Genomic DNA, 57,671 nt, shown 5'->3' on the forward strand with positions numbered 1-57,671 from the left:
GGCCGGTGTCAGCCCGTGGTGGCGGCGGTGATGGCCTTGACCCCGGCGGCACCGCCCGGGACCTCGCCCCACGCGGTCCACCTGCCCGCGTTGTAGTCGGCGTCGCGGTTGTAGACCTTGTCGTCCTCGTTGATGGCCACGACGTGCACGACATTGCCCTCGGCACTGCTGCTGATGGCCTTCAGCCGGTCAGTGCTGACCTTCGTCCAGGTCGGGTCCCACCGGCCCGCGGCATAGTCGGCGCGGGTGCTGTACAGAGAACCGTCCGAGCCGATGATCTGCACGTCCAGGCCGTTGCCGCGGGCGGCCGCGGTGATGCCCTTGACCCCGGCGGCACCCCCCGGAATCTCGCCCCACGCCGTCCACCTGCCCGCGTTGTAGTCGGCGTCGCGGTTGTAGACCTTGTCGTCCTCGTTGATGGCCACGACGTGCACGACATTGCCCTCGGCACTGCTGCTGATGGCCTTCAGCCGGTCATTGCCGATCTTCGTCCAGGTCGGATCCCACCGGCCCGCGGCATAGTCCGCCTTGGTGCTGTACAGAGAGCCGTCCGAGCCGATGATCTGCACGTCGACGACGTTGCCGCGGGCAGCGGCGGTGATGCCCTTGACCCCGGCGGCACCCCCCGGAACCTCGCCCCACGGCGTCCAGCTGCCGCCGACCTTGCCATCACACGTGTACACACGACCGTCGGAACCGATGACGTAGACGTGCACCGTGTCACCGATGGCCACCGAGTCCACGGCGGTGAGGTCGCCACTCGGCAGGGGCCGCCAGCCACCGAGCCAGCTGCCGGCGCGGTAGTCGGCCACGGTCTCCCACAGCTTGCTGTCCGCGCCGACGACCTGCACGTGCAGGCCTGACCGGACCTCCGCCGTGAGGGAGCGCTGGTACCGCACCCAGTCACCGAGGTCGTCGACACGGGAGCTGGAGGCACCGGTACGGGTCTCGGTGGCAGGGGTGCCCAGGCAGCCACCCTGCCACGAGCGGGACGCGACGGCGACCAGCTCGGCCTTGCCGTTCACCTCACGAATCGCCGGAGCACCGGTGTCGCCCTTGCAGACCGCCGCACCACCGGTGCCGGTGATGCCGACAGCCGTCGCACTCGCGGTGTCGAGCGAGAACACGCCGGTGTGGAGCTTGCTCGGCACCCACTCGTCCTTGGTCCGGCCGAAACCGGGCACCCGCAGCGTCTGCCCGGCCGTCGGAGCCGTGGTCGCCAGCGACAGCGGCACGACACCCTCGACGGGAGTGGCCAGGCGGGCCATCACCAGGTCACGGTCCTGACGCGGCGCCAACTCGGCCACCTGGACCGACGTGGCACCCACCGTGACGGTCGTCTTCCACTTCGGCGCACCCGCCGCGAGCGCCTGCGGCTGCGCCGGGTCGTCGGAGAAGCACGACGCCGCGGTCAGCACCCAACTGCGGTCCACCAGCGCACCCGTGCAGGCCCGCGCGTTGTCACCGATCACCAGGCGCGCGGTGAAGGCGTAGGCACCGTCGCCGGCCGCGTCGCCCACCACGGCGTGGGCCGAGGGGGCCGAGAGCGAGGTGAGGGCGCCGGCTGCCAGCGCGGCGGTGAGCAGTGCTGCATTCCAGGTGGTGCGAGGGGAGGTGCCAGACATGGGTTCAGTCCTGGGGAAGGTACGAGTGGCGGTCTGCGACATTCCGGAACGGACCGTCAGCCGGTCACGCGGAGCTCAACGAGGACGGAGCGCTTCCCACCGGGCAGGCTCTCGCCGACGGGCGCCACCGAGTTCGGGGCCACGTCGACCTGCTTCTCCTGGCCGGCGGCGGTGAGCTTGGCGCTGACCGCGCGTTCCTCGGTCCAGATCATGTAGACGTCCGGAACTTCCAGCGCGAGGTAACCGCTCTTGCCGCTGACGGTGAAGCAGTACCCGCGCTTGTCGAGGCGGGACTCGACGAAGATCTCGTTCGACGCCGAGCAGTCGGTCGGCACCGTGTTCCCCGGCCCTTCCTTGAGCTGGATGTGTCCGTCGCCCTGCATCAGCTTGATCTGACGCTCAATCAGGATGCGGTCGGCCCCGGGGTGCTGGAAGTCCTCCACGGCGACGGGCATGGCGGGGTCCACCGGAGCGGGATCGGCGGACTGAGCCGTCGCGATGGAAGCGAATCCGATGCCCGCCGCGGTCAGGACGCCGACGGTGCCGAGCAGGACGGCGTTGCGCGAACGGGGTATCAGCATGGCGTGGTTCCTTCTGTTCTGATGAGGAGCCAGGCGATCGGTCTGCACGCCGGCTCGCATGAGGGCCTAGTAAAGCATGCGTAAGATAACAGCAATGGCATGCCTCCGTCGCCCAATTGCTTGTTCGCACAGGGCCCTCCGACGTGAGGCCGGGGACGGAGACATTCCCGCGGCCGGACAAGACGACCGGGAGATCCCCTCGCGCTCCGCGTGCGACAGCGGGATCCCCGGCGATCCGGAACGCGCGACGACGCACACCACCCGAGAGGAATGGATCGTGAAACACCCTTTGCGCTCCTCGGGAGCGCCGGGCAGTAGCGGGAGAGCACGGCGGCCCTGGCGCCGAATATCGGCATTGCGCGGCGCGTGTGCGATTCTCCTGCCCGCTGCCCTCGCCGCCGGACTGCTCGGTCCGGCGCCCGCGTTCGCCGCCGGGCCGGAGGCCGGCGCCTCCAGCCAGGCGCCGGTGGACCGCGGCCAGGTCTTCACGCTGTGGACGATCGGCGGGCCGGGGGTCAAGGCAGCGGCCGAGGCCGCGTTGACCGGCTCGGATGAGGACGTCGAACGTTTCCTCAGCGTCGAGAAGAGCCTGGCGGAGTACCACGACGACCGCGTGTCGGCGGCCCAGATCCTCAGCCTCGGCGGCAACGGCGTGCGCGAGGCCGCCACCAAGGCGCTGAGGGGCTCCGAGGACGACCTGCGCGCCTTCATCAAGGACGGCTGGAAGTCCCCGCTGGAGCAGGACCGGCGGGTCCAGGCAGCGCAGCTCATCGCCACCGGCGGAGTGAACGTCAGGGAGCAGGCCACCGCCGCTCTCAAGGGCACCCCCGAGGACGTGAAGAAGTTCCTCGACCAGGGCCAGTACGACGCCCGAGCGGTCGACAACCGCGTACTCACCGCGCAGCTCATGGCCGCCGGAGGCCCTGCCACCAAGGAGGCCGCCAAGGTCGCCCTGCGCGGCACGCCGGCCGACGTGGCCGAGTTCCTGGAAGTGGGCCAGTTCGTCGCCCAGGCCCGGGACCAGGAACGCGCCACCATCTCGCAGCTGGCCGACCAGGCCGAGCAGGCGGGCACCCGGGCGCAGGCCGCCACCGAGGCCGCCAAGGCCGCGTCCAAGCGTGCGGTCGACCTGTCCCAGCAGGCGAAGCAGGACGCCCAGGACGCCGCCAGGGAGACCGAGGAGGCGGGCAAGGACCTGGCCCGCGCCTCGGAAGCCGCAGGGCGAGCGGCCGCCGCGGCCGAGGGGGCGGCCGTCGCCGCCCAGCAGGCGGTCTCGGCCGCCGGCGCCGCCAACCAGGCCTCCCGCGTCGCGTCCAGGGCTGCCGCCCAGGCCGCCAGTGCGGCCGGCGCCGCCGCCTCCGCCGCGACCAACGCCCGCAGGGCGGCGGGCGCCGCTGCCTCCGACGCAGGGAAGGCTGCCGAAGCCCGCCAGCGGGCCGAGGAGGCCCGCAACGCGGCCAGGGACGCCGAACGCGCCGCGGAGGCCGCGGACCACGCCGGTGTCTCCTCGCAGGCGGCCGCCGAAGCGTCCACCGCGGCCAAGAGCGCCAGCGGCAACGCCATGGCCGCCGCCGACTCCGCGGAGAAGGCCAACAGTCAGGCGAACGCGGCCGGGGCCAGTTCCAACCGCGCGCAGGCCGCGGCCCAGCAGGCCCGCAGGCATGCCAACGAGGCCGACCGGGCGGCGAACGCCGCCGCGACGCTGGCCGGCCAGTCGGCCCAGGCCGCCTTCCAGTCCCGCGACGCCGCCCGCAGCGCCGCCACGCACGCCAACAACGCCGCCGCCGCCGCGGACAACGCCGCCGAACACGCCGGACAGTCCTCCGACGCGGCCGCCGAATCCTCCCGGCAGGCCGAGGAGGCGAGGAACGCCGCGAACGTGGCGACCGGAGCGGTGAAGACCGCGAACGACGTCTACGAGCTCGCCCGCAGGACCGAGGCCGAGGACCTCGCCACCCGCACCGCCGCCGCCGTCGAGGTCGCCCGCGACGTGAAGTTGGCCGAGGACGAGGCCACCGCCGACGTCGGCACCATCCTGGCCGAGTGGCAGGCGCTGGAGACGGACGCCACCGGCCTCGCCGCCGAGGCGGCCCGCCCCGGTGCAGACCTGAAGGCGGTCGCCGTCAAGGCCCGCAAGGTCGCGCTCCAGACCATGAGGGGCGGCGGCCCGTGGGCTCAGGAAGCCGCCGCCGACGCCCTGTCCGGCACCGACGGGACCGTCCTGGCCTGGGTGCGCACCGGCCGGAGCAAGGCCGAGCAGGACGATCTGCGCCAGAGCGTCCAGGAGCTCGCCCAGGACAGCCCCGACGAGGCCGTCCGTACGGCCGCCGCCCAGGCCCTCAAGGGTGACGCGGAGCAGATCAGGGCGTTCCTCACCACCGGTCGGCACGAGGCCGCGGCGACCGACGACCGCGTCCGCGCCGCACAGGTGATGAGCACCGGCGGCCCGAGCGTGCAGGAAGCCGCCACGAAGGCACTGCGGGCGGGTTCGACCACGGCCGTCGCCGCGTTCCTGCAGACCGGCCAGCACACCGCGCGTCAGATCGACGAACGCGTCCAGGCCGGGCAGCTGCTCGCGTCCGGGGGCCCGGAGGTCCAGGCCCAGGCCAAGACCGCGCTGGCCGGCACGCCCGCGCTCGTCCACGAGTTCCTGCTGTCCGGTCAGTACATGGCCGACCGCAAGGACCAGCTCGCCGCCACCCACGCCGCGCAGATGCGCAACCTGATCGCCGGGGCTTCCCAGACCGCGGCCAAGGCCCAGCAGAACGCCTGGGAGGCCACCGAGGCCGCGGCCGTGGCCAACGACGCGTCCGCCGCCGCCGACGAAGCCCGCCGGCAGGCCCGCACCTCGGCCGACCAGGCGGCCGGCTTCGCCACCGCCGCCGGCCAGTCCGCGCAGGAAGCCGAAGCCTCCGCCACGCGCGCGGCCGCCGCCTCCGCGACCGCCCGCAAGGCGTCCCAGGCCGCGGCGAAGGACGCGGGCAAGGCGATGTACTCCGCGGCCCGCGCCCGCGCGTCCGCCGAGAACGCACGCGGCTCCGCCGCGCAGGCTCGAAGCGCCGCGGCCCAGGCCCATGCCTCCGCGGTCGCGGCGGGCAAGGACGCCGGAGCCGCCCAGCAGGCCGCCGACGAAGCCTGGGAAATCGTCGCGGAGAAGGAGTTCCAGGAACGCGTGGCCGCGCTGGCCGCCGAGAACCCGGACCTCCAGACCGAAGCCCAGGGACTTGAGGAGGAGTTCAAGAAGGAGATCGAGAAGCAGATCCAGGACGCCCTCCAGGAGGAGCGGGACCGGCGGGAGTACGGCAGCTGCAACCCGTTCAAGCTGCTCAACGCGCCCATGTACATCCGCCAGGAGTGCGCCATGCGCCCGCCGGGGTTCCCGGTCGAGTCGCTGGAGACGCTCCGGAAGATGGGCGTCTACATCGAAGACGATGTACGGGCCGTCACGCAGCTCTTCAAGGTCGTCCTGGGCGTGGACACCGCCGAGCAGTGCATCAAGGAGAAGAGCGTCGGCGCCTGCGCCGAACTCGCGATCACCTTCTTCCCCGCGGGTAAGGTGCTCAGGCTCAAGAAGATCGCGGCGACGGCCTGGTCCGTCGAGGAGACGGCCGCGGCGTCGCGGCTCAACCGGCTGGTCGCGTCGTGCCTGAGGCCGAACAGCTTCGTGGCGGGCACCCCCGTCCTGATGGCCGACGGAAGGACCCTGCCGATCGAGCGGGTCCGCATCGGCGACCAGGTGCGGGCGACCGACCCGGAGACCGGCGAGACGACCTCCCGTCGCGTCGAGAACGTCATCCACACGCCCGACGACCGCGACTTCACAGACGTCACCATCGCCTCGGACGACGGTCGCGGCGGCACGATCACCTCCACCGACGAGCACCCGTTCTGGGCGGAGAACCGGCACAGCTGGCGCAACGCGGCCGACCTCAGGCCCGACGACGCCCTGCGTACGCCCGACGGCGGGACCGCCCGGATCACCGGCACCAAGCGCTGGAAGACCCTCCAGCCCGCGTACAATCTCACGGTCGATTCCGTCCACACGTACTACGTGGTGGCGGGAAGCACACCGGTGCTGGTGCACAACACCAGCTGCCCGATCGGGTTCGTGGACCTGGGCGGCGGCAAGTTCAAGTCGCCGGCCGGCGTCGTCTACGGGCCCGGGTCCAAGCACGGGCACCGGGTCGACCACGTCCTGGAGCACGGGGTGCCGGACCCGAGCAAGACGACGCACTCGGTCTTCGCGTCCGGGAAGGACGGGGTCCTCGGGGTCATCGACAAGGCGTGGCTCAAGCGCGGCGCTCCCGAACCGGGCGACCCCGGCGCCTTTGTGGTCGACATGGGAGAGGTCGTCGGGACCGCCGGTGAGAAGAAGGTCAGGCTCATCGTGAAACCTGGGACATCAGAAATCATCACCGCATATCCATGGCCGTAAGGAGTTCAGGAATGGCTGACTGGTGCCCCAGGTGCGACCAGGGCTGGGTACGGGAATACGTGGCCCGTGGGCAGAGCGAAGTCATCCGGCTCTGCGAGGAGTGCGAAGCCCTCTGGCGAGCCGGAGAACAGGTCACCAAGGAGCACTTCGGGAGCTTCGACGACTACATGGCGGCCCTCGGCCTGGCGCCGCTGTGGTCGGAGATCTCGCCGGTGAACTGATGCAATTCGTGAACGGCTGACCGAGGAGCCCCGCCAGGAGATCTGGCGGGGCTCCTTCGTGCCGTACGCGGATGATCGCCCGGGTGCGCGGGTTCCGGTCCCGAGTTCGCGGGGTGCGGCGGCCGGTGGCGATGAAGAAGCGCTCGCAGCCCGGGGCGGCGCAGCGGCCCCGGGCGCGGCCGCCGCGTTCGCTGAGCCACAGGCCGAGGGCGGGGGCGGCGCTGGAGAGCCGAACCAGCCTCACCCGGGCCCAACGCTCAGCGCCCGGTGGTGAGGACCATGCGGAAGCGGGCCCGTCCGCTGGTCATCTTGTCCACCGCGGCGGCGGCCTCCTCCAGCGGCACTTCCTCGATCCACGCCCGCACGCCGCTGAGGGCCGCGAAGCGCAGCGTGTCCTCGGTGTCGACGGCGGTGCCCGAGGAGTGGCCGTAGACCTTGCGGTCGCCGGTGATCAGTTGCAGCGGGCTGACCGAGATGCCGTCGGTCGAGACGCCCACGACGATGAGCTCGCCGCGCCGGCCGAGCCCGTCGACGGCGGCGGACACGGCGTCGGCGTTGGTGACGGTGGACAGGACCACCTTCGCACCGCCGAGTGCCCGCAGCGCCAGGGCGACGTCACCGACGGTGCTGTCGATGTAGTGCTCGGCGCCGAGCTGGTGGGCCAGCGGCTCCTTCTCCGCGCCGCGGGCGATGGCCACGGTGCGGAAGCCCATCGCTCGGGCGAACTGGACACCCAGATGGCCCAGTCCGCCCAGGCCCAGCACGGCGACGGTGTCGCCGGCCCGGGCGCCGGAGCGGCGCAGGGCGTTGAAGACGGTGACCCCCGCGCAGGCCAGCGGGGCGGCCTCGGCCGCGCTCAGCTCGTCGGGGATCGCGGCCAGCGCCATGGCCGGGGCGATGACGCTGTCGGCGTAGCCGCCGGGGTAGGCCGCGCCGGGGACCTGCAGCTCGGGGCAGTGGATGCCGTCGCCCGAGCGACAGGCCTCGCAGTGTCCACAGCTGCCGCCGTACCAGCCGACGGCCACCCGGTCGCCGACCTTCCAGCCCTCCACCCCTTCCCCGAGCGCCTCGATGCGGCCGGCGATCTCGTGGCCGGGGGTGACCGGGAAGGTCGTGCCGGGCAGGGCGCCACCGGCGATCAGGAGGTCGGAGTGGCAGACGCCGCAGGCCTCGACGGCGATCCGCACCGCCCCTGGCCCCGGCTCGCGGACCGGCACCTCGGACAGCTCGGGCACCGCGCCCGGGGCGGCGACCCGCACGGCGCGCCGCGGGCCGTCGGAACCGGAGGAGGAGGGCGAGGAGGAGGACGGCGAGGAAGGGGACGAGGAGTGCGAGGAGGCAGCCATGCTGGAGACCCTTCTGTACGGGGGCGAGGCGGGGCGCCACGCGCACCCGCCGGTCCCACCAGCTTCGTACGTCCACCACCGTTTGTCCGCGCACCGCTGGTCGGGACCGTGGACGCGTCGAGCGGCCTCCAGCTCGCCGTCGGGGAGGGCGAGGTGCCAGTGCTCGGCCGCTGGGCGGATGGTCATGGTGCGGTAGTGGGTGTTGTCGGTGGGTGAGGGCTCGACGTCGGCGGTCACCGCCTCGTAGACGGCGCGGACGGCTGCATTGCCCTCGTAGGCGGCCGCTGTGATGGAGCCGAGTTCGACGGCGGCTTGGTGGTCGAGGTGGTCAGGGCCGTCGGAGACGACGGGCAGGTTGCGTTCGGCGGCCACCGCCTCGCAGAGGGCCTCGGTCAGGAGCACCTGGGCGACCCAGCGGGTGAGTTGGCGATCCTCCGAACTGCCGGGCTGCGGCAGGGCGGTGGCTCGTGGGCCGCTTCGGAGGGCGGCGAGGCGGTGATCGAGGGCCGCCCGGGAAAGGGGACGTCCGTCGAGGAGGCCGAGCGTGGTCATGCCTCCACCACCAGGGCGACCGTCGGGGAGTACTGGCAGCGGCCGAACCACATGACCTTGGCGAGCGCCCAGTACGAGCCGTGGTCGGTGGATTCGGGGACGGTGACATCGAACTCGACGGTCGTGGTCGAGCCGGCTGCGACGGTGAAGCCGCGGACGGGCTCGGCGATGGTGTGCCACGTACCCCACGGGGAGACGAGTTGCAGCTCGCCCCGGATCTCGCCGCGGGTGCGGTTGGTGAGGGTCAGAGCGAGGACGGCCCGGCCTCCGGGGACGACCCGCAGGGTTTCGTGCGACACCGCGACGTCCAGGCCGGTGGCGCGGCCGGTGGTGGCCTTGGTGCCCTGGGCGATCGTCCAGTCCTCGGGGGTTTCGCCGGGGGCAGGGAGAAGATCGGGAAGGTCGCCGACCGCGATCGTCACCAGGTCCTCGATCTGCTGGCCGTCGTGCTCGATCCGGACGGCCGCGAAGTACGGCCCCGGTTCGGCCCCGGCGGGCGGGGTGAGGGTGACCGGGAAGCGCAGGTGCCCTCCGGGTTCGAGCCGGTACGGGCGGCTGCCGAGGCTGGTCGTCCAGCCTTCGGGGGGCAGCACCGCGGCCGTACCCTCGACCGCCGCGTCCCGCAGCTGGGAGGAGAGGACGACCGACAGCGTCACCGGCTCCCCCGCCGTCCGCAGCAGTCCGGGCGAGGCGCCGACGGACACCGGTAGGTAGCCGAGCGGCGCCGGGCCCCGGTTGTGGAGCCAGTAGCGGGCGTGTACGGGTTGGGCGGCCTCCGCCACCGGGCCGAGGTCCGCTTCACCCGCCGGAGCGGCGACGGCCGGGGTCGCGAGCAGGGTGGCGATCTGCGATCCGGCGAGGTCGAGGGCGGGGCCACCGCTGGGCAGCGGCCGTTCCAGCAGGTCGGCGGCCCGGACGTCGCCCAGCCCGAGCGCGCCGCCGAGTCGCGCCGACCGTCCGAGGCCGGTCGACTCGACCAGGCGGACGGTGAGGTCTGGACCGACCTCGGCCGCCGAACCCTGCGCGATCGGGTTGCCCGAAGGCTTGAGCGCCCCCAGCAGCACCTCCCGCTGCGGCTCGACCCGCAGCCAGGACAGGGTGGCCGGCAGCGGCCCCTCCTGCGCCGGGACGATCCGGGCGTACAGCGGGTGGTTGAACTCCTGGCCCTGGGCGGGCAGCACCTGGTCCCGCCAGTCGCCGCCTCCCCCCACCAGTGCGTAGCTGAACTCATGTGTCCAGTGCTGGAGTTGGAAGGAGGCACCGTCGGGCAGGGTGCGCCGGGGCGGGTCGATCCAGACGCCGGAGGGCCAGCCGGTGCAGGAGCGCATCAGCGACAGGTGCAGCGCTCCGGTGGTGTCGACCGCGAAGCCGGGCAGGCCGAAGCTCAGCAACGCCACGGTGTGGTCCGCGAGTTGCTCCGAGACGGGAACCCTCGACGGGCAGACGGCGGTGATCCGGGCGTCGGCCAGGTCCTCCGCCAGCGCCGCGGCGTCGGAGACGACGAGTGCCGGCAGCGCCCGCAGGTCGCGCAGGTCGGCGTCCGGGCCCCAGACCTCGGCGAGCGGCCTGAGGGCCGGCACCCACACCGCGCCGTGCGCCTTCAGGGCGGCGGCGCACTCCTCTCCCGCCAGCGAAAGCAACTCCCGCGCCAACGGGTTGACTTCAGGCGGGCCGACCACGATCCGGAAGTCCGGCAGGTTGGAGTCCACGTCCAGCCAACCGTAGCGCGCCCAGTCCGCCGCCGAGGTGGTGGCGGTGACCCCGACCCGGGCGAGCGCGACCACCAGCGGACGGGCGTCGGCCGCGTCGTCCAGGGTGGGGACGACGACCTCCGCCACCCCGAGGGCGCGCGAGCCGGCCGCCGCGCCCGTCGCGTCGATCAGGTCCACGCGCGCGGTGGCGCCGAGCCCGAACCAGGTGTTGGCCGGGTTGTCCAGCGTCCAGGGCGCCTCCGCCGAGTCCACGTCCGGCATCGCGAAGCCGCGCCCGACGACGGCGCCGGCGACCTCGCTGACGGGCAGCCCGCCGGGGACGTCCACCGGGAAGCGCAGTCGCAGCAGCCGGTCGGCGCCGGAGTGGTCGACCACCCGGGTGCGGCAGTCGACCCGGTCGAGGCCGCGCCAGAGCGTGACGGTCTGCTCGTACCGCACGGAGTCGACCGTGCCCTCGATCACCAGGCGCTCGCCGAGCGGCCCGGTCTCCCGGCGCACCGACGCCCGTGCTTCCCCGGAGCCGACCACCGGTCCGCTGGGCACCAGGTGCCAGGGGCCCTCGCCGAAGTCGGGGTGCTGCGGGTACTCCTCGTACACCCGCAGCTCGTTGCCGATCCGGCCGTCCTGGATCAACTCCCGCTGGTGCAGGAGGTCATGGACCGACGTGAGGCCGCCGCCGCGCGCCGGGTCGGCGGTGGCGCGGTACCGGTCGTTCCCGATGGTCACGCCTGCGGCCGCCGTCCACGGCTGCTCCGCGACGCCCTCCACCAGCCGCCAGGTGCGCCAGCCGAGTGCGGGCACGTCGGTGGCCAGGAAGCGCAGCGTCCCCCGGTCGACGGCGCTGGGCACCGGCTCACCCCTGTCGTCCAGCACCCGCACCGACCGTACGTCGTCGGGCAGTTCGACCGTCACGAGGTCGGTCCGGTCGAAGGAGAGCGTGTTGGTCACCACCACGGCGGAGCCGACGCCCCCGGCGGAACCGACGCCCCCGGCGGAGCCGACGCCCACCGTGGAGATCCGCGCCGTGAGCGCGTCCAGTGCCGCGTCCCGTACGCCGGACGCCAGGTCGTACGCCTCCCGCCAGCCGCCGAGCAGGTCCAGGTACACCTGGTCGGACTCGGAGCCGGTGATCGCGTCGTGGTGCGCCCCGTAGGCGAGTTGGCGCCAGACCTTGTCCAGCGCGGCGTCCGGGTAGCGGCCGAGGCCGTGGACGGACGCGAGCGCGGCGAGCTTCTCCGCGTCCACGGCCGCGACCTCGCCGGCGCGTTGGGCCTGCTTGGTGTCGATGTACGAGACGTCCTTGCCGGTGTACACCGGGTTCATGTCGCGGGTCTGCGGGCTGGGTCGCCGTCCGGTGGCGGCGAGTTCGGCGCGGACGGCATCGAGGAAGTCTCGCGGGATGGCGCAGACGAAGCGCGGCCAGAGGTACTTGGCGGCCCAGGAGCGGTGGATCTCGGTGACCCACTTGTTCGGCGGAGTGTAGTCCGTCCCGACCGGCAGCAGCAGGTTCTTCGTCGCCCCGACCGGCTTGAGCTTGCGGTACAGCTCGTAGACGGCCTGTTCGGCGGTGGCCAGGTCGGGCGAGGAGTCCATCCACCAGCCGGCCGAGTAGTGGTGCGGCATGTAGTGGGTGAGCACGCCCTCGCCGCCGGGGGCGATCCACTCGAACTCGCTGGGGAACTGCATCACCCGGGCGTCGTCCTTGGCCGCGCGGAAGTTCTTCTGGATCGGGCCCCACTGGTGGAACGGGCCGCGCGCCCAGGCGCTGCCGGTGAGGCCGGCCGCGGCGAGGTGGCCGGGGAACTGCGGGTCGTGGCCGAACACGTCGAGCTGCCAGGCGGTTCGCGGGTCGCCGCCGAGGATGTCGCGCTGGTAGCCGATGCCGAGGACGAGGTTGCGGATGGTGGTCTCGGCGCCGGTGAGGTTGGTGTTCGGCTCGTTGTAGGTGCCGCCGACGAGTTCGACCTGACCGCGTTCCAGCAGCTGCCGCAGGGTGTCGCGGCGTTCTGGGTGCTGGTCGAAGTACGGCTTCAGGTAGTCGACTTCGGCGAGGACGAACTTGTACACCGGGTCCCGCAGGGCGAGGTCCAGGTGGGCGTCGACGAGGGCGAAGCCGTTGCGTTCCCACAGCGGCCGGGTGGTGGCGTCGGCGGAGAGCAGTTCCCAGGGGGAGGTGTAGGCGGCCTGGGTGTTCCACCAGACCGGGTCGTAGTGGAAGTGCGAGACCAGGAACATGGTCCAGCCGGGCTCGGCGACGTCCACCACGGCCTCGACGGACGAACCCTCGACGCTGACGGTGACGGCGAGCCGGTCGCCGGGCGAGGCCCCGCCGATCTCCAGCGGGACGTCGACCAGCCCCGTGCCGGTCGCCTCGCCGCGGACGCCCTGGCCGCTGACGTCGATCCGGGCGGCCGGGCCCTCCAGCCTCACCCGCAGCACTTGGCGCGGGGCGTCCTCGGGGCCGACGAACAGGTCGGTGCTCTCGACGGCGGTGATGGTGACCGGCACGGGGTGCCTCCTCCTCGGAACGGGGCTACGCGCCCCAGGCCTCGAACTCGTAGATGCGGGCGGCCGGGTCGGTGGTCTGGGTGGGCGTGGTGACCACCAGCCGGACGTAGCGGGCGGTGGTGTTCACCGGGTGGCTCGTCGTGCCGGCCGTGTTGCCGGTGACGTCGGCGACGGTCGTCCAGGGGTCGCTCGTGCCCGACCGGACCTGGATGGTGAAGTCACGGGTGTTGTACGAGGCGCTCTCGCCGCCCGCCGCCGCGTGCCTGACCACGAACGTCGACAGCTTCCTCGCCGAACCGAGGTCCACCTCCAGCCACTTGGCGGAGGTCAGGGTGCACCACTTGTCGCCGGTTCCGCCGCCGACGCTGCCGTTGACGGCCTTGGCCGGGCCCTCGTTGGCGTTGCACTGGCCGGAGGCGGTGGCCGGGCGGTTCAGCGCCAGGTTGGTGGCGGCCGGCGGGGTGCCGTTCCAGCTCACCGTGGTGGAGGTGGCGGCCGAGCGTCCGTAGGTGGTGGAGACCGCCTCGACGTCCAGCGTGGTGGCGTTCTCGCCCCCGGCTCGGTCCAGCCGGCCGACGAAGTACGCGTCGTTGGGTGTGGCGCCGAGGAAGGTGCGGCTGCCGTCCGCGTTCCGCCGGTAGACCTCGTAGTGGTGCACGTTGCCGCCGGGCGCCGCCGTCCAGGACAGCCGCAGGGACTGGACGGCGCCGGGCGTCACGTCGCTCGCGCCGAGGACGGTGAGGCCGGACGGTGCCGCCGGTTTCTCCACCGAGCCGTCGTAGAGGGCGATTTGGCCGACCCTGAGGTCGTACGCCGGGTCGCTGCCCTCGACCCGCAGGGCGATCTGGGCGACGGTGCGGCCCGCGTACGGGGAGAGGTCGAGGGTGTGCCGCTCCCAGCCGGTACCGGAGTCGGCGCCGACGTCGATCATGGTGAAGGTGCCGGGCGCGTCGGTGAAGGAGAGGGCCGCCTTGAGCTTGGTGGGCCCGGCGACCGGCGTCTTGACCACCAGGTCGAGCCTGGTGTCCGCGGCTACCGGCAGCCTGGTCTGGTACAGCCGCACGGTGTTGGCGGCGTCAAGCTTTCCGCTCAACCGCAGTGCGGATCCGCCCTGGTAGGCGTCGGTGAAGTCGACGGACGGGGTGAGTCCGGCACCGCTCGACTCGACCACCCAGCGGTAGGTGGGCGGGACGTCCTGGAGCGAGAGGTTGTTCCAGCCGCCGGTGGCGACCCGGGTGCCGGCCGCGTTGTAGAAGTCGCCCTGCCCGGTGTCGAAGGTGGTGACGAAGGGCTTGGTGGTGATCGGCGAGGACTCGGCGACGTAGCCGGCCAGGCCGGGCCAGCTCGACGAGAGGTCGATCCTGGACGGGTCGTTGGCGGCGCCGACCCAGTACCGGGCGTCCTTGGCGTAGAAGTCGGCGCGGTCGGTGGCGGACTTCCAGGTCCACTCCGGGCGGTAGAGTCCGAGCGAGGTGGTGTGCGGCTGCCCGGACGGGAAGAGGGAGGCCCAGTTCACCCCGGTGTTGTAGCCGTTGGCCTCGGTGTCGATGCCGGAGTAGAGCTCGTACTCGCTGCGGCCGAGCTGGCGGGCCAGCGCCCGGGAGGAGTTCAGGCCGCTCGACGACCAGCCGAAGTTCAGGAACATCGAGTCCGAGGTGCGCTTCGAACCCTCCTGGAGGAAGGGCGAGTTGGCCGACGTGAGGGCGTTCTGCCAGTTGACCGACCCGGAGGTGGTCATCGCGTCGTACCACATGAACTCGGTGCCGCTCTGGGCCTTGGTGTACTGCATCAGGTTGCGCACCTCGCCCGCCAGGGCCGAATCCCCGCCGCCCGTCTCCTGGTTGATGAACCAGCCGTCGAAGCCGTAGTACTGCGCGGCCTGGACGAGCTTGTCGGCGACGGGGTACCGGCTGCCGAACTTCTGGACGAAGTCGCGCACCCACTGGAGTTGGCCGCCGTACGCGCCGGGCGGGAAGAAGACGGTGCCGTACACCTTGACGCCGTTGCGGTGGGCGGCGTCGATCACGGTCGGGTTGGGGGCGAGGATCAGGCCCTCGCCGGCCGAGCCTCCCCAGAACACCAGCTTGTCGACGTACTGCCAGTAGCCGAAGGCGTAGTAGTTCGGGTCGGCGGAGCCCTGGGAGGGGTTGCCGGAGGTGGGGCCGAAGGAGACCAGCGAGGCGATCCGGCCCTCGCCGGTGCGGGCGTTGGGGTTGGCGCGCAGCGCCGGGTCGCTGGTGCGCGGCTGGAGCGGGACGCGGGAGCGGTTGAAGCGGGCGTCCGGGTCGGTGGCCGGGTCCCAGTTCAGGATGCTGTTGGGGTACCAGTACGAGGCGAACGGCTGGGTGCCCGACGTGGCGGTGGCGGCGGGCGCGGCGGCCGGTGTCGGGCCGGCCCAGGCCGCGGGGGTCGCGGTGAGCGTGGCCGCCGCGAGGGCGGCGCCGAGCAGCAGGGGGAGGCGTCGTGACATGCGGGGGCTCCGATCGAGCGGAGGGGGGATGGGCGGGCCCGCCGTCGCGAACGGGGGCCCGACTGCATGCGGGCGTGCCGGTGCTGGATCGAGTGGGGTCGGAGTGGGGGCCGAGCGGGGACCGGTTGGGAACGGGGTCGGGACCGAGTCGGAGTCGCACCGCTGGCTGGCTCCCCGGGCGCGCGGAAACGGAAGGGAGCGGAAGGGAGCGGACGCGGAGCGAGACAGGCAGCGGGAGCCGGACGGAGCGCGGTGGGCGCGCGGGTGGAGCGCGCCCGGGTGGAGCGCGCCGAGCGGCGCCCGCTCGGCGCTGCGAGGCTAAACCGGTTCAGAACCGCTGTCAACGATGTGCGCAGCGACCACGCCCACGGGGGAAGCCGCAGGGGAAGCCACCGGGAATCCGGCCGGCGCGCCCCCCGGCGGCGAGGTGGACTCCCGTACGGTCAGCCGGGGCGTGGGCATCTGCAGGTCCCGCCCAGGACCGGCCTCGTCCAGCTCCGCCAGCAGGCTGCGTGCGACCTGCTCACCGAGCGCGAAGGTGTCCCGGCTGAGCGCGGTCAGCGGAGGGTGGACGATCCGGGCGAGCACCGAGTCGTCGAAGGAGACGATGGACAGCTCGCCGGGCACCGCGACGCCCATCTCCCCCGCCACGCCGAGTCCGGCGACGGCCATCACGTCGCTGTCGTAGACGATCGCGGTGGGCCGCCTGGCCCGGGACAGCAGGGTCCGGGTGGCGGCCGCGCCCTCGGCGTCGCTGAAGTCGGTGGGCACCGACACCGCCTCCTCCAGTCCGAGCCGGCGCGAGGCGTCGCGCAGCGCGCGGATCCGCCGCTGGGTGTGCTGGAAGTGCGGCAGCCCGGCGAGGTGGGCGATCCGGCGGTGCCCGATGGCGGCCAGGTAGTCGACGATCGAGAGCATCGCCTCCCGGTCGTCGGCCCAGATCCGCAGCTGGTTCCCGCCCTTGCCGGGCCCGCCCAGCACCACGGCGGGCAGCCCGAGTTCGTCCAGCACCGGCAGCCGCGGGTCCTTGACCTGGAGGTCGACCACGATGAAACCGTCCACCCGGTGCTCGGACGCCCAGCGCCGGTAGACCTCCGTCTCGGCGGCGGTGTCCTCGACCACCATCAGGTGCAGTGCGACCGAGCCGGCCGAGAGCACCGCCTGGAGCCCGGACAGCAGTTGGCTGAAGAACGGCTCGACGCCGATGGTGCGGGCGGGCCGGGCGATCACCAGGCCGACGGCGTCGGCCCTGGCTCCGCCGAGGGCCCGCGCGGCGCTGTGCGGCCGCCAGTTCATCTCCTCGGCGACCCGCAGGATCCGGGCCCTGGTCGCCTCGCTGACGCCCGGGCGGCCGTTGAGCGCGAAGGACACCGCGCCCTTGGAGACACCGGCCTGGCGGGCGATGTCGGCGATCGTCGGTCTGCCCACAGAACCCGACTCCTCTCTTGACAGCCAAGTTTAGGCGGGAGCATAGTCCCAGGCATCGCTAGACCGGTTTAGTTAGTCAGATTGCGGAATCCCCTCCCCGAGCCGGCACCCCGTGTTCCGGCACCGCCGAGATCCGGCACGTCCCGCAAGAACCGGCACCACCCCCCGAGCTCAGCACGATCCCCCACCCACCCCAGGACCGGGAGACCCTCATGCGAAGAATCTGGGCGGCACTGACCACGACCGCGCTCGCCACCGCCGCCCTCACCGGCTGCGGACTCGGCTCCGGCGACACCAAGGACGGCGACACGGTGGCGAGCGCGGCCGCCACCGGCGAGGTCAAGGGCAAGGTCTCGCTCCAGACCTGGGCGCTCAAGCCGAAGTTCACCGACTACATGCAGGGCGTGATCGACGGCTTCAAGAAGAAGTACCCCGGCGTCGAGGTCGAGTGGCTCGACCAGCCCGGCGAGGGCTACTCCGACAAGGTGCTCAGCCAGGCCGCCGCCGGCACCCTGCCCGACGTGGTCAACCTCCCGCCGGACTTCGCCTTCCCACTGGCGAAGAAGGACGTCCTGCTGGACGTCGCCAAGGCCGATCCGAAGCTCGCCGAGGAGTACGTCCCCGGCGGCGTGGACGCCTACCGGTTCAACGGCCACCAGGGCACCTTCGGCTACCCCTGGTACCTCAACACCGATGTGAACTACTGGAATTCGGAACTCCTGACGAAGTACGGCCTGGACCCGCAGAAGCCCCCGGCCAACCTGGACGAGCTGATCGCCCAGGCCCGGACGATGAAGGAGAAGTCCGGCGGCCAGACCTATCTGATGAGCCGCAAGCCGGGCATCGGCGACCTGTACAACATCGGCGTGAAGATCATGTCCGACGACGGCAGGAGCTTCACCTTCAACACCCCCGAGGCCGCCGCGCTGCTCGACAAGTACCGCGACGCCTTCAAGGAGGGCCTGATGCCGAACGGGGTGCTCACCGACACCTACGCCGGCAACTCCAAGCTCTTCAGTTCCGGCACCGCGGCCTGGACCACCGGCGGCGGCAACTTCATCACCAGCCTCGCCACCGACAACCCGACCCTCGCCCCGAAGGTCGTCCCCTCCCCCGCGATGGCCACCCCGCCGCTGTACGTCCAGGGTCTGTCCATCCCGAAGAACACCAGGAACCCGGCCGCCGCGGTGGCCCTCGCCCGCTGGGTCACCAGCCCCGAGAACCAGGCCGCCTTCGCCCACCTGACCAGCGTCTTCCCGTCCACCAAGGCCTCCGCGAACGACCCGTTCTTCAGTAGGAGCGACGGCACCAACGCGGGCGACGCCAAGGTGATCGCCTTCACCTCGCTCGCCAAGGCCCAGCTGATCCAGCCGGTCGAGGTGGACGACGCGATGGGCACCGTCATCAAGCAGCAGTTCGCCCTGGCCATCAGCGGCGACACCAGCTCCAAGCAGGCGCTGGACACCGCCGTCGAGCAGTGCAACAAGCTGCTCAAGGGCTGATCCCACCGGACGGCCACCCCGGGCACCACCGAGCACCACCCAAACCTCACCGCGCCCCAACCCCTACCGGGCCGCGCCCCACCCCGAACCGGGCGCGCCCCAACCCCCGAACCGGCGACAAGCGGCGGGCCTCCCCCACACCCGCCGCTCCCCACCCCAGAACTCCCCGGCGGGCACCCGCAGCACCCCCAGGCCCCAGGAAGGCGACGGCATGACCCACCGGCGTTGGTTCACCCCCTGGCTGCTCGCCGGGCCCGCGATGGTCTGGCTGGCCGTCTTCAACCTCTGGCCGGCCGTCAACACGGTGATCCTCTCCTTCACCGACGCCAAGCCCATCGGCGGCGGGCAGTTCACCGGCCTGGAGAACTACGGCCGGCTGCTGGACGACGAGCAGCTCGCCGACGCCCTGCTGAACAGCATCGTGTTCATGCTGGTCTGCCTGCCCCTGCTGACCGTCCTGCCGCTGCTGCTCGCCCTGCTCGTGCAGCGCAGGATCCCCGGGATCACCTTCTTCCGCACCGCCTTCTACACCCCGGTGATCGCCTCCGCCGTCGTGGTCGCCCTGATCTGGGGCTGGGTGCTGGACGACCGCGGCCTGGTCAACGGCCTGCTGCGGCAGACCGGGCTCGCCGACTCCCCGGTCCCGTTCCTGACCGACCGCTGGCTGCTGCTGTTCAGCGCGATCGCCCTCACCGTCTGGAAGGGTCTCGGCTACTACATGGTCATCTACCTCTCCGCCCTCGCCAACGTCCCGCGTGAGCTGCACGAGGCGGCGGCCGTGGACGGCGCGGGCCCGCTGCACCGGTTCTGGCACGTCACCCTGCCCGGGGTGCGCCCGACCATGGTCCTGGTCTCCGCGCTGATCTCGGTGAGCTCGCTGCGCGTGTTCTCCGAGCTGTACGTGCTCTCCAACGGCCAGGGCGGGCCCGGCGGGCGGGACATGTCGGTGGTGATGCTGATCCAGATGTACAGCCGAGGCTTCAACGGCCATCTGGGCTACGCCTCGGCGCTCAGCCTGCTGCTGTTCGTCGTCACCCTCGGCCCGATGCTGTTCCTGATGCGGCTGAACCGGAAGGCGGCCTGACCCGTGACCACCGTCCGCACGTCGAACGAGACCCCCGCGAAGCCCTCGGGGACCGCCGGGAACGCCGGCAACGCCGGGAACGTCAAGCCCGCCCGGGGCTTCAACACCCCCTCCAGCGCCGTGACCGCCGCCCGCTACCTGTTCCTGGCCCTGGTCCTGCTGCTGGTCATCGGCCCCTTCCTGTGGCAGCTGTCCACGTCCCTCAAGGGCCCCGCCGAGGACGTCTACACCCGCACCCCGAGCTTCCTGCCCGACCAGCCCACCCTGGGCAACTACGGCAAGGTCGCCGAGGTCATCCCGGTGTGGACCTACGCGCTCAACTCGGTGATCGTCGCCGCGGTCTGCATCGCCGGCAACGTGGTCGGCTGCACGCTGGCCGGCTACGCGCTCGCCCGGCTGCGCTTCCGCGGCGCCAAGCTCGTCCTCGGCCTCTTCCTCGCAACCCTGATCCTGCCCGGCGAGGTCACCATCGTCTCCCAGTACGTGCTGGTGCGCAGCCTCGGCCTGGCCGACAGCCTGCTCGGCGTCGCCCTGCCAGGCTCGATCGCGATGCTCAACGTGCTGCTGATGCGCACCGCGTTCGCCGCCGTCCCGGCCGAGCTGGACCAGGCCGCGCTGGTGGACGGCGCCGACGTCTGGCAGCGGCTGTGGCACATCGGTCTGCCGAACGTGCGCGGCATGCTCAGCGTGATCGTGATCTTCACCTTCATCGGCGCCTGGGACGACTTCCTGTGGCCGCTGATCGTGCTCAACGACCCGCAGAAGTACACCCTCACCGTCGGGCTGCAGTACCTCAACGGCACCTTCTCCGCCAATCCGCGGCTGATCGCGGCCGGCACCATGATCGCCTTCCTGCCGATCGTCGTGGTGTTCGGCGTCTGCCAGCGCTTCTTCTTCAAGGGCGTCGAGGAGGGGGCCGTCAAGGGATAGAGCCCGTCCGGGGACAGTCCACCGTCCGTACGCCCCAAACTCGTTGAGGAAGCCATCCGATGACCACCGCTCCCCGCTTCGGTGTCAACTACACCCCCAGCGCCGGCTGGTTCCACCACTGGCTCGACTTCGACCTCGACGCCGTGCGCGCCGACCTCGACTCCATCGCCGCCCTCGGCCTGGACCACGTCCGGGTGTTCCCGCTCTGGCCGGTCTTCCAGCCCAACCGCACGCTGATCCGCCCGCGCGCCGTCGAGCAGCTGACGGCCCTGGTGGACGCGGCCGGCGAGCGCGGGCTGGACGTCGCGGTGGACGGCCTGCAGGGCCACCTGTCCAGCTTCGACTTCCTCCCCTCCTGGACCCGCACCTGGCACCGGCGCAACCTCTTCACCGACCCGCAGGTGCTCGACGGCCAGGCCGCCTACCTGCGCGCCCTGTCCGGGGCGCTGCGCGAGCGGCCCAACTTCCTCGGGATGACGCTCGGCAACGAGATCAACCAGTTCTCCGGCGCCCCGCACCCCGACCCGGACCGGGCCACCCCCGCCGAGGCGGAGGCCTGGCTGCGCCGGATGCTCGACGCCTGCGAGCGGGGCGCCCCCGGCCGGCTGCACCTGCACGCCTCCTACGACGCGGCCTGGTACCTGGACGAGCACCCCTTCACCCCCTGGCACTCGGCCCGGATCGGCGCCGCCACCGCCGTGCACTCCTGGGTGTTCAACGGCACCGCCCAGCGCTACGGCGCCCACTCGACCGCCACCACCCAGCACGCCGCGTACCTGGTCGAGCTGTCCAAGGCCTGGGCGGACGACCCGGCCCGCCCGGTCTGGCTGCAGGAGGTCGGCGCGCCCGCCCCGCACATCACGGCCGAGGACGCGGCGCGCTTCACCGGTGCCACCGTGGCGGCCGCGCTGGACTGCCCGGACCTGTGGGGCGTCACCTGGTGGTGCTCGCACGACGTGGACCGATCGCTCGCCGACTTCCCCGAACTGGAGTACAGTCTCGGCCTGTTGACCACCGACCGGACGGTCAAGCCGGCCGGCGCCCGGCTCGCCGAGGCCGCCGCCGAGGCCCGCCGGTCCTGGCAGGCACCGAAGCCGCGCAGCACCGCCGTGGTGGTCGCCACCGGCGACGAGGTCACCTCGCCCTACCGCTCGGTCTGCGGCCCCGGCGGCCCGGTGTACGAGGCGTTCATGCGCCTCGCCGAGGACGGCGCCCGCCCGACCGCGGTGCTCGCCGAACGCGCCGAGGACCACGCCCACCTCGCGGCGCGTGGCATCACCGAGGTGGTGGACCCCGCCGACGTACGTTCGCTCTAGCCCGTTCCCCCTCCGCCACGCGACCCCAGCCACCCCGTCCCCTGCCACGCACCCTCAGCCACGCAACGGAGCCCGCTGACATGCACGATGACCGCACCCTGGTCGAGTCCCGCCTCAAGCGCGTCCTGGACGAGCGCATCCGTCCGGCCGTGTACCCCGAGTCCGTCCCGCTGGGGGTCGGCATCTGGACGGCACCCGGCGAGCCCGTCCCGGTCGCCGAGGGCCTGGCCGCCCCGCGCACCCCGATCGCGGTGGGCGACGCCTGGGGCGCGCCCTGGGGCACCAGCTGGATCACCGTGACCGGAACCGTCCCCGAGGCCTGGGCCGGACACACCGTCGAGGCGCTGATCGACCTCGGCTTCGACGCCAACATGCCCGGCTTCCAGTGCGAGGGCCTGGTCTACCGCCCCGACGGCTCCCCGGTGAAGGGCCTCAACCCGCAGAACCAGTGGGTGCGGATCGCCGCGCCGGCAGCCGGCGGCGAGCAGGTGCTGCTGCACGTCGAGGCCGCCTCCAACCCGGTCGTCCTGGACTACCACCCCTTCCTTCCCACCGAGTTGGGCGACCGGGAGACGGCCGGCGACCGGCCGCAGTACAAGCTGGCCCGGATGGACCTCGCCGTCTTCGACGAGACGGTCTGGCAGCTGGTGATGGACCTGGAGGTGCTCGGCGAGCTGATGGCCGAACTGCCGGTGGAGGGCCCCCGCCGCTGGGAGATCCTGCGTGCGGTCGAGCGCTGTCTCGACGCGATCGACCTCCAGGACGTCAACTCCACCGCTGCCGCCGCCCGTTCGCAGCTCGAAGGGGTACTGGCCGCGCCCGCCGTGCCGTCCGCGCACCGGATCAGCGCGATCGGTCACGCCCACATCGACTCGGCCTGGCTCTGGCCGCTGCGCGAGACCGTCCGCAAGGTGGCCCGCACCACCGCCAACATGACCGCGCTGCTGGAGGACGAGCCGGAGTTCCGCTACACCATGTCCCAGGCGCAGCAGTTCGCCTGGATCAAGGAGCACCGCCCCGAGGTGTACGCCCGGGTCCGGAAGGCGGTGGCCGAGGGCCGGTTCGTCCCGGCCGGCGGCATGTGGGTCGAGTCCGACACCAACATGCCGAGCTCGGAGGCGATGGCCCGGCAGTTCGTGCACGGCAAGCGGTTCTTCCTGGACGAGTTCGGGGTGGAGAACCACGAGGCCTGGCTGCCGGACACCTTCGGCTTCACCGGCGGCCTGCCGCAGATCATCCGCAACGCGGGCTCCAAGTGGCTGCTGACCCAGAAGATCTCGTGGAGCCAGGTGAACCGGTTCCCGCACCACACCTTCCTCTGGGAGGGCATCGACGGCACCCGGATCTTCACCCACTTCCCGCCGGTGGACACCTACAACTGCTCGATGAAGGGCAGCGAGATCGCCCACGCGGCGAGGAACTTCAAGGACAAGGGCGTCGCCCGGCACTCGCTCGCCCCGACCGGCTGGGGCGACGGCGGCGGCGGCACCACGCGCGAGATGGTCGCCAAGGCGGCCCGACTGAAGGACCTGGAGGGCTCGGCCGCCGTCCGCTGGGAGAACCCCGCCGAGTTCTTCGCCAAGGCCGAGGCCGAGTACCCGAACCCGCCGGTCTGGGTCGGCGAGCTCTACCTGGAACTGCACCGCGCCACCCTGACCAGCCAGGCGAGGACCAAGCAGGGCAACCGGCGCAGCGAGAACTTGCTGCGCGAGGCCGAACTCTGGTGCGCCACCGCCGCGTTGCGCACCGGCGCGGCGTACCCGTACGAGCAGCTGGACCGGATCTGGAAGACCGTCCTGCTGCACCAGTTCCACGACATCCTGCCGGGCTCGTCCATCGCCTGGGTGCACCGCGAGGCCGAGGCGACGTACGCGGCGCTGGCCGGGGAGCTGGAGGGCCTGATCGGCGCGGCCCAGCGGGCGCTGGCCGGGCCGGCCGCCGGCGGGCGCGAGCTGGTGTTCAACGCGGCGCCGCACACCCGCTCGGCGGTGCCGGCCGGAGGGGCCGCCGCCGTCGCCGTGCCGGGCGGCGCCTGCGAGGCGGTCGAGCGCTCCAGGGGCGGCTTCACGCTGCGCAACGGGCTGCTGGAGGTCGTCGTGGACGCGGACGGCCTGATCGCCTCGGTGGTCGAGCTCGCGACCGGCCGGGAGACCGTCGCCCCCGGCAGCCGGGCCAACCTGCTCCAACTGCACCCCGACTTCCCCAACATGTGGGACGCCTGGGACGTGGACCAGTTCTACCGCAACACCGTCACCGACCTCACCGGCACCGACTCGCTCACCGCCTCCGCGTCCCCCGCCGGGGCCTCGGTGCGGATCGCCCGTTCCTTCGGCTCCTCCACCGTCGTCCAGACCCTCACCCTGCCGGCCGGCGAGCAGCGGCTGGACATCGACACCGAGGTCGACTGGCACGAGACCGAGAAGTTCCTCAAGGCCGCGTTCCCGCTGGACGTCCACACCGAGCGCTACGCCGCCGAGACCCAGTTCGGCCACCTCCACCGGCCCACCCATACCAACACCAGCTGGGACGCCGCCAAGTTCGAGGCCTGCAACCACCGCTTCGTCCACTTCGAGGAGCCCGGCTGGGGCGTCGCCCTGGTCACCGCCTCCACCTACGGCCACGACGTCACCCGCACGGTGCGCGCCGAGGACGGCGGGACCACCACCACGGTCCGCTTCTCGCTGCTGCGCGCCCCGCGCTTTCCCGACCCGAAGACCGACCAGGGCCTGCACCGCTTCCGGCACGCCCTGGTGCCGGGCGCGGCGATCGGCGACGCCGTCCGCGAGGGCTACCGGATCGGCCTGCCCGAGCGGACGGTCACCGGCAGTACGGAGCGCGTCGCACCGCTGGTGGAGCTGGACAACGACGCCCTGGTGGTGAGCGCCGTCAAGCTCGCCGACGACCGCAGCGGGGACCTGGTCGTCCGGGTCTACGAGGCGGGCGGCGGCCGCGCCCGGGGCCGGCTGACCACCTCCTTCCCACTGGCCGGCGCCGTGCCCTGCGATCTGCTGGAACGGCCCTGGGACGGCACCCGCGGCGAGGTCGCGTTCGAGGACGGCGCGGTGCGGCTCGAGCTGCGCCCGTTCGAGCTGGTGACCCTGCGCCTGCGGGTCTCCGCCTAGGCCGTACGCTGTTCGGCGCCCTTACGATGTTCGGCCCTCTTACGCTGTTCGGCGCCTCGGCCCCGTGGCCGGAGCGCCGCCCCTCGACCGATCTGGAGCCCGCCGTGCCCGTCACCCCGCTGTTCGCCGCCCTCGACATCGGCGGCACCAAGATCGCCGGGGCGCTGGTCGACGCCGACGGAGGGCTGCGGCACCGGCTCCAGCTGCCCACCCCTGCCACCGAGCCGGGCGCGGCCGTGCTCGCCGTGGTGCACCAGGTGCTGGAACGGCTCGCCGGGACGGCCGACTGGGCCGCCGTGACGGCCGTCGGGATCGGCAGCGCCGGCCCGGTCGACCTCGCCGGCGGCACCGTCAGCCCGGTCAACATCCCCGGCTGGCGCGGCTTCCCGCTGGTCGACGCGGTCGCCGCGCACCCGGCGGTCGCCGCGCACCCGGCGGCGGCCGCCCGCGCCCCCCTGCCCGTCCGGCTGGCCGGGGACGGCGTGGCGATGGCCGCCGCCGAGCACTGGCAGGGCGCGGCCCGGGGCGCCGACAACGCGCTCTGCCTGGTGGTGTCCACCGGCGTCGGCGCCGGACTGGTACTCGACGGCGCGGTGCGCCCCGGCCCCAGCGGCAACGCCGGCCACCTCGGCCACATCGCCGTCGACCTGGACGGCGAGCCCTGCCCGTGCGGCTCCCGCGGCTGCCTGGAGGGCCTGGCCAGCGGCACCGCGATCGCCCGCCGGGCCCTCGCCGAGGGCTGGCGGCCCGCGGACGGCGACCGGACGGCCCGCGCCGTCGCCGCCTCCGCCGCCGCGGGTGACCGTGTCGCGCTGGCCTCCTTCGACCGCGCCGCCCAGGCGCTGGCCGCCGGGATCGCCGCCACGGCCGCCCTGGTGGACCTCTCCCGGGTCGTCGTCGGCGGCGGGGTGGCCGCCGCCGGGGACGTGCTGTTCACCCCGCTCGCCCGACACCTGGACCGCTACGCCGCCCTCTCGTACGTCCGCGGCCTGGACGTGCGCCGCGCCGAACTCGGCACCGACGCCGGGCTGATCGGCGCCGCCGCGCTCTGCCGCTGAGCCCGCCCGGAGCCGCCCGCATGCCGCCGTCCCCGCTGCCGCCCTTCGCCCTCCTGCGCAACCCCGTCCGCCGGTACGCCTGGGGTTCGCCCACCGCCATCCCCGCGCTCACCGGCACCGCGCCCGACGGCACCCCGCAAGCCGAACTCTGGCTGGGCGCCCACCCGTCGGCGCCGTCGCTGCTCGTCACCGGCGACGGCACCAACGGCGACGGCGACGGCGATGTCCCGCAGCCGCTGAACGAGCTGATCGACGCCGACCCGGACGGCCTGCTCGGACCGGACACCGTACGGCGGTTCGGCCCGGCGCTGCCGTTCCTGTTCAAGGTGCTGGCCGCCGACCGGGCCCTCTCCCTCCAGGTCCACCCCACCCGCGCCCAGGCCGAGGCCGGCTACGCCGCGGAGCAGGCCAGGGGCATCCCGCCGGACGCGCCGGAGCGGGTGTTCAAGGACCGCGGGCACAAGCCCGAACTCATCTGCGCCCTCGGCGACTTCGAGGCGCTGTGCGGCTTCCGGCCGGCCGCCGCCACCGCCCGGCTGCTGGACGCCCTCGGCGTGCTCCCGTCCTGGGCCGCCGCCCTGCGTGCCCGGCCCGCCGAGGCCGTGCTGCCCGAGCTGCTGCGCGCCGGGCTGAACGCCGACGCCGCCGAACTGGCCGCCGTCACCGGGGCCTTGCGGAGCGCCGCGGCGGCCGGCGGACCGTACGGCGCGAGCTGCGCCGCGTACGTCCGCCTCGCCGAGGAGTACCCCGGTGACCGCGGGCTGCTCGCCGCGCTGCCGCTCAACCACGTCCGACTCGGCGCCGGGCAGGCCCTGTACCTGGACGCCGGGGTGCCGCACGCCTATCTGCGGGGCGTGGGCGTGGAGTTGATGGCCGAGTCGGACAACGTGCTGCGCTGCGGGCTCACCGCCAAGCACGTCGACCCGGACGGCCTGCTGGCGGTCACGTCCTTCCGCACCGGGGAACCCGAGGTGCTCGTACCGCGCCCGACGGGGCGCGACGGCGAGGAGGCTTTCGCCTCACCCGCCGAGGAGTTCGGGCTCTCCCGGCTGCGCCCCGGCGCCGTCGCCGTCCGCGTCGAACTCGCCACCCCGCAGATCCTGCTCTGCGTCTCCGGGTGGGCCCGCCTGCGGGCACCCGGCGGCGCCGAACTCCCGCTCCCGGCGGGCGCGTCGGCCTACCTCCGCCCGGGCGCCGGGCCGGTCGAGCTGACCGGCCCGGGCGCGGAGCTGTTCCGGGCCACCACGGGGTAGCTACCGGGGCGGGCCTGCCCTGCGCTCAGGCCCGTGCCGGGTGGCCGAACAGCAGGTCGTAGCCGTCCGGGAGTTGCTGGATCACCCGGTCCAGCAGCTCCCCGGGGACCAGGTCGGCGACGGTGCTCAGCACGGCCCCGATGTCCCACTGCGCCGTCGCCGGGGTTGCGCCGTCGATCCACCCCACCACGGCCTGCACGAAGCGTTCGGCGGTCAGCGGCTCGGACGCGGGCGCGGCGTCGCGCAGCAGCGGGGCGTAGGTGACGGGCAGCGCGTCGGCGAGTTCGACCCGCTCGGACCCCACCAGGTGCTCGCCGAGCAGGGCCAGCACGACCCGGGCGGCGTGATCCGCCTCGGCCTGGCCCCGGTACTCGCCGCGCTCCACCACGCGGGCGAGGAAGTCCTCCCAGGAGATGGTCATCGCGTCCTCCTTCCGGTCGGCGGCGCCGGCCGGCCCGACGGCGGCCCGCTCGCCCTGGACCAGCAGGGAGGTCGCAGCCCGTGACCACCGTGGAACGTACCGGTGCCCGTGCTGCTCAGCGTAACTCGCCCCGGCGCCCGCGGAAGCGGCCGGCCGTCAAGGAACCGTACGGACGCCCCCGAGACCGGGGGGCCGACCGGGCGGGATCGCCGCCGCCGGCCACGCCACCGGACCCGGGCGGCGGTTCATCGCACCGAGGCGTGGCACCGCCTGCGCGGTCGGCGCGACGGCACCGCGGCGGCGGCCGCACCGGCCGGAACCCGCTGCGCCGGCGGCGTCGCGGCCACCCCGGCCGTGCTCACCGCCGTGGCCGCGGTCACCGTGGTGGCCGCCAGGGCCGCCTGGGCGCGGGCCGCGTCCGCCATGAACGCCGAGAGAAAGCTCCGCTCGGCCGGGCTCAGCGCCCGTGAGCGGCCGGACTCGCGGTCCCGGGCGACCACCACCGTCCGTGCCCGCATAAAGGTGATCCGGTCCCGGCAGACATTCACCTCGACCTGCGCGGAACTCCGTCCGAGCCGTTCCACGGTGAGCCGCACCGACAACGGCTCGGGCCGGTGGTGCAACTGCTCCAGGTAGTCGATCTCGTGCCTGGCGATAATGAATCCGGACGGGAACAGCGATTCCCGTACTGCCGTTTCGTGGTGGCTGAACAGGTCGTAAATCCCCTCCTGGACGTAGCCGACCAGACGCGCGTTGTTGATGTGCCCGTTCTCGTCGACGTCGCTCCACCGGGTGGGGCAGGACAGCACGTGCACGCCCGGTTGCACCGCGTTCACTGCCGGGTCAGCCCGGCACCGGCGGGGAGCAGCGCGCGCTGCAACCTGGCGTAGTAGCCGGAGTGTTCGGCCGCCATCCGGGCCGCGGTCCACCCCTCCTCGGCCGCCTCGGCCGCCGCCTGGACGACCAGGCTGTCCAGCACCCCGTCGACCGCGCGGCAGAGGTCGTGAACGGCCGCGAGCCGCTCGGTCACGTCCGCCCCGCTCCCCGCGTTACGGGACGGGAAGGCTGCCAGTGATTCCATCGCGAGCTGAAGGTCGTCAACTCCGTCCGGCCGGTTTTCCGCAGGGAAATTCCGCATGATTTTCTCCATGACTCATTCGGCCGTTACGGCCCGGTAGCTAGCGTTCGATTACACCGGATCGGTGTCGACCCCCCGACCCCACGACGCTATCCCAGCCGACCGGGGTCGACTGATGGTTTGCGGACCGCGACGGGAAACTGACCACCATCGGAGTAGTTTGTCGGTGTACACAATATGCCCCATCAGTCGAATGCCGTCCGCAATTCGGGTGGAATTTCCGACGCGCGCCCCAGGATGGGCTCCCCGCACGCCGAAGTCTGCTAGCAGCCACTCCACCACCTCGCCTTGTACAGGTGCGCGCCGCGCAGCGACCGCGAACCCTCCGGCCGGTGCAGGGTGATCACCGAGGTGCACCAGTCGCACGGAGCCTCGTGTTCGGGCGCCACGGTGAGCAGCCGGCCCGTGCCCGGCTCGTCGCCGACGCTCTTGAGGTCCCGCTCGGCGGCCGGATCGGCCAGGTGCACGGCGGTGAAGCGGCCGGTGGCCGGGTCGTAGCGCCACAGGCCGTCCGAGGTGGTCACCCAGAACCCCCCGGGAGCCGCCAGGACGGCGGCCAGGTCGTGCCCCCCCGCTCCCCGGCAGGGGGCTCGTCCGCACGGCGTCGAGCGTCGGCGCGGCCGGGGTGCCGCCGACCCGCAGCGCGGTCAGTGCCGAGTCCCCGAGCGCCCAGAGCAGGCCGGTCCGGCCGTCCCAGTGCACCCCGTGCGCACCCGGCAGCGGGAACTGCGCGTACGTCGCGGCCCGCGGGCCCTGTGAGGCCGCGTACAGCCGCACCCAGGCGCCCGAACTCGCGGCCACGGCCACGTTGCCGTCCGGCAGCAGCTCGATGCTGTGCGGGTTGACGGCCGTCCCCAGGTCCGCCGCCCAGTGGGCCCGGCCGGTGGTGGTCTCCACGACGGCGGCGAGCCCTCCGGAGGCGGTCGTCAGCAGGTAGCGCCGCCCGTGCCGGACGCGGGACTTCGCCTCGTCCGGGTTGGTCCAGCTGCGTGCGGGCGTCAGATCCGCCAACTCCGGTGCCCGGTCGGCGCTCCAGCCCCAGACCACCGGCAGCCGGTCCGGCCCGCGATAGGCCATCAGCTCCTCGGCGCTCTGCAACACCAGCACGCTGCGCGAGGCCTGGTCCACCACCGCGACCTGCCGACCCGGCGAACCGGCCCACGCGCCGGCCGTCGGCGCGCAGAGCAGCAGGGCGACCGCGAGGGCCGGCGGTGTTCTCCTCAGCACGCCTTCACCGTCGTTGCTGCGTGGCGAATCCGCTCGGCGGCACGTCCGAACGGACCATCGATGTGCGGTGGTGGATCGTGCGGAGCCGTCGGCGGATCCACCTCGTTCACTGTCATCCGCACATCGTGGCGGGACGGTCCCACCGGCGGTCGACGCAACGCGGTACGGACACGTCGGGACGTCAACCCTGCGTTCCGGCGCCGCCCGTTCGGCGTCCGGAGGCGCAGGGCAGCCGAAGGCTCAACGCAGCCGAAGGCTCAACACACCCGAAGGCTCAGCGCCCGGCGACGACGTCCGCGACCCGGGCGATCGGCGAGGTGGTGGCCCGGCCGGCCGCCTCCTGCTGGTCGGCGGCGTGGTACGCGGCGTACATCGCGTGCACGCCGAGCCAGCGCAGCGGCTCCGGCTCCCAGCGCCGCACGGTGTGGCCGACCCAGGGCAGCCGGATCAGCTCGGTGTCCCGGCCGAGCACCAGGTCCCGCAGGGTGCGGCCGGCCAGGTTGGTGGTGGTCACCCCGCTGCCGACGTACCCGCCCGCCCAGCCGAGCCCGCTCACCCGGTCCAGCTCGACGGTGGCGCACCAGTCCCTGGGGACGCCGAGCACGCCCGCCCAGGCATGGTCGATCCGCGCGTGCGCGGCGGCCGGGAAGAAGCGGTCGAGGATCCGGCGGAGCTGGCGCACCGTCTCCACCTGGGTGCTGCCGTCCGAGTCCGTGCGCGAGCCGAACCGGTACGGCACGCCCCGCCCGCCGAGCGCGATCCGGTCGTCGGCGGTGCGCTGGGCGTACATGTAGGCGTGGGCGAAGTCGCCCAGCACCTCGCGGCCCTGCCAGCCGGTCTCCGCCCAGAACTCGGCGGGCAGCGGCTCGGTGGCCACCATCGCGGAGTTCATCGGCAGCCAGGTGCGCTTCTCGCCGCGCAGCCCGGCCGTGAACCCCTCGGTGGCGCGCAGCACCTGGTCGGCGGTGACGGTGCCGTACGGCGTGACGGCGCGGGGCTTGCGGTGGCCGCCGCCGGGCAGGATCGCGGTGACGGTCGTCCCCTCGTACACATCGACGCCCGACTCGCGTACCGTGCGGGCGAGTCCGCGGGCGAGCTTCGCGGGCTGGATGCGGGCGCCGTACCGGGTCCAGCAGCCGCCGATGGTGCCGGCGACGTCGATCCGGTCTCGTGCCTCCTTCTCCCCGAGCAGCTCGACCCGGCCTTCGCCGTAGGCCCGCTCGCCCTCGACGTGCTCGCGCAGGCGCTCCAACTGCGGCTTGCTGCGGGCTACTTCGAGGACGCCGCCGCGGACGATGTCCGCCTCGATCCCCTCGGCCGCGGCGACGTCGACAACCTCCCCGACCGCCGCGTCCATCATCCGCTGCATCGCCGCCGCACGCTGCCGCCCGTACCGCTTGGCGAACGCGCCGCGCCCCGCGAAGCCGTTGTACAGCCAGCCGCCGTTGCGCCCGGAGGCGCCGTAGCCGCAGAAGCGCTGTTCGAGGACGGCGACCCGCAGGGAGGGGTCGGCCTTCTTCAGGTAGTAGGCCGTCCAGAGACCGGTGTACCCGCCGCCGACGATGCACACGTCGACGTCCCGGCTCCCCGGCAGGGCGGGACCCGCCTCGGGCACCCCGTCCGCCGCGTACCAGAACGACACCTCGCCGTTGACCGCCGCCACCGGAACCTCCCACACCCTCGCTGACCTGCCCGGACGCTACCTCCGGCGGGTCGATGCGGGCCACCCCTCACAGTGCAAGGATCGCCGGCCCCGACCAGCCACCCTGTCAGTCGCGCAACGGCTCCAGCGCCCGTGTCCAGCTGTACGAGCCGGGCACGAAGTCCGCGATCCGCACCCCCGTCCGCCGCAGCTTCGCCAGGCTCTCCTCGTACGCCGGATGCGCCACCCGGACTCCCCGATCCCGCCCGCGGCCCCCGCCGCACAGACCACGACGTACAGCACCGGCTTCTCGGCCGTCCCGGCAATCCCCTCTGGTCACCGCCGCCCCACCACCGGGTCGGCAGGCACCACCTTCCCGAACCGCTCCCCCGCCGCACCCCCGCGCCCCCGCCCCGTGGGCCTCAGGTGCGGATCCGTACGGGCGGGACGATGGAGGGCGGGGAGCAGCGGGAGGTGGTGGCGCAGACGGTGAGCGGTCTCTGATGGGGGGCCGTCGAGGACCTGGACGGACCGGAGCACGGGTGGCTGCCCCCGTCCGGCGGGGGTGACGGTCTCGGGCGGGCCGCCCGGTCACCCCACCAGCGCGGCCGCGGCGTCGGCGCAGCCCCAGCTGAGGGTGACGCCGGCGCCGCCGTGGCCGTAGTTGTGGACGATCCGGCCGCCCGGTTCCGCTTCGAGGCGGGGGCCGCCGTGGCGGGCGGGGCGCAGGCCGACGGCGTGGCCGATGACGCGGGCGTGGCGGAGTTCGGGGATGCGGGCCGTGCAGCGGGCGAGGATCGCCTCGGCGGTGGCCGGGTCGGGGGTGGTGTTCCAGTCGTCCGGTTCGAAGGTGCCGCCGAGGACGACGTCGGCGCTGCGGGGGTGGATGTAGGTGTAGCCGGCCGGGTCGTCCTGGATGCGGGTCGAGCTGGGCAGTCCGGGGTTGCGGACGAGGACGAGCTGGCCGCGCACCGGGTGCACGGCCCGGTCGTCGCAGAGCTGCCGGGCGCCGATTCCGGTGGCGTTGACGACGACGGGCGCCCAGGCGAGGGCCTGGTCGAGGGCGTCGAGGCGGCGCTGGACGACCTCGCCGCCGTTGTCGACGAACCGGCCGAGCAGCCAGGGCAGGTAGAGCGGCATCTCGATGGCGGGGGCGGTGAAGGACCAGCCGTCCGCGCAGTCCGGTCCGTGTTCGGCGGCGGTCAGCCGGCGCAGGTCGGGGACGGCCTCGCCCCACCAGGGCAGGCCCTCCGGCTGCCGCTCGTGCTCCAGCATCCGGGTCCTGCGCATCGAGACGCCGGGGACGCCCTGCTCGGTCTGGCGGACGAATTCGGCGAAGGCGGTGGCGGACCAGTCCGCCACCCGGCGGTCGGTGCCGGTGGCGACCGGGAACCAGACGGCCGCGGCGACGGCCGAGGTCGTCGACAGCAGGCCGTCCGCCGTCACCACGACGACCCGAAGTCCCTTCTCCTGCAGTCGGATCGCTGTGGTGAGCCCGATGACTCCGCTTCCGACCACGACGACGTCCATCGTGAACTCCTCCCTCGAAGGCCTGCCCGCCGGGGTGCCGGCGGCCGTCTCCAGGAAAGCCGGTCGCGCCGGAGGCCGTCCAAGACCGGTTCTGTCCGGGTGCGATAACCCGCGCTTATCATCGCCGGATGGACCTGCGTCTGGATCTGCGCCGGATGCGCTACTTCTCCGTGCTGGCCGAGGAGTTGAACTTCACCCGGGCCGCCCGGCGGCTGCACGTGGCGCAGCCGGCGCTCAGCCAGCAGATCAAGGCGCTGGAGCGGCAGCTGGGCGCAGAGCTGGTGGAGCGGACCAGCAAGGGCTGCGCGCTGACCCCGGTCGGGCGGGCCGTCGCGGAGGAGGTCCGGCGGGTGCTGCGGGAGGTGGCGGCGGCCGAGGAGCGGGTCGCAGCGGTGGTGCGGGGGCGGGAGGGGAGGCTGCGCGTGGCGTACACCCGCTCCGCCCGCGGCGGGGTCTGCGACGCCCTGGTGACGGAGTTCCGCAACCGGTACCCGCGGCTGGACGTCGCACTTCAGACCGCCTGGACCTCGCACAGCGTCGGCGAGTTGCTCGCCGGGCGGCTGGACGCGGCGTTCGTCCGGCCGCCGCTGGACGTCCCCGAGCTCGCCTGCCGGATCATCGCCGAGGAGGAGTTGCTGCTCGCCGTGCCGGCCGGCCATCCGCTCGCCCGCGGCCGGGCCCGGATCGGCCGGCACCGGATCGTGGACGAGCCGGTGGTGCTGTGGCCGCGTGAGAACGGGCCCGGGATGCACGCGCTGATCACGGGGCAGCTGTGGCCCGGCGGTTCGCCGCGGATCGTCCGGGAGGAGCCGGACGACGAGCAGCTGTTGCTGGCGGTGGCGGCGGGTTACGGCATCGCGCCCATCCCCGAGGGGCGGGCCCGGGTGTTCCGGATCCCCGGCGTCTGCCTGCGCCGCCTCACCGCCCCGGTGCCGACCGTCACCCTGGGGCTCGCCCACAATCCGCGGACCGCGCCCCCGGCCGTCCAGCTGCTGCTCGCGATGGCCCCGCCGCTCGGCGGCGGCCGGCCGTGATCCCGAACGGCCGGTTCTCGCCCGTGTCCTGCCGAGCAGCCACCGGCCCTCCGACGGCAGCCGTGCCCGCCCCCGTCATGCCGCGGGGGCGGGCACGGCCGTTCGGGGGCCGGCTCAGCCGATGGTGGAGCCGGTGATCGGGGCGGACAGCTCGACCGTCTTGCCGTTCAGCGCAGTCTTGACGAACTGCCAGCTCAGGCCGGTGATGACGCCCTTGTCCAGCGGGGCCAGCTTGGCGAACGCCGGCTGACTGAGGTCGATGTGGGTGGAGTCACAGGACGGACACTGGTCCTTCACCGGGACGGTGATGGTCTTGCCCTGGTAGGTGACCTTGACCGAAATGCCCTTGCAGACCGGGTCGTTGTTCGGGTTGGCGGTGGTCCACCAGGTGTGCGAGACGGCGACCAGCATCTGGGTCGCGGCATTGATCTGGGTGCCACAGGCACCGTAGCCGGCGTCGTTGTAGTAGGTGGCCTTGCCGGACATGGGCTGGTTGATCGGTATCGCGGCGCTGGCGGAGCCGGCCGAGAGGGCGATGAGGGCGGCTGCGGCGAGCGGGGCGCCCGCGAGGATCCTGAGGTTCTTGCCGATGGCGCGCATGGGTTCGTTCCCTCCGGTTGCAGTGCAGGTCATGGGCATGACAGGCGATAAGTCCGGCGAACCGCACAGCAGTTCATCGATCGAACGCCCGCCCCCGTGGAGGGAACGTATGCGTTCGAGCGCATTGTGGTCCAGACCTCCACGGTGTTGGCATGAACACAAGGCAGGCATCTTTACCAATGCGCCCGAAGGGACGAAGATGCGTGACCGCCCCGGCACGCAGGGTGTTGACAGGCCGTCACCCGTCCCCCTCCGGAGGCCCCCTCAGATGCGCACCTCGCTCGTCGCCCTGCTGCTCGGCACCGTCCTGCTCCCGGCCACCGCACCCGTCACCGCCGGTGCGGCACCCCGCGAGGTGAACCAGGGCTACAGCATTCCGGTCGCCGGCGTCACCGACCTCGGCGCGCTGCCCGTCCTCGGCAGCCTCGGACTGGACTTCGCCCGCCTGCTCACCGAGTAACAAGCCCTGCGCGAGGCGGCAGCCGCCTCCGAGCAGCCGGGCGCCCCGGCCGCGGTCTCCGATCAGCCCACCAAGATCCCTCCGTCCGGGTTACCCTCGTCCCGCGCGGCGACCACCCGCGCAGCCGACCGAGGGGGGAACGGATGATCGGGGACCTGCTGCCGGACGTCGTGGTGACCGAGGTGGCCTACCTCGACCCGCCGGAGGCCAAGCTGGAGCCCGAGGAGGAAGCGATCATCGCCCGCGCCGTCGACAAGCGGCGCCGCGAGTTCACCACCGTCCGGCACTGCGCCCGGGCCGCACTCACCCGACTCGGCGTCCCGTACCAGCCGCTCGTCCCCGGCCTGCGCGGCGCGCCGAGCTGGCCGGACGGCGTGGTCGGCAGCCTCACCCACTGCGACGGCTTCCGCGCGGCGGCCGTGGCCCGGGCCGGCACCCTCGCCTCCGTCGGCATCGACGCCGAGCCCGCGCTGCCGCTGCCGGAGGGCGTCCGGGAGGCCATCGCGCTGCCGGTCGAGCAGCAGCGGCTCGCCAAGCTGACCGCCGAGCACCCGGGCGTCCCGTGGGACCGCATCCTGTTCAGCGCCAAGGAGTCGGTCTACAAGGCCTGGTTCCCGTTGACCCTGCTCTTCCTGGACTTCAGCGAGGCCGAGCTGGACCTCTCCCCCGACGGCACCTTCACCGCCCGGCTGCTCGTGCCCGGCCCGGTGGTCGACGGCCGCCGGATCGACGGCTTCGACGGCCGCTGGGCGGTCCGGAACGGACTGCTCGCCACCGCGATCGCGGTCTCCCCCTGACCGGCCCCCGTTCCGCCCCCGACCCGCCGTCGGCGCCGCATATCCTCGTCCCCGTGACGGTGACCTATGTGATCGACGGCGACGGGATCAAGACCCTGGAGGACTTCTGGGAGGCGGCCGGGCGGACCATCGGGGCGGACGGCTACTTCGGCCGCAACCTCGACGCCTTCGCCGATTGTCTGCGCGGGGGATACGGCACGCCGGACGACGGTGACTGGGTCATCGAGTGGCGCCACCACGAGGTCTCCCGCCGCAACCTCGGCTACCCGGAGACGGTCCGTCAGCTGGAACGGCGGTTGGACCGCGCCCACCCGACCAACCGGGCGCACATCACCGCCGAGCTGACGGCCGCCCGGGAGGGCCGGGGGCCGACGGTCTTCGACTGGCTGGTCCGGATCATCGAGGAGGAGCACCCGGGCGGTCTGCGCCTGGCGTAGGGCCCGTCTCCCGGACCCTTGCCGGGGCCGCGACGCTCCTCCGGTCTTCGGCCGGGAGGCACCCCCGGGGCGCGCCTCGCGCACCCCCGGGGCGCGCCTCGCGGCGGGCCCCGCCACGGGTCTCCCGGCTACAGCACGTCCGAGAGCCGCACGAAGCTCCGCCCCGCCGCCAGCAGCCCCGGCACCGCGCCGGCCACCCCGGGAGCCGTGCCACCGCCCGGGTGGTTCATGTGACCGATCACGATCGCACCCGGTGGGGCCGAGGAGACCTGGCGCCGCACCTCGGCCGCGCTGTACGTCGCCCCCTCGTCCCCGTTCACGGTGAAGCCGGCCACACCCTGGCCCAGGTCGGCGACCACCCGGGTGGCGACGTCGTCGTAGTGCGCGGTGCCGGAGCGGAAGAACCGCGGCGGGTGCCCGAGCAGCCCGGTGAGCTTCCGCGCGTTGCCCGCCACCTCGTCGTACACCTCGCCGACGCCGCCCGTCCCGGCGATGCCGTAGGCGGAGCGGCCGGTGACCGAGAGCGGGCGGTGGGCGGTGCCGTGGTTGCCGATCTCGAACAGCGGGTCGGCGGCGAGCCGCTCGAACTCGTCCGGATTGGCGTCGATCCAGCGGGCGTTCAGGAAGAGGGTGGCCGGCACGTCGTGCGCCCGCAGGAAGTCGATCAGGTCGGCGTCGTAGCCGTTGCCGCCGGGGCCGCCGCAGGCGTCGAAGGTGAGCGCCATGGCGCTCACACCGTCCGGCAGCGCGGTGACCACCCCGGAGACGTCCAGCCCCCACTCGCTCGGCGCCAGCGCGCCGTACCGCTCCACCGTCTCGGCCCGGGTCGGCACGTGCGGGGCCTGTCCCGCGGGCTCGGGCGTGGGATGGGGAGTCGACTCCGGCGCGGACGTGGGCCCGGCGGCCTCCGCGGGCCCGCCGGACGGTGTCGCCGAAGCCGCCGAAGCCGCCGAAGCCGCCGAAGCCGTCGGGGCGGCCGGGGCGGAGGCCGACGGCGCGGCCGAACCGGTGCCCGCCGCCCTGCCCCCGCAGCCCGCCAGCGCCCCTCCGGCCACCACCATGAGCAGCGTCCGCCGACTCACCGACACGGTCGTCTCCCGTTCAGGCTGTTCCTCACATCAACTGATGACATGACTATGAACCGACCATTCGTCACTCACCGCAACTCGCCCCGGCCCCGCCCGGCCCCTCTTCACCGGTCCGCCCCACCGCCGTGGGCCCCGACTCACCCCCGGTTCACTCGCCGGGGTAGTCACGCGAGGGACCCACCCGCCCCGATCCGGAGGCCTCGATGCCGACCGAACCCAGCAGCCCGCGCCCCGACCAGCCGACCCACCAACCGACCCACCAGCCGGCCGCCGAACCAGCCGAGCAGCCCGCGGCGCGGCCGGCCCGGCCCGCCCGCCGCGACCTGCTCCGCACCGGCCTCGCCACCGGCGCCGCCACCGCCCTGGGCCTGGCCGCCACCACCGGCCAGGCGAACGCCACCTCCGCCGACGCCCCCGGCGCCACGCCCGCCGACCGCACCCTCACCCTCACCGGCCACCTGCCCACCGGCGCCCCCGACTTCGTGTACCTCCCGGTCGAGGTGCCCGAGGGCGTCCGCGAGATAGCCGTCTCCTACGGCTACGACAAGCCGCCGGTCCCGGCCGGCACCCCCGGCAACTCCTGCGACATCGGCATCTTCGACGAACGCGGCACCGACCTCGGCGGCTCCGGCTTCCGCGGCTGGTCCGGCGGCTTCCGCACCGGATTCAGCCTCTCCCGCGGCGCCGCGACCCCCGGCTACCTCCCCGGCCCGATCAACCCCGGCACCTGGCACGTCGTCCTCGGCCCCTACCAGGTCGCCCCGCAGGGCCTGGACTACCACGTCGAGGTCACCCTCCGGTTCGGCCCGCCCGAGCCGCGGTCCACCCCGCAGTACCCCGCCGAGCGCGCCCGCGGCCGCGGCCGGGCCTGGTACCGGGGCGACTGCCACCTGCACACCGTCCACTCCGACGGGCGGCGCGAGCCCGAGGAGGTGGCCGCCGGAGCACGCGCGGCCGGCCTGGACTTCATCGTCTCGACCGACCACAACACCAGCTCCTCGCACGCCGCCTGGGGCCCGCTGGCCGGCCCCGACCTGCTGATCCTGCCGGGCGAGGAGATCACCACCCGCAACGGCCACTGGCTGGCCCTCGGCCTGAAGCCCGGCCAGTTCGTCGACTGGCGCTACCGCTCGCGCGACGAGGAGTACCCGCGCTTCGTCCGCCAGGTCCACCGGTCCGGCGGCCTGGTGGTGCCCGCACACCCGTACTGCCCCTACGTCGCCTGCCAGTGGAAGTTCGGCTACGAGGAGGCCGACGCCGTCGAGGTGTGGAACGGCCCCTGGACCTATGACGACGAGTCGGCGGTGGACACCTGGGACGGCCGGCTCGCCGTCGCCCTGCGCGAGGGCCGCTCCTGGCTGCCCGCCCTGGGCAACAGCGACGCGCACAGCGAACCGCAGGTCATCGGCTCCCCCCACACCGTGGTGCTCGCCGAGGACCTCACCCGGGACGCGATCCTCGACGGGCTGCGCGCCGGGCGCAGCTGGCTGGCCGAGTCCTCCGCCGTCACGCTGGACCTCACCGTCACCGGACACGGCCGCCGGGCGGGCATCGGCGAGGAGCTGACCGTCCCGGCCGACGCCCCGCTGGACGTCCGGCTCACCGTCTCCGGCGTGCCCGGCGGGACGGTCCGCCTGCTCACCGACGAGGGGCAGATGCACCAGGAGTCGCTGCCCGCCGACGGCGCCGGGACGGTGATCTGGCGCACCACCGCCTCGCTCGCCGCCTACGTCCGGGCCGAGGTGCGCCACCCGAAGGCGGACGGCACCCCGGGCCGGGGCAACTCGATGGGCCCGGACCTGCCCTGGGGGCCGATGGCGGCGCTCACCAACCCGATCGTGCTGCGCACCGGCGACCGGTAGGGGCGGTCGGCGGGCCCCCGGTCATCTCGCCGACCCGCCCAGGAACCGGGTGGGGGACGACTCGGACCACCCGTTTGGACTAGGTTGATCCCCGAAACGCATCAGTCGTAGGGACGAGGCGGTCGGTTGTCCGGATATGGGCCGACCAGCCCCTTCGCACTCCGACCGCCCCGCCCCGGCTACCCGACCGTCCCCGGCCCGCGAAGGGATCAGCAGCTGTGAACCGTACGACCGTAGGTGGGCCGGAGCTCGGGGGCGGCCGGGGCGCCGGGGGCGTCCTCGTCCTCGTCGACCCGGCCGGGGCCGGGAACAGCCAGGTCGCGGAGCTGCTCGCCCGGGAGCTGAACCCGAGCGTCCACCTGCGGACCGACGACTTCCTGCGGGTCATCCGCAGCGGCCAGCTCCCGCCCCACCTGCCCGAGGCCCAGCGCCAGAACGCCACCGCCCTGGCCGCGGCCGCCCAGGCCGCCTTCGCCTACGCCACCCGCGGCTACCAGGTCGTGGTGGAATCCCCCGCGGTGCCCGCCGCCCTCGACACCTTCCGGCGCGAGAGCCGCACCACCGGCGCCGCCCTCCACTACGTCGTCCTCCAGGCCGGCCCGGCCCCCGAGGACACCACCCACACCCTCGACACCACCGACCTCACCCCCGAGGCGACCGCCGACTCCGTCCTCGCCGCCCTCACCCACCGCACCCACCTCCTCGGCTGGTAGGGCCCCTCCTCCCCCCTCAGACCCCGCCTCGCTCAGGTCCCGCCTCCCTCAGGCCCCCACCACCCCGTCGATCGCCTCCCGCAGGAAGTCCGCATGCCCGTTGTGCCGGGCGTACTCGTGGATCAGGTGGAGCATCACCAGCCGCAGCGACACCTCGGCGTCCCAGCGGGCCTGGTAGCCGGTGACGTCGAGGGACCGGGCGGCGCGCTCGATCCGGCGGGAGTGCTCGACCTCGGCCTGCCAGGCGGTGAAGGCCTCGGCCCGGGTGGTGCCGGCCGGGTCGTACGCGGCCTGGTAGTCGCCGTCCTCCGACCAGACCAGCGGCACGTCCTCGCCGGCGATCACCCGGCGGAACCAGGTGCGCTCGACCTCCGCCATGTGCCGGACCAGCCCGAGCAGGCTGAGCGTCGAGGGCGGGCTGGAACGCAGGCGCAGCTGCTCGTCGGTCAGGCCCTCGCACTTCAGGGCCAGCGTCGCCCGGTGGAAGTCGAGGAAGCCGCGCAGCATCTCGCGCTCACCGCCGGTCAGCGGCGGGGCGGGGCGGCCGTCGGGGGCGTTCACGGTGTCGTTCTCCTCGCGGTGGTCGGGAAGTCCCCGCGGACTGTAGCGAACCGTCCTCCCCCTCCGGAGGTCATTTTCCCTCCGGCTTCCTCAGTCACCTGTCACATCCGCGCGCCCTCCGGTGTCTTCATGTCCGGCAACCCAGACAGCCCACCGAACCGGGAGGACGACACCATGGCACTGCGACTGCCGAAGGCCCAGCTGCCCGCCGAACTGAGCGAGAACATGATCAAGGGTTTCGGGACCACCCTCGAACCCGTCGAGGCGATCTGGCACAACCCCGCCGTCGCCACCGCGAACCTGGACTTCTCCCGCCGGATCGCCGAGTGGGACGCGCTCGACGAGGGACTCAAGTCCTTCGCGCACATGGCGGTGGCCGCGCAGGTCGGTTGCGGCTGGTGCCTGGACATCGGCTACTTCCACGCGCAGAACCAGGGCCTGGACCTGGCCAAGGCCAGCCAGGTGCCGAACTGGCGGGCGGCGGAGGTGTTCACGCCGCTGGAGCGCGAGGTGCTGGAGTACGCCGAGGCCATGACGGTGACCCCGCCGGCCGTCACCGACGAGCTGTACGACAGCCTGCTGGACCAGCTCGGCGCGGCGGCCATGGTCGAACTCACCGCCTACGTCGCCTTCGTCAACATGGCCACCAGGAACAACACCGCCAACGGCGTCCGTTCCCAGGGCTTCTCCGACTCCTGCGACATCCCGCTGGCCCGGCGCACCGCCGCCACCGGCAACGCCGGCGACGCCCCGGCCGGAGCGTCGCCGGCATGACCGAGGATGCCTTCGTCACCCATCGCGGCCTGCTCTTCACCGTCGCCTACGAGCTGCTCGGCTCCGCCGCCGACGCCGAGGACGTGCTGCAGGAGTCCTGGCTGCGGTGGGCCGAGGTCGACCGCGGGCAGGTGCACGACCCGCGCTCGTACCTCATCCGGATCGTCACCCGCCAGGGCCTCAACCGGCTGCGGACACTGTCCCGCCGGCGCGAGCAGTATGTCGGCGAGTGGCTGCCGGAGCCACTGCTCACCACCCCGGACGTCGCCGAGGACGTCGAACTCGCGGAGAGCGTCTCGTTCGCGATGCTGACCGTACTGGAGACGCTCGGGCCTACCGAACGGGCGGTGTTCGTGCTCCGCGAGGTCTTCGAGCTGCCGTACGAGGAGATCGCCGAAGCCCTCGGCAAGACCTCGGCCGCCGTACGGCAGGTCGCCCGGCGGGCCCGCGGACACGTGGCGGCCCGCCGGCCCCGGGTGCGGGTGAGCCGCACCGAGCAGCAGCGGGTGGTGGAGCGGTTCCTGGAGACCCTGCGCACCGGGCGGTTGCAGGACCTGATGGAGGCGCTGGCGCCGGACGTCGTCCTGATCGCCGACGGCGGCGGGACCGCGGCGGCCGCGCCGGCCCCGGTCCACGGTGCCGAGGCGGTCGCGGCCCTGCTCGCGCGCATCGGGCGGCTGCCGGTCGCGCCGGACACCGCCACGGTGTGGCTCAACGGCGCGCCGGGCGGCCGGATCGACATCGGCGGCGAACCCTCGGTGGTCAGCCTCACGGTGGAGAACGGCCTGATCACCCGCGTCTACGTCGTGCGCAACCCGCAGAAGTTGACCAGGCTCGACACCCCGGCCGACCTCACCCGCTAGCCACCCCGGTCGCGCGGTGGTGCCCCGAGCCCCTCGGGACACCACCGCGCCCCCACCGTCCCCCGGAACCCCCGCCATCACGTACCGTGTTCGGACCACCACAGGCTTGGGTACGTACCTCGGCGCGCCCGACGGCCGGGCACCCACCGAGCAGGAGACCCAGCGGCCCATGGACCACAACCGCATCCCCCCGACCGTGCGCCGGACCTACGGCACCGACGATCTGGCCCAGGCGGCCAGCTTCGCCGGCGGATTCATCAACTTCGGCTACTGGGAGGGCATCGACCTCGCCGCCCCGACCCCCGAGGACCGGGTGCGCAGCCAGGAACAGCTGTACCGGCGGGTGTTGCGGGAGTTCCCCGAGCCGCGGGAGCGGCTGCGGCTCGCGGAAGTGGGTTGCGGCCGCGGCCTCGGAAGCGCCCTCGCCCTGCGGGAGTTCCGCTTCGCGGCGGTGACCGGGGTGGACATCCACCCCGACCAGATCGAGCGCGCCCGCGCCGTCAACGCGAGAGCCCTGGCCACGTACCCCGATCGGCTGGCATACACCCTCGGCGCCGCGGACGAACTCCCGTTCTCCGACGGCCACCTGAACGGCGTCTACTCCGTCGAAGCCGCCCAGCACTTCCGCGAACTCAACGGCTTCGCCCGCGAATCCGCCCGCGTCCTGCGGTCGGGCGGCCGGCTCGTGGTCACCACCTTCTTCACCGCCCCCGGCCCCGACGCCGCCGAACGCCTCAAGATCATGCTCGCCAGCTTCGCCGACGGCCTCGACATCCCCCACCCCCTCCACGGCTTCACCGCCGACCTCACCCGCCACGGCTTCACCGACATCACCACCGAGTCCATCGGCACCCACGTCTGGCCGGGCCTCGACCGCTACCTCACCGACACCGTCCCCGCCGCCCACTGGTCCCGCCACTTCCTCACCGCCTGGCGCGACAACCTCCTCGACTACCACATCGTCACCGCGACCCGCATCTGACACCGGGATCGGGCCTGCTCGCGCCCCCGGCCGCCGACCGCCTCATCGGCGCCGACGGATCATCACTTGAGCCACCCCCGCATGCGTGTGCGGGGCCGAAGATCGGCAGGGGAGACCTGTGCTCCCCTGCCCTCGCAACCGTCGAGGGGGCGATGAGACTGCGGCCGCGTCCACCGCCGCGGTGCCAGCACGTGCGACAGCAGCAGGTTGGCAGGCCCCGGCCCGCCCGGCCGACCTTTGACCTGGGATGGGTACCACGGCCGGCCGGGCGCAAGCCCTCGCCCCGACCTTCGTGTGCGAGTAGGCTCCGGAAGCCTAGAAGCAGCACCGATAATTGGCTTGGCAGTAAAAGAGATGACGACACCACATGACTGCGGCTGCGGATCGCTTACCGAAGCGAAGTGAATCAATCGGCACCCTCTGACGAGCATCACTGCAGGTCGGAAAGTGTCGGCCCCGCGCTCGCGGGGATTGCTCCCCGGACGGAACGCCTCAGCGCGGCCTGCTGGCGTCGGCCCCGCGCTCGCGGGGATTGCTCCCGCCTGGGTCGACGAGAACCTCCTCGGCGGCTCGCGGGTGGTGCCGGCCTCCGGGGCAGGCCTGCACGAGCTGCTGCATGCTCTCCAGCGGTCTCTCGGTGGTGTGGTCCCCGCCGTTGCCAAACAGGCGGGCGCCTGTCTGTTGTCGAAGGCGCACTGCCCGGTCCACGCGCGGGCGACCGCCGTTGCCGGAACGGCGGCCGCCCGACGTGCGGTCGGTGGCGGGGCGGGTCAGCGCCGCAGGGTGGTGACGGTGAGGCCCGGGGCGGTGCGGATCTCCGCTTCGGTGAAGCGCTCGGTCATCCACTGCTTGCGCGCGTAGGCGCGGGTCTGGTCGGTGTAGTGGGGTGAGGTCGGGTTGGCGGACTCGCCGTAGGTGAGCAGGGTGCGGGTGCGCGGGCCGTGGTCGGTGAGTTCGGTCGCCATCACGAAGCTGGCGCCGTGCGGGACGGTGCGGAGGTTGGTCGGGTAGGTGCCGCCTCCGGTGCCGGAGTCCGGCCCGGCCGTCATGACCACGTTGAAGCAGCCCAGTTGGTGGGAGCAGCCGTGCAGCGGGATGCCCGCCCAGCGCTGGACGCTGCCGATCGGGGCGTCCACAGGGAGGCCGCGGGTGGCCAGGTCCTTGACCGCGTCGGCCAGGGCGCGTTGGGCGTCGGGGTTGGCGGCGTCGATGCCGCGCGGGGTGGTCAGCGGCTGGGCGGGGTCGGCGGGGACGGTCTGCCAGGCCGTCGTGCCGGTGCGTGCGAGCGCGTCCCGGTAGGCCTGCCAGAGCACGGTGCCGTGGCTGTCGGCGTCGGCCCGGGTGTTCCAGGCCGCGAGTACGTCGCAGGCCGGGCGGACGTCGACCGGGTTGCCGTCGGAGCCGGCGATCACCGGGTGGGCGCGGCAGAGGGTCACGGCGTCGTCGCGGTCGAGTTCGGCGCTCTGCACCCGGTTGCCGAACATCGTCGCCTGGAGTGTGCCGAGGGTGAAGCCGGGGGCGCCGAGGCCGTCGGTGCCGGCCCTGCGGTCGGCGATCATGCGCAGGCTCAGCTGCGAGCGCAGCATCCGTTCGGAGGCGCCCTTGTAGACGGTGGGCAGGCCGGTGATCGGGGCGTCCGCGTTGGTCAGGTACGGGCCGTTGTTGGCGTTGGCGACGTAGTCGGTGCGGGTCAGGCCCGGCTGGTTGGCGGGGCCGAAGACCCCGGGCACGAGCGCGTCCGGGTCGCTGCCCGGGTCGCAGGCGGTGGTCGAGCCGTCCAGGACCGGCCCGAGGGGGGTGGCCGCGGCGAGGCAGCGGCCGAGTTGCTCGTCGGGGAGGTGGGGGACGGCGGAGGCGTCGGTGAACCAGGTGGTGCCGGTGGAGTCGACGGCCGTGGTGTACACCCAGGGGAGGCCCTGGTAGGTGCGCTGGGCTTGGCGCAGTTGGTCGAGGTTCTGGGCGCGGCCGATCGCCAGCCACTGGTTCAGCGAGCGGAGGTTCTCGGCGTTGGCGTCGCCGAAGGTGTAGGCGTACTGCCCGGTCCAGCCGTCGGCGAGGACGTAGCCGAGGCGGGAGCGGTAGACGGTCCGGTCGACGGTGGTGGGCGTCCCGTCGGCGGCCCGGACGGCGACCTGGACCTTCTCCTGCACCATCCGTTCGACCTTGCCGTCCACCAGGTAGGCGGTCGGGTCGCCGGGCACCAGGATGAGCCGGTGGAGAGCGTAGTGGTCCGCGTAGCTGGTGGTGTGGCTCCAGGCGAGGCCGCGGGTGTGGCCGATCTGGAGGAACGGGATGCCGTAGATTCCCGCGCCGGCGATGTCCAGGACGCCGGGGATGGTCAGCTGGGCCTGGTAGAAGCGCTCCGGGCCGGCCCAGTGGAGGTGGGGGTTGGCGAGCAGCAGACCGTTGCCGTTGCGGCTGGCGTCGCGCCCGATCGCCCAGGCGTTGCTGCCGAGTTCGGGGTTGTCGGCGGATCGGCCGGGAACGCCGATCAGGGGTACGGCCGCCGCCTGCTCGGACGCCTCGCCGGCGGGCCCGACCCCGGCGGCGGGCCCGACCCCGGCGGTGGGCCCGACCCCGGCGGTGGGCGCGGCCGCGGCGGCAGGCTCGGTCCCGGCGCCCGGGACGGCCGTGGCGATCTGCTTCTTGGCGGCGGCGCTGCCCGACATGGTGTTGACCTCGTAGAGGATGTTCCACAGGTCGTCCGCGGTGATCGGCCCGACCCAGTCCTTCCCCCGGCAGGACGGGTCCGGCAGGTGGTCGGCACCGGTGTCGCGCAGGTAGCGGTTGTATCCGGCGACGTAGCCGTCCACCAGTTGCCGCGCCTCGTCGGTCGGGCCGAGCGGCGCGGGGGTGGCCAGCAGGCGCTTGACCGTCCCGGTGCGCAGCACGCCCTGCTGGTAGGTGTCGCTCACCAGGTTGCTGACCCGGTCGACGGACTGGCCGTCGGGGCCGAAGTGGCGCGAGCGTTCGCCGCGCGTGGTGACCACCTGGTCGGCGAGCTGGCACAGGTTGTCCTGGGCGAAGGCGTATCCGTAGCCGTAGCCGAGGCCACCGAAGTCGTGGGCCAGGACGTGCGGGACGCCGTACTCGGTCCGGCTGATCCTGGCGGTCCAGCCGCCGCGGTCGGTCTCCGTGTCCGCCGCCTGTGCCGCGCCGGGCACCAGTGCCGTCAGCAGCGCGGACGTCACCCCGAGTGCGAGCGCACCGGAGGCGAAACGCCGTGCGCGTGAGCGAAACTGATGTCCACTCATTTTCTTGTCGTTCATCATGGCCCCAAACTGGCGGCGCGGGCGCCGCCGGTCATCGCCCCTCGGGACGACCCGGTCTCGGCCCCCCGGACTATCCGTGTACGTCTCGGGTCAGGGATGCTCCCTGTCCGCACCGCTTCTCCGTCGGACGATGCGGTTGTGGATCATCAGGGTCCGCGCCGGTCGGCCCCAGACCGTCCTCGTCGAGCACGTCGACGACGAACCGCGGGCGCGCCGCCCGCTGAACGGCCCGAGGGCCGGCTCAGCCCACCGAGGCCTTGGACGACCGCACCGGCTCGGCCTCCGCCCCACCGGCACCCGCCCCACCGGCACCCGTGCCACCGTCCGCCTCGGCCAGCGTCGCCAACCGCCGCAGGCTGGCCCGGCGTTGGAGCGCGCCGAGGCCGACGGTCGCCGCACCGAGTCCGAGCCAGCCGATCGGCCCGGCGGCCATCACCACACCGGTGAGCAGCAGCGGACCGACCGACTTCTGCACCGACTGGGACATTCCGGCGACCCCCAGGTACGAGGCCCGGGCGCCCGGCGGGGCCAGCACGACCGCCAGTTCCCAGGAGCTGACCGAGCGCAGCAGTTCCGCCAGGGTGACCAGGATCGCCGCGGCCAGCAGCGCGACCGAGGCCAGGACCGGCCCGGCGCCGGTGGCGAGCACGATCAGCAGGCAGCCGCCCAGCACCGTCACCCCGTACCAGCGCACCGCCGCGGCCGCCCCGAGCGGCCCCTCCGCCCAGGCCGAGACCCGCAGTTGCAGCAGCACCACGAGAACCGTGTTGAGCACCAGGAAGATCGGGACGACGACGTGCGGCGCGCCGGTGTGGTGCACCAGCCAGAGCGGCAGCCCGACGTTGAGGATCGAGTCGTCCAGGCTCAGCGGCATGTCCAGCAGGACGAACCGCAGGTAGCCGCGGTCGCGCCAGGGGTTCGGCGGGGCGGCCGGCGCCCCGCCGGGCTCGTCCCCGGCCTTCGCCGCGACCAGGCCGCGCCCGGACGGCTCCCGGGTGCGCCAGACCAGCAGGGCGGCCAGCACGTAGGAGAGCCCGTTGGCCAGGATCAGCACCCGGTAGGCGGACGTGGTCCCCACTGTCAGCCCGATCGCCGCGACGCCCGCCCCGAGCGCGTACCCCGCGTTGGCCACGCTGCGGAACAGCGCCTGGTAGGTGGCCCGCCGCTCGCCCGCGACCCGGGTCGCGAACAGCATCTCCAGCATCTTGGCGGCCCGCTCGGCCAGGCAGATCAGGGCCACCACGGGCAGCAGCGCGGCGAAGTCGTCGACCACCAGCAGCAGCGCCATCGCGCCCAGCCGCAGCAGGTGGCAGCCGATCAGCAGCAGGCGCACCGGCGCCCGCTCGGCCGCCCGCCCGGCCAGCGGGGACCCGGCGATCCCCGCCACCGCGCCCACCCCGAGCAGGAGGCCCAGCTGCCGCGCGTCCATCCCGCAGACGTAGGTGAAGTAGAGCACCGAGGCCGCCGCCCACACCCCCGTGCCGGTCCGGTCGACGCACTGCGCCAGCAGCATGATCCGCGCGTCCCGGCCGCCCGGCGGCCGCCGCAGCTGCGCTATCAGTCCGTTCCCCCGCATGGCGGTCCCCCGTCGCACTCGACAATCCATCCCGGAATCAATCTCGACATCAAGATACTTCATATCAAGAGACTTACGGAACCCCCGGGAACGCCGATGGCGCCCGACCCTCACAGGGCCGAGCGCCACCGGTGCTGCGACAGGTACCCGACGGGCCCGCCGCCGAGGCGCGCGCCAACTGCTTCAGATCGCGTTCTCGTCCGGAAGGACCGGGTCCGGACCGGCCACCTGGGGCCAACGGGCCATCTGGGACGCCGTACGACAGCTGCCGCCGGCCGACGCGCCGCGCTACGAGATCGCCACCGCGGCACCGCTGGACCCGGGGCGGCCCGTGCTCGTCCTGCTCACGGCGCTGCAGCAGCTGCACCCGCCGCAGGGCCCGCCGCCCACGCCTGACCCCGAGGCCGTCCTGACCGCCTGTCAGTGCCACACGCTATGGTCGGCCTCGAACGATCCCAGCACGAACAGCACCACCGTCACCAGGGGGCACCATGACCACACCGGGCACCGGCCCGCTCACCACCGCCGACCTCGTGGAGGGCTGGCACCGGGTGGGCGTCCGTGCGGGCATGGCGCTGATCGTGCACTCCTCGCTCTCCAGCCTCGGCCGGGTCGAGGGCGGCGCGGCGGCCGTGGTGGCCAGCCTGCGCGAGGCGGTCGGGCCCGGCGGCACCGTCGCCGCGCCCACCTTCACCTCGGACACCGTCCGTGACCCGGCCCCCGGGCACAGCGGCCCGCCCGGCCCCGGGGTCGCCGAGCTCCGCGCCGCCGTCCCGCTCTTCCACCCGGGGTTGCCCGCCACCACGGGTGCGGTGGCGGAGGCGCTGCGCGCCCTGCCGGAGAGCCTCCGCAGCAGCCACCCGCAGGTCTCGGTCGCCGCCGTCGGCGCGCACGCCAAGGAGGTCACCGCCCGGCGCTCGCTCGGCTTCGCCGTCGGTCGGGAGTCGCCGTTCGGTGCGCTGCACGATCTCGGCGGCTACGTGCTGCTGGTCGGCGTCGGCCACAACCGCAACACCTTCCTGCACTACGCCGAGACCTTCGCCCCCAACCGCCGGCTCAAGCTCCGCCGCTTCCCGATGGCGATCCAGGGCGAGCGGGTCTGGATCGAGGCGCCGGACGTCGCGGACGACAACGGCACCCACTTCCCGGTCGTGGGGCGTGAGTTCGAGGAGCGGGCGGGAATCCGGGAGGTGCTGGTCGGCGACGCTCCCTGCCGACTGATCCCGGTCCGCGACCTCATACCCTTCGCCGTCCGCCGCCTGACCGAGCTGCTGGCGGCGGACGGCCCCGGAGCGGCATAGGCCGGGCCGGCGATCCCGCCGTAAGCGCGGAACCGCCGACTCCTTCCCGCCTGCCGTCAGTGACGGTCCTGGTGCACCGAGGCGGCGTCCTGGATCTTCTTCCAGGACTTCGGCTCCACCGGCAGCTGCGCCTGCACTGCCCGGCTCGCGCCCGTCTCCGGCGCCGGCGAGGCGACGGCCGCGGCGCCCGGCGGCACCGGCCCGACGGCCGGCTTGCTCGGGGTGAACAGCCAGGTGTTCAGCAGATCGCCGAGCTTCTGGCCCGACACCTTCTCCGCGTACGCCTGGAACTCCGGGATGGTGGCGTTGCCGTAACGGCGCTCGGTGGGCCAGCCCTTCAGGATCCGGAAGAACTTCTCGTCCCCGACGGCGTTGCGCAGCGCCTGGATGGCCACCGCGCCGCGGTAGTACACCGCGCCGGAGAACTGGTTCTCCTCACCCGGGTCGCCCGGCTTGACGGTCCAGAACGGGTCGTCGGCGGGGCGTGAGGCGTAGATGTAGTCGGCCAGTTCCTGTGCGGTGCCCTCGTTCTCGTGCTCGGACCAGAGGAACTGCGAGTACTCGGCGAAGCCCTCGTTCAACCAGATGTCGCTCCAACGGGAGAGCGAGACGCTGTCGCCGTACCACTGGTGGGCCAGCTCGTGCACGACCACGGAGGTGTTGGACCCCTTGGCGAACAGCCCGGGGCCGTAGGAGACCCGGGTCTGGGTCTCCAGGGCGCCGCTGGACTGGATGTTGGCGACGTAGCCGCCGACCGAGCTGAACGGGTACTCCCCGAAGTAGCCGCTCAGCCAGTCCACCAGCTCGCCGGTGCGCTCCACGCTCGCCCGGGCCGCGGCGGCGTTGTCGCCCAGGTCCTTGCTGTAGGCGTTGTAGACCGGCAGCCCGCCGGCCGTGGTGTCCTGGGTGATGTCGAACTTGCCGATCGCGAGTGTCGCCAGGTACGTCGCCTGCGGCTTGTTCTCCCGCCAGCTGTACCGGGTCCAGCCCGCCTGGGAGGTGGTGCCGACCAGCACGCCGTTGCTGATCACCTGGGTGCCGCTCGGCACCTGCACCGAGACGTCGAAGGTCGCCTTGTCGCTCGGGTGGTCGTTGCTCGGGAACCACCACCCGGCCGACACCGGCTCGCCGGACGCGACCGCACCGTCCGGGGTACGGCGCCAGGCGGTGTAGCCGCCGTACTTCTTCACGGTGGACGGCACGTCCTTGTAGCGCACCACCACGGTGGCCTGGCTGCCCTTGGCGAGCGGCCGGGCGGGGGTGATCTCCAACTCCTGATCGCCGCTGGTGGCGAAGGTCGCCGGCCGGCCGTTGACCCGGACCTCGGAGACGTCCAGCGCGAAGTCGAGGTTGAACCGGGAGAGGTCCTGGGTCGCCGTGGCGAGGATGGTCGTGGTGCCCTCCAGCTCGTCGGTCGCGGGCTGGTACTTCAGCCGGATGTCGTAGTGCGAGACGTCGTACCCGCCGTTGCCGAGGGTCGGGTAGTACGGGTCCCCGACGCCGTCCGCGCCGGGCTGGTAGTCGGCAGCCGAGGCGGGGACGGCCAGGAACAGGCTCAGCGCACTGGCAGCGGAGACGATCAACCTCTTGCGCACATGGTCCTCCAGGAATCACCGGAACGATGGGGTTGAACCGATCCTTGTCCCGGAGGCTCCGCTCCCACTCCCCGATCGTGAGACCTTCATGAAAAGAAACACGCCGAAATGACGGCTTCGCGGCACTGCCGCGAAGCCGTCACACCACTCGGAGCCGATCCGTCGTCAGTTGTGGACCTCATGGACCGAGTTGGTCTCCTGGATCTTCTTCCAGGACTTCGGCTCCACCGGCAGCTGCGCCTGCGCCTTGGCCGCGCCCGTCTCCGCACCCGGCGCCGGCGAGGCGACGGCCGCGGCGCCCGGCGGCACCGGCCCGACGGCCGGCTTGCCGGCCGTGAACAGCCAGGTGTTCAGCACGTCGCCGAGCTTCCGGCCCGACACCTTCTCCGCGTACGCCTGGAACTCCGGGATGGTGGCGTTGCCGTAACGGCGCTCGGTGGGCCAGCCCTTCAGGATCCGGAAGAACTTCTCGTCCCCGACGGCGTTGCGCAGCGCCTGGACGGCCACCGCGCCGCGATCGTACACGGCGCTCGCGAACTGGTCGTCCGGGCCCGGGTCGCCCGGCTTGACGGTCCAGAACGGGTCGTCGGCCGGGTGCGAGGCGTAGACGTAGTCGGCCAACTCCTGTGCGGTGCCCTCGTTCTCGTGCTCCGACCAGAGGAACTGGGCGTAGCGGGCGAAGCCCTCGTTCAACCAGATGTCGCTCCAGCGCGAGAGCGAGACGCTGTCGCCGTACCACTGGTGGGCCAACTCGTGCACGACCACCGAGGTGTTGGACCCCTTCGCGAACTGTCGGGGGCTGTAGAAGATCCGGGTCTGGGTCTCCAGGGCGTAGCCGGTCGGGACGTTGGGGACGTAGCCGCCGACCGAGCTGAACGGGTACTCGCCGAAGTAGCCGCTCAGCCAGTCGACCAGCTCGCCGGTGCGCTCCACGCTGGCCCGGGCGGCATCCGCGTTCTCGCCCAGGTCCTTGCTGTACGCGTTGTAGACCGGCAGGCCGCTCGGTGTGGTGTCCCGGGTGACGTCGAACTTGCCGATCGCCAGCGTGGCCAGGTACGTCGCCTGCGGCTTGTTCTCGCGCCAGCTGTACCGGGTCCAGCCCGCCTGGGAGGTGGTGCCGGTCAGCAGGCCGTTGCTGATCGCCTGGGTGCCGTCCGGTACCAGCACGGAGACGTCGTAGGTGGCCTTGTCGCTCGGGTGGTCGTTGCTGGGGAACCACCACCAGGCCGCCTCGGGCTCGTTGGCCGCGATCCCGCCGTCCGGGGTGCGGTGCCAGCTGGTGAACCCGTACTTCTTCACGGTGGACGGCACCCCCTTGTAGCGCACCACAACGGTGGCTTGGCTGCCCTTGGCGAGCGGCCGGGCGGGAGTGATCTCCAGCTCCTGCTCCCCGCTGGTGGCGAAGGTCGCCGGCCGGCCGTTGACCCGGACCTCGGAGACGTCCAGCGCGAAGTCGAGGTTGAACCGGGAGAGGTTCTGGGTCGCCGTGGCGAGGATGGTCGTGGTGCCTTCCAGCTCGTCCGTGGCGGGCTGGTACTTCAGCCGGATGTCGTAGTGCGAGACGCGGTACCCGCCGTTGCCGTAGGTGGGGTAGTACGGGTCGCCGACCCCGGCCGCGCCGGGCTGGAAGTCGGTAGCCGAGGCGGGGACGGCCAGGAACAGGCTCAGGGCACTGGCAGCGGAGACGATCAGTCTCTTGCGCACGTGGTCCTCCAGGGGATCACCGGAACGATTGGGTCGGATCGATCCTTGTCCCGGAGGCCCTGCTCTCACTCCCCACTCGTGAGATGTTCATGAAAAGAAACGCACCGACATGACGGCTTCGCAGCACTGCCGCGAAGCCGTCACTCCGTCTCACCCCCGCCCGCCCCTCACGCCCCGAGCACCACCGGCGCCCGCACCAGCGAGCCGTACTCCGTCCACGAGCCGTCGTAGTTCTTGACGTGCGGGTAGCCGAGCAGCTCGGTGAGCGCGAACCAGGTGTGCGCGGACCGCTCGCCGATCCGGCAGTACGCGATCACCTCGCGCTCCGGCTCCACGCCCTTCCCCCCGTACAGCGCCCGCAGCTCCTCCGCCGAGCGGAACGACCCGTCGTCGTTGGCCGCCTGCGACCACGGGATGTTGACCGCGCCCGGGATGTGCCCGGGCACCTGCGCCTGCTCCTGCGGCAGGTGCGGGGGCGCGATCAGCTCGCCCCGGAACTCGGCGGGCGAGCGGACGTCCACCAGCACCGCGTCCGCGCCGGGCTTGGCGAACACCTCGGCCTTCGCCAGGACCTCGTCCCGCAGTGCCCTCAGCTCCGGCCGCTCGGGCCCGTCGAGCCGGTAGCCGCTGTGCTGGTAGTCCATCACCTCGTGGGTGAGCTCCCGCCCCTCCAGCTCCCACTTCTTGCGCCCGCCGTCCAGCAGCCGCACCGGCCCGTAGCCGCGCAGCCGCAGTAGCCAGTAGGCGTAGGTGGCGAACCAGTTGTTGTTGCCGCCGTAGAGCACCACCGTGGTGTCGTCCTCGACCCCGGCCGCCCGCAGCAGGTGCTGGACGCCGTCGCGGTCGATGTAGTCCCGGCCGACCTGGCTGTGCAGATCGGTGGTCCAGTTCCAGCCGACCGCCCCGGGGATGTGGTCCCGGTCGTAGGCCTCGGTGTCCTCGTCCACGTCGACGACCCGGATCGTCCCGTCGTCCAGGTGGTGGGCCAGCCATTCGGTGTGGACCAACGCCTCGGGGTGCGCGTAGCCGTTGCCGGTCATCCCAGGCCCTCCTTCGCTCCGCCCAGGCTGCAGCGCCCGACCACGGGCTCAGCGGGCCGCGCGACGACGGCAGGACGTACGGGCACGGCGGGGCGCCGGCGACCGGGCCGGACAGTTCGAACCTACGCCGTCCGTCCGACCCGGGCCACCCCGCGCCCCCTTGACCTCGCCCCCGCGCCCGCCCCCTCCCCCTTCGCCCTTCGCTCAGGAGAAGACGACGGAGCGCAGCTTCAGCCGGTCGCCGAGCTTCTTTCCGGGGTTCATGACGTAGAACACGTCACCCGCGCAGTCGGCGGCCAGGTAGACCGTGGCCGTGGAGCGGGTGAGGTTCTCCGGCGCGAAGCCCGGGTCGTCCTCGGTCGTCCACGGCAGGTCGATGCACGTACCGCTCTTCGGGTCGGCCAGGCCGGTGACGACTCCCGGGCCGACCTTGTAGAGGAAGTCGCCCTCCGCGGCATTGGCGGAGAACGGAACGGCGAGGACGAGGGCGATGGCGCTGGCGGCGGCGAGCACGGCGTTGCGGAGACGCATGGGTGAGGGCCTTTCAGGTGGTACTCGGCGGTACCCGGTTAGTGATGCGAGATCACCCTAGAGGCCCAAAATCCGCAGAAACGCTTCTTCCAATCCACCTATTCGAGTGATTCAGAGGTTGAAACCGCTACCTGCCTTCATTCGAAAGGCACCGGCAATCCCACTCAGTTCGGCGGGGCCGTGAAGTAGTACCCGGAGTCGACGAGCACCGGCAGATACGCCTTCAGCGCCGCCACCGTCTGTGACCGGTCCCCGCCGCCGTCGTGGTTGAGCACGATCGCCCCGGGCCGGACGTTCTTGAGCACCCGGTCGATGATCGCCGAGGTCCCGGGCCGCGCCCAGTCCCGCGGGTCCACGGACCAGGCCATGTTCCGCATCCCGAGGTCGGCGGCCACCTTGAGCGCGGTCGGGGACCAGTCCCCGCCGGGTGCGCGGAACCAAGTGGGCTGCCGACCGGTGGTCCGTTGCAACAGGTCCGAGGTGCGCTCCAGCTCGTCCCGCACCTTGCCCTCCGGAAGGTGCCGCAGGTCCGGGTGGGTCCAGGTGTGGTTGGCGATGTGGTGGCCGCGGTCCGCGATCTCCCGGACCAGGGCGGGGTGCTCGACGGCGTTCTCGCCGATCAGGAAGAAGGTCGCCCTGACCCCGTACTGCTCGAACAGCGTCAGCACGGTCGGGGTGTGGCGGGGATCCGGGCCGTCGTCGATGGTGAGCGCCACCACCCGCCGATCCGGGTCCAGGTCGTACACCGGTTTGCCCTCCTCCTCGCTGAGCGCCCGGCGCAGGGGCAGCGCACTGGGCACGCTGGCCGACGGGGACCCGGACGGCGGCAGCGGCGAGGTCACCGTGGACGGCCCGCTCCCCGGGGTGGCCGCCGACAGCGCGGCGGAGGGTTCGCCCCCCGCCCCCTCGGGCCCCGCCGGAGCGGACGGGGCGGCGGCGTCGGTCGCCCCCGCCGTGGCGCCGCCCTCCCCCTCACCCCAGGTGCTCCGACATCCGGCAGCCGTCCCCAGGAGGGACATTCCGGCCGCGACCAGCAGCAATCTACGCGAAGTAATGTGACGATCTGACAGCATTGTGGATGCTTCCCCCGGCCGCCACCGCCGCTCCCCGGAGGCAACTCAGACGGACCCGATCACCACTCCGACGGCCCAGGGGCACCGGCCGCACACCCCGTTCCCCGGGTTCTTCCACGGACCTTCCCCGACCGGACGCCCCGCCTCCTCCTGGGCCCGCTACGCTGTGCCTTCCCCAGTGTGATGATCTGCCATCAGAGGACGTGGCCATGACGACAAGTCAGGACTTCCCCCACCAGGGCCAGCAGGACGACCACGCGACCGAGCTCAGCCAGTGGGAACGTTTCGGTGTCGACACCACCGCCCCGCACTCTGCGCGCGTCTACGACTACTGGCTGGGAGGAAAGACCAACTTCCCGCCGGACCGCGCCATGGGACAGGCCATCGAGCAGGCCGTACCGAGCGTCAAGGCGATGGCCAAGGCCAACCGGGCGTTCCAGGGCCGGGCCGTGCGCTACCTCGCCCAGGAGCACGGCATCCGCCAGTTCCTCGACCTCGGCACCGGCATCCCGACCTCGCCGAACACCCACGAGATCGCCGAGGCGGTCAGCCCGGGGACCCGGGTGGTCTACGTCGACAACGACCCGATCGTGCTCACCCACGCCCGCGCGCTGATGGTCTCCAGTCCGGCCAGCCGCACCACCTACATCCACGCCGACCTGCGCAAGCCCGAGGAGCTGTTCGCCGACCCGGCGCTCACCTCCACCCTCGACCTCACCCAGCCGGTCGGCCTGCTGATGATCGCCGTGCTGATGCTGATCGCGGACGAGGACGACCCGTGGGGCCGGGTCGCCGCGCTGCGCGACGCCCTGCCGGTCGGCAGCTGCATCGCGCTGACCACCCCCACCCCGGACTTCGACCCGGAGGCCGTCGGCAAGGTCGCCGAGGCCGCCCGGGCCGGCGGCATGACCCTGGTGCCGCGCGGCTACGACGACGTGGTCCGCTTCTTCGACGGCTGGGAGCTGGTCGAGCCGGGCGTCGCCCCGGTACTGGCCTGGCGCCCGGACGGCGAGCCCCCGGCGGACCCGAAGGCCGCGTACTACTGGGGCGGCGTCGCGATCAAGCGCTGACGCCACCGGCACGCCTCCGTCCGACGGGCCCCGTCGGACGGAGGCGTCACTTCAGCAGCCGCGACAGCCGCCGGTCCGCCAACGGTTTGCCCCCGGTCTGGCAGGTCGGGCAGTACTGCAGCGAGGAGTCCGCGAACGACACCTCGCGGATGGTGTCCCCGCACACCGGGCACGGCAAGCCGGCCCTGCCGTGCACCCGCAGTCCGAGCTTCTTCTCCGCCTTCAGCTCCCCCGCCGCCAGCCCCCGCGAACGCTCCACCGCCTCGCGCAGCGTCCCGCCGAGCGCCTCGTACAGCCGGGCCACCTCGTCCTCCGTCAGGCTCCCGGCGATCTTGTACGGCGACATCCGCGCCGCGTGCAACACCTCGTCCGAGTACGCGTTGCCCACCCCGGCCAGCACCCTCTGGTCCCGCAGCACCCCCTTGAGCCGCCGCCGCTCGCCGCGCAACAGCCCGGCGAGGTCCGCCAGGCCGAACCCCGGGTCCAGCGGGTCCGGCCCGAGCCCGGCCACCCCCGGCACCTCGGCCGGATCGCGCACCACGTACACCGCCAGCCCCTTCTTCGTCCCGGCCTCGGTGAGCTCGAAACCGTCCCCGGCCTCCCCCGCCAGCCGTACCCGCAACGCCAGCGGATTGCGCGGCCCCGGCCGCGGCGGCTCGGCGGGCAGCCTGTCCTTCCACCGCAACCACCCGGCCCGAGCCAGGTGCACCACCAGGTGCAGCCCCTCCACCTCGATGTCCAGGAACTTGCCCCGCCTGCTCACCCCGCCGACCGTCCGCCCCTCCAACCCCGTCACCGGCGGGTCGTACGTCTTCAACGCACTGATCGCCACCGGCTGCACCCGAGCGATCACCCGCCCGGTCAACCGCTCGGACAGAAAGGCACTCAGCGCCTCGACCTCAGGCAGCTCCGGCATGCGCCCAGTCTCCCCCACCCCGCCCCCACCCGCGCGCCACAAAGCCCCAGACCCCACCCCCACCCCACTCCCAGCCAGGGAACCGTCCCCACCCACAGCACCCACCCACCCCCACCCCCAGCGAGAGAAACACCCCCACCCGCAGCAACCACCCACCCACCCCTCCCACCCCCAGCGAGAGGGACGCGCTGCGGGAGGGGGCGGCGGAGGGGGTGGGTGCGGAGAGGGGCGTGGCGGGTGATTTTCAGACTGCCAACGGTCTCAACACCCCACCGCCAGAGTTGGCAGTCTGAAAATCATCCAGCCCCCGGAGCACCCACC

The 57,671-nt window shown here is 73.0% G+C and carries 44 protein-coding genes and 2 pseudogenes; 21 read left to right on the forward strand and 25 right to left on the reverse strand.

What is annotated here, in order from left to right; all coding sequences use genetic code 11:
• Nucleotides 1-8 precede the first annotated feature (8 nt).
• Entirely contained in the window at nucleotides 9-1,625 is a 1,617-nt protein-coding gene (locus ACWDBB_RS01515; RefSeq protein ID WP_449787690.1) for a trypsin-like serine protease, read from the reverse strand.
• 56 nt (nucleotides 1,626-1,681) lie between these two features.
• Entirely contained in the window at nucleotides 1,682-2,206 is a 525-nt protein-coding gene (locus ACWDBB_RS01520; RefSeq protein ID WP_449787691.1) for a hypothetical protein, read from the reverse strand.
• A gap of 355 nt (nucleotides 2,207-2,561) precedes the next feature.
• Here ACWDBB_RS01520 and ACWDBB_RS01525 point away from each other — a divergent pair, with 355 nt between their 5' ends.
• Nucleotides 2,562-6,641, forward strand: a complete 4,080-nt coding sequence (locus ACWDBB_RS01525) for a polymorphic toxin-type HINT domain-containing protein (RefSeq protein WP_449787692.1) — start codon at nucleotides 2,562-2,564, stop codon at nucleotides 6,639-6,641.
• A gap of 11 nt (nucleotides 6,642-6,652) precedes the next feature.
• The gene (locus ACWDBB_RS01530) at nucleotides 6,653-6,862 is read left to right on the forward strand and encodes a hypothetical protein (RefSeq protein WP_449787693.1); all 210 of its coding nucleotides are present in this window, start codon (nucleotides 6,653-6,655) and stop codon (nucleotides 6,860-6,862) included.
• 257 nt (nucleotides 6,863-7,119) lie between these two features.
• Here ACWDBB_RS01530 and ACWDBB_RS01535 read toward each other — a convergent pair whose 3' ends face one another.
• The 5 genes and pseudogenes from ACWDBB_RS01535 to ACWDBB_RS01555 form a co-directional block, all read right to left on the reverse strand.
• Nucleotides 7,120-8,121, reverse strand: a complete 1,002-nt coding sequence (locus tag ACWDBB_RS01535; RefSeq protein WP_449787770.1) for an alcohol dehydrogenase catalytic domain-containing protein — start codon at nucleotides 8,119-8,121, stop codon at nucleotides 7,120-7,122.
• A gap of 531 nt (nucleotides 8,122-8,652) precedes the next feature.
• Nucleotides 8,653-8,760: pseudogene (locus tag ACWDBB_RS01540) on the reverse strand (DUF7158 domain-containing protein); the annotation flags it as partial.
• Nucleotides 8,757-12,980 carry a glycoside hydrolase family 38 N-terminal domain-containing protein gene (locus ACWDBB_RS01545; protein WP_449787694.1) on the reverse strand — a complete coding sequence of 1,408 codons (4,224 nt, stop codon included), beginning with the start codon at nucleotides 12,978-12,980 and terminating at the stop codon, nucleotides 8,757-8,759. The gene ACWDBB_RS01545 and the pseudogene ACWDBB_RS01540, both read right to left, overlap by 4 nt.
• A 25-nt stretch (nucleotides 12,981-13,005) precedes the next feature.
• On the reverse strand, nucleotides 13,006-15,450 hold the full coding sequence (locus tag ACWDBB_RS01550) for an endo-beta-N-acetylglucosaminidase (protein WP_449787695.1): 2,445 nt from the start codon (nucleotides 15,448-15,450) through the stop codon (nucleotides 13,006-13,008).
• Between the two features lie 318 nt (nucleotides 15,451-15,768).
• The gene (locus ACWDBB_RS01555; protein ID WP_449787696.1) at nucleotides 15,769-16,878 is read right to left on the reverse strand and encodes a LacI family DNA-binding transcriptional regulator; all 1,110 of its coding nucleotides are present in this window, start codon (nucleotides 16,876-16,878) and stop codon (nucleotides 15,769-15,771) included.
• 212 nt (nucleotides 16,879-17,090) lie between these two features.
• On the opposite strand from ACWDBB_RS01555, the gene ACWDBB_RS01560 reads away from it, so the two are divergent.
• The 7 genes from ACWDBB_RS01560 (at nucleotide 17,091) to manA (ending at nucleotide 27,143) form a co-directional block, all read left to right on the forward strand.
• Nucleotides 17,091-18,380, forward strand: coding sequence for an ABC transporter substrate-binding protein (locus ACWDBB_RS01560; protein ID WP_449787697.1), 1,290 nt, complete (start codon nucleotides 17,091-17,093; stop codon nucleotides 18,378-18,380).
• Between the two features lie 211 nt (nucleotides 18,381-18,591).
• Nucleotides 18,592-19,464 carry a carbohydrate ABC transporter permease gene (locus tag ACWDBB_RS01565; protein ID WP_392879736.1) on the forward strand — a complete coding sequence of 291 codons (873 nt, stop codon included), beginning with the start codon at nucleotides 18,592-18,594 and terminating at the stop codon, nucleotides 19,462-19,464.
• 3 nt (nucleotides 19,465-19,467) lie between these two features.
• On the forward strand, nucleotides 19,468-20,394 hold the full coding sequence (locus tag ACWDBB_RS01570; protein WP_449787698.1) for a carbohydrate ABC transporter permease: 927 nt from the start codon (nucleotides 19,468-19,470) through the stop codon (nucleotides 20,392-20,394).
• A gap of 59 nt (nucleotides 20,395-20,453) precedes the next feature.
• Nucleotides 20,454-21,710 carry a glycoside hydrolase 5 family protein gene (locus ACWDBB_RS01575; RefSeq protein ID WP_449787699.1) on the forward strand — a complete coding sequence of 419 codons (1,257 nt, stop codon included), beginning with the start codon at nucleotides 20,454-20,456 and terminating at the stop codon, nucleotides 21,708-21,710.
• Between the two features lie 80 nt (nucleotides 21,711-21,790).
• Entirely contained in the window at nucleotides 21,791-24,832 is a 3,042-nt protein-coding gene (locus ACWDBB_RS01580) for an alpha-mannosidase (protein ID WP_449787700.1), read from the forward strand.
• Between the two features lie 26 nt (nucleotides 24,833-24,858).
• Nucleotides 24,859-25,890, forward strand: a complete 1,032-nt coding sequence (locus ACWDBB_RS01585) for an ROK family protein (protein WP_449787701.1) — start codon at nucleotides 24,859-24,861, stop codon at nucleotides 25,888-25,890.
• Between the two features lie 20 nt (nucleotides 25,891-25,910).
• Complete coding sequence (gene manA, locus ACWDBB_RS01590) at nucleotides 25,911-27,143, forward strand: mannose-6-phosphate isomerase, class I (protein WP_449787702.1); 1,233 nt, start codon at nucleotides 25,911-25,913, stop codon at nucleotides 27,141-27,143.
• Between the two features lie 25 nt (nucleotides 27,144-27,168).
• Here manA and ACWDBB_RS01595 read toward each other — a convergent pair whose 3' ends face one another.
• The 7 genes and pseudogenes from ACWDBB_RS01595 to ACWDBB_RS01625 all read right to left on the reverse strand — a co-directional run bounded on the left by ACWDBB_RS01595 (nucleotide 27,169) and on the right by ACWDBB_RS01625 (nucleotide 33,101).
• Entirely contained in the window at nucleotides 27,169-27,564 is a 396-nt protein-coding gene (locus ACWDBB_RS01595; protein WP_449787703.1) for a DUF2267 domain-containing protein, read from the reverse strand.
• Between the two features lie 245 nt (nucleotides 27,565-27,809).
• Nucleotides 27,810-28,400, reverse strand: coding sequence for an acyl-CoA thioesterase (locus tag ACWDBB_RS01600; RefSeq protein WP_449787704.1), 591 nt, complete (start codon nucleotides 28,398-28,400; stop codon nucleotides 27,810-27,812).
• On the reverse strand, nucleotides 28,397-28,594 hold the full coding sequence (locus ACWDBB_RS01605; protein ID WP_392879757.1) for a hypothetical protein: 198 nt from the start codon (nucleotides 28,592-28,594) through the stop codon (nucleotides 28,397-28,399). Before ACWDBB_RS01605 ends, ACWDBB_RS01600 begins: the two co-directional genes overlap by 4 nt.
• 371 nt (nucleotides 28,595-28,965) lie before the next feature.
• The gene (locus ACWDBB_RS01610; protein ID WP_449787772.1) at nucleotides 28,966-29,226 is read right to left on the reverse strand and encodes a hypothetical protein; all 261 of its coding nucleotides are present in this window, start codon (nucleotides 29,224-29,226) and stop codon (nucleotides 28,966-28,968) included.
• Between the two features lie 202 nt (nucleotides 29,227-29,428).
• Nucleotides 29,429-29,779, reverse strand: a pseudogene (locus ACWDBB_RS01615) (DUF6528 family protein); the annotation flags it as partial.
• A 424-nt stretch (nucleotides 29,780-30,203) separates the two neighbouring features.
• Nucleotides 30,204-31,592 (reverse strand): NAD(P)/FAD-dependent oxidoreductase, encoded by a 1,389-nt coding sequence (locus tag ACWDBB_RS01620; RefSeq protein WP_449787705.1) that lies wholly within the window; start codon nucleotides 31,590-31,592, stop codon nucleotides 30,204-30,206.
• 570 nt (nucleotides 31,593-32,162) lie between these two features.
• Nucleotides 32,163-33,101 carry an FAD-dependent oxidoreductase gene (locus ACWDBB_RS01625; RefSeq protein WP_449787706.1) on the reverse strand — a complete coding sequence of 313 codons (939 nt, stop codon included), beginning with the start codon at nucleotides 33,099-33,101 and terminating at the stop codon, nucleotides 32,163-32,165.
• Nucleotides 33,102-33,229: 128 nt separating this feature from the next.
• On the opposite strand from ACWDBB_RS01625, the gene ACWDBB_RS01630 reads away from it, so the two are divergent.
• On the forward strand, nucleotides 33,230-34,135 hold the full coding sequence (locus ACWDBB_RS01630; protein ID WP_449787707.1) for a LysR family transcriptional regulator: 906 nt from the start codon (nucleotides 33,230-33,232) through the stop codon (nucleotides 34,133-34,135).
• Nucleotides 34,136-34,249: 114 nt separating this feature from the next.
• On the opposite strand, the gene ACWDBB_RS01635 is transcribed toward ACWDBB_RS01630, so the two are convergent.
• On the reverse strand, nucleotides 34,250-34,735 hold the full coding sequence (locus tag ACWDBB_RS01635) for a cysteine/serine endopeptidase inhibitor (RefSeq protein ID WP_402408932.1): 486 nt from the start codon (nucleotides 34,733-34,735) through the stop codon (nucleotides 34,250-34,252).
• Nucleotides 34,736-35,003: 268 nt separating this feature from the next.
• On the opposite strand from ACWDBB_RS01635, the gene ACWDBB_RS01640 reads away from it, so the two are divergent.
• From ACWDBB_RS01640 to ACWDBB_RS01650, 3 genes are all read left to right on the forward strand, one after another.
• Nucleotides 35,004-35,195, forward strand: coding sequence for a hypothetical protein (locus ACWDBB_RS01640; RefSeq protein WP_449787708.1), 192 nt, complete (start codon nucleotides 35,004-35,006; stop codon nucleotides 35,193-35,195).
• 143 nt (nucleotides 35,196-35,338) lie between these two features.
• A complete protein-coding gene (locus ACWDBB_RS01645) occupies nucleotides 35,339-35,992 on the forward strand; it encodes a 4'-phosphopantetheinyl transferase family protein (protein ID WP_449787709.1) in 654 nt (217 codons plus the stop codon).
• Between the two features lie 53 nt (nucleotides 35,993-36,045).
• Nucleotides 36,046-36,429, forward strand: a complete 384-nt coding sequence (locus tag ACWDBB_RS01650; protein ID WP_449787710.1) for a barstar family protein — start codon at nucleotides 36,046-36,048, stop codon at nucleotides 36,427-36,429.
• A gap of 128 nt (nucleotides 36,430-36,557) precedes the next feature.
• On the opposite strand, the gene ACWDBB_RS01655 is transcribed toward ACWDBB_RS01650, so the two are convergent.
• Nucleotides 36,558-37,262, reverse strand: coding sequence for a polysaccharide deacetylase family protein (locus ACWDBB_RS01655; protein WP_449787711.1), 705 nt, complete (start codon nucleotides 37,260-37,262; stop codon nucleotides 36,558-36,560).
• Between the two features lie 28 nt (nucleotides 37,263-37,290).
• Between ACWDBB_RS01655 and ACWDBB_RS01660 the strand changes: the two genes are divergently transcribed.
• The 3 genes from ACWDBB_RS01660 to ACWDBB_RS01670 all read left to right on the forward strand — a co-directional run bounded on the left by ACWDBB_RS01660 (nucleotide 37,291) and on the right by ACWDBB_RS01670 (nucleotide 40,092).
• Nucleotides 37,291-37,563, forward strand: coding sequence for a hypothetical protein (locus ACWDBB_RS01660; protein WP_449787712.1), 273 nt, complete (start codon nucleotides 37,291-37,293; stop codon nucleotides 37,561-37,563).
• 157 nt (nucleotides 37,564-37,720) lie between these two features.
• A complete protein-coding gene (locus ACWDBB_RS01665; RefSeq protein ID WP_449787713.1) occupies nucleotides 37,721-39,379 on the forward strand; it encodes a CehA/McbA family metallohydrolase in 1,659 nt (552 codons plus the stop codon).
• Between the two features lie 218 nt (nucleotides 39,380-39,597).
• Nucleotides 39,598-40,092, forward strand: coding sequence for an ATP-binding protein (locus ACWDBB_RS01670; RefSeq protein ID WP_449787714.1), 495 nt, complete (start codon nucleotides 39,598-39,600; stop codon nucleotides 40,090-40,092).
• A 48-nt stretch (nucleotides 40,093-40,140) separates the two neighbouring features.
• On the opposite strand, the gene ACWDBB_RS01675 is transcribed toward ACWDBB_RS01670, so the two are convergent.
• Nucleotides 40,141-40,599, reverse strand: coding sequence for a DinB family protein (locus ACWDBB_RS01675; RefSeq protein ID WP_449787771.1), 459 nt, complete (start codon nucleotides 40,597-40,599; stop codon nucleotides 40,141-40,143).
• Nucleotides 40,600-40,827: 228 nt separating this feature from the next.
• On the opposite strand from ACWDBB_RS01675, the gene ACWDBB_RS01680 reads away from it, so the two are divergent.
• The 3 genes from ACWDBB_RS01680 to ACWDBB_RS01690 all read left to right on the forward strand — a co-directional run bounded on the left by ACWDBB_RS01680 (nucleotide 40,828) and on the right by ACWDBB_RS01690 (nucleotide 43,272).
• Entirely contained in the window at nucleotides 40,828-41,427 is a 600-nt protein-coding gene (locus ACWDBB_RS01680; RefSeq protein WP_449787715.1) for a carboxymuconolactone decarboxylase family protein, read from the forward strand.
• Nucleotides 41,424-42,290 (forward strand): RNA polymerase sigma-70 factor, encoded by an 867-nt coding sequence (locus tag ACWDBB_RS01685; protein WP_449787716.1) that lies wholly within the window; start codon nucleotides 41,424-41,426, stop codon nucleotides 42,288-42,290. Before ACWDBB_RS01680 ends, ACWDBB_RS01685 begins: the two co-directional genes overlap by 4 nt.
• 106 nt (nucleotides 42,291-42,396) lie before the next feature.
• A complete protein-coding gene (locus tag ACWDBB_RS01690) occupies nucleotides 42,397-43,272 on the forward strand; it encodes a class I SAM-dependent methyltransferase (protein ID WP_449787717.1) in 876 nt (291 codons plus the stop codon).
• A 770-nt stretch (nucleotides 43,273-44,042) separates the two neighbouring features.
• On the opposite strand, the gene ACWDBB_RS01695 is transcribed toward ACWDBB_RS01690, so the two are convergent.
• The gene (locus ACWDBB_RS01695; protein ID WP_449787718.1) at nucleotides 44,043-46,463 is read right to left on the reverse strand and encodes a penicillin acylase family protein; all 2,421 of its coding nucleotides are present in this window, start codon (nucleotides 46,461-46,463) and stop codon (nucleotides 44,043-44,045) included.
• A 322-nt stretch (nucleotides 46,464-46,785) separates the two neighbouring features.
• A complete protein-coding gene (locus ACWDBB_RS01700) occupies nucleotides 46,786-48,120 on the reverse strand; it encodes an MFS transporter (RefSeq protein WP_449787719.1) in 1,335 nt (444 codons plus the stop codon).
• A gap of 491 nt (nucleotides 48,121-48,611) precedes the next feature.
• On the opposite strand from ACWDBB_RS01700, the gene ACWDBB_RS01705 reads away from it, so the two are divergent.
• Nucleotides 48,612-49,421 carry an aminoglycoside N(3)-acetyltransferase gene (locus ACWDBB_RS01705; RefSeq protein ID WP_392921561.1) on the forward strand — a complete coding sequence of 270 codons (810 nt, stop codon included), beginning with the start codon at nucleotides 48,612-48,614 and terminating at the stop codon, nucleotides 49,419-49,421.
• Between the two features lie 56 nt (nucleotides 49,422-49,477).
• Here the strand turns inward: ACWDBB_RS01705 and ACWDBB_RS01710 are convergent, their stop codons facing one another.
• The 5 genes from ACWDBB_RS01710 to ACWDBB_RS01730 all read right to left on the reverse strand — a co-directional run bounded on the left by ACWDBB_RS01710 (nucleotide 49,478) and on the right by ACWDBB_RS01730 (nucleotide 55,091).
• Nucleotides 49,478-51,016: a M1 family metallopeptidase gene (locus ACWDBB_RS01710; protein WP_449787720.1), complete on the reverse strand. Its 1,539-nt coding sequence runs from the start codon at nucleotides 51,014-51,016 to the stop codon at nucleotides 49,478-49,480.
• Between the two features lie 165 nt (nucleotides 51,017-51,181).
• A complete protein-coding gene (locus ACWDBB_RS01715; RefSeq protein ID WP_449787721.1) occupies nucleotides 51,182-52,720 on the reverse strand; it encodes a M1 family metallopeptidase in 1,539 nt (512 codons plus the stop codon).
• 167 nt (nucleotides 52,721-52,887) lie between these two features.
• Nucleotides 52,888-53,760, reverse strand: coding sequence for a sulfurtransferase (locus tag ACWDBB_RS01720; RefSeq protein WP_449787722.1), 873 nt, complete (start codon nucleotides 53,758-53,760; stop codon nucleotides 52,888-52,890).
• Between the two features lie 204 nt (nucleotides 53,761-53,964).
• Nucleotides 53,965-54,291, reverse strand: coding sequence for a hypothetical protein (locus ACWDBB_RS01725; RefSeq protein ID WP_449787723.1), 327 nt, complete (start codon nucleotides 54,289-54,291; stop codon nucleotides 53,965-53,967).
• A gap of 164 nt (nucleotides 54,292-54,455) precedes the next feature.
• Nucleotides 54,456-55,091 (reverse strand): polysaccharide deacetylase family protein, encoded by a 636-nt coding sequence (locus ACWDBB_RS01730; protein WP_449787724.1) that lies wholly within the window; start codon nucleotides 55,089-55,091, stop codon nucleotides 54,456-54,458.
• Nucleotides 55,092-55,573: 482 nt separating this feature from the next.
• Between ACWDBB_RS01730 and ACWDBB_RS01735 the strand changes: the two genes are divergently transcribed.
• Nucleotides 55,574-56,434 (forward strand): SAM-dependent methyltransferase, encoded by an 861-nt coding sequence (locus tag ACWDBB_RS01735; RefSeq protein WP_449787725.1) that lies wholly within the window; start codon nucleotides 55,574-55,576, stop codon nucleotides 56,432-56,434.
• A gap of 46 nt (nucleotides 56,435-56,480) precedes the next feature.
• On the opposite strand, the gene ACWDBB_RS01740 is transcribed toward ACWDBB_RS01735, so the two are convergent.
• A complete protein-coding gene (locus ACWDBB_RS01740; protein WP_449787726.1) occupies nucleotides 56,481-57,350 on the reverse strand; it encodes an Fpg/Nei family DNA glycosylase in 870 nt (289 codons plus the stop codon).
• Between the last annotated feature and the right edge of the window lie 321 nt (nucleotides 57,351-57,671).

This window comes from Kitasatospora sp. NPDC001095 (genome assembly GCF_053598615.1).

What these genes read in the sequence shown, in the direction of transcription:
- ACWDBB_RS01515 (WP_449787690.1), bottom strand. Translation starts at nt 1,625, where the DNA reads ATGTCTGGCACCTCCCCTCGCACCACCTGGAATGCAGCACTGCTCACC.
- ACWDBB_RS01520 (WP_449787691.1), bottom strand. Translation starts at nt 2,206, where the DNA reads ATGCTGATACCCCGTTCGCGCAACGCCGTCCTGCTCGGCACCGTCGGC.
- ACWDBB_RS01530 (WP_449787693.1), top strand. Translation starts at nt 6,653, where the DNA reads ATGGCTGACTGGTGCCCCAGGTGCGACCAGGGCTGGGTACGGGAATAC.
- ACWDBB_RS01550 (WP_449787695.1), bottom strand. Translation starts at nt 15,450, where the DNA reads ATGTCACGACGCCTCCCCCTGCTGCTCGGCGCCGCCCTCGCGGCGGCC.
- ACWDBB_RS01560 (WP_449787697.1), top strand. Translation starts at nt 17,091, where the DNA reads ATGCGAAGAATCTGGGCGGCACTGACCACGACCGCGCTCGCCACCGCC.
- ACWDBB_RS01565 (WP_392879736.1), top strand. Translation starts at nt 18,592, where the DNA reads ATGACCCACCGGCGTTGGTTCACCCCCTGGCTGCTCGCCGGGCCCGCG.
- ACWDBB_RS01575 (WP_449787699.1), top strand. Translation starts at nt 20,454, where the DNA reads ATGACCACCGCTCCCCGCTTCGGTGTCAACTACACCCCCAGCGCCGGC.
- ACWDBB_RS01580 (WP_449787700.1), top strand. Translation starts at nt 21,791, where the DNA reads ATGCACGATGACCGCACCCTGGTCGAGTCCCGCCTCAAGCGCGTCCTG.
- ACWDBB_RS01585 (WP_449787701.1), top strand. Translation starts at nt 24,859, where the DNA reads ATGTTCGGCCCTCTTACGCTGTTCGGCGCCTCGGCCCCGTGGCCGGAG.
- manA (WP_449787702.1), top strand. Translation starts at nt 25,911, where the DNA reads ATGCCGCCGTCCCCGCTGCCGCCCTTCGCCCTCCTGCGCAACCCCGTC.
- ACWDBB_RS01595 (WP_449787703.1), bottom strand. Translation starts at nt 27,564, where the DNA reads ATGACCATCTCCTGGGAGGACTTCCTCGCCCGCGTGGTGGAGCGCGGC.
- ACWDBB_RS01625 (WP_449787706.1), bottom strand. Translation starts at nt 33,101, where the DNA reads ATGGACGTCGTCGTGGTCGGAAGCGGAGTCATCGGGCTCACCACAGCG.
- ACWDBB_RS01630 (WP_449787707.1), top strand. Translation starts at nt 33,230, where the DNA reads ATGGACCTGCGTCTGGATCTGCGCCGGATGCGCTACTTCTCCGTGCTG.
- ACWDBB_RS01635 (WP_402408932.1), bottom strand. Translation starts at nt 34,735, where the DNA reads ATGCGCGCCATCGGCAAGAACCTCAGGATCCTCGCGGGCGCCCCGCTC.
- ACWDBB_RS01640 (WP_449787708.1), top strand. Translation starts at nt 35,004, where the DNA reads ATGCGCACCTCGCTCGTCGCCCTGCTGCTCGGCACCGTCCTGCTCCCG.
- ACWDBB_RS01645 (WP_449787709.1), top strand. Translation starts at nt 35,339, where the DNA reads ATGATCGGGGACCTGCTGCCGGACGTCGTGGTGACCGAGGTGGCCTAC.
- ACWDBB_RS01665 (WP_449787713.1), top strand. Translation starts at nt 37,721, where the DNA reads ATGCCGACCGAACCCAGCAGCCCGCGCCCCGACCAGCCGACCCACCAA.
- ACWDBB_RS01675 (WP_449787771.1), bottom strand. Translation starts at nt 40,599, where the DNA reads ATGCTGCGCGGCTTCCTCGACTTCCACCGGGCGACGCTGGCCCTGAAG.
- ACWDBB_RS01680 (WP_449787715.1), top strand. Translation starts at nt 40,828, where the DNA reads ATGGCACTGCGACTGCCGAAGGCCCAGCTGCCCGCCGAACTGAGCGAG.
- ACWDBB_RS01685 (WP_449787716.1), top strand. Translation starts at nt 41,424, where the DNA reads ATGACCGAGGATGCCTTCGTCACCCATCGCGGCCTGCTCTTCACCGTC.
- ACWDBB_RS01700 (WP_449787719.1), bottom strand. Translation starts at nt 48,120, where the DNA reads ATGCGGGGGAACGGACTGATAGCGCAGCTGCGGCGGCCGCCGGGCGGC.
- ACWDBB_RS01705 (WP_392921561.1), top strand. Translation starts at nt 48,612, where the DNA reads ATGACCACACCGGGCACCGGCCCGCTCACCACCGCCGACCTCGTGGAG.
- ACWDBB_RS01720 (WP_449787722.1), bottom strand. Translation starts at nt 53,760, where the DNA reads ATGACCGGCAACGGCTACGCGCACCCCGAGGCGTTGGTCCACACCGAA.
- ACWDBB_RS01725 (WP_449787723.1), bottom strand. Translation starts at nt 54,291, where the DNA reads ATGCGTCTCCGCAACGCCGTGCTCGCCGCCGCCAGCGCCATCGCCCTC.
- ACWDBB_RS01735 (WP_449787725.1), top strand. Translation starts at nt 55,574, where the DNA reads ATGACGACAAGTCAGGACTTCCCCCACCAGGGCCAGCAGGACGACCAC.
- ACWDBB_RS01740 (WP_449787726.1), bottom strand. Translation starts at nt 57,350, where the DNA reads ATGCCGGAGCTGCCTGAGGTCGAGGCGCTGAGTGCCTTTCTGTCCGAG.